The 57671-nt window shown below is 36.3% G+C and carries 36 protein-coding genes and 2 tRNA genes (1 of these 38 running past the window's edge); 24 read left to right on the top strand and 14 right to left on the bottom strand.

Translation table 11 applies throughout. The features are described from left to right. Together H6G44_RS07120 and H6G44_RS07115 are read left to right on the top strand one after the other, a co-directional pair. Nucleotides 1-2202, top strand: the 3' portion of a protein-coding gene (locus H6G44_RS07120; RefSeq protein WP_190385615.1) for a peptidoglycan DD-metalloendopeptidase family protein. It extends 102 nt beyond the left edge of the window; 2202 of the gene's 2304 nt are visible here — the last part of the coding sequence; the start codon falls outside the window, past its left edge; it ends in the stop codon at nt 2200-2202. Nucleotides 2203-2330: 128 nt separating this feature from the next. Then, nucleotides 2331-2404: transfer RNA gene (locus H6G44_RS07115), tRNA-Met, on the top strand. A gap of 321 nt (nt 2405-2725) precedes the next feature. Here H6G44_RS07115 and H6G44_RS07110 read toward each other — a convergent pair. From H6G44_RS07110 to H6G44_RS07100, 3 genes are all read right to left on the bottom strand, one after another. Then, nucleotides 2726-3022 carry a DUF2103 domain-containing protein gene (locus H6G44_RS07110; protein WP_190385614.1) on the bottom strand — a complete coding sequence of 99 codons (297 nt, stop codon included), beginning with the start codon at nt 3020-3022 and terminating at the stop codon, nt 2726-2728. A gap of 1 nt (nt 3023) precedes the next feature. After that, nucleotides 3024-3347 (bottom strand): ATP-dependent Clp protease adapter ClpS, encoded by a 324-nt coding sequence (clpS, locus tag H6G44_RS07105; RefSeq protein ID WP_190385653.1) that lies wholly within the window; start codon nt 3345-3347, stop codon nt 3024-3026. 524 nt (nt 3348-3871) lie between these two features. Beyond that, nucleotides 3872-4030: a hypothetical protein gene (locus H6G44_RS07100; protein ID WP_190385613.1), complete on the bottom strand. Its 159-nt coding sequence runs from the start codon at nt 4028-4030 to the stop codon at nt 3872-3874. On the opposite strand from H6G44_RS07100, the gene H6G44_RS07095 reads away from it, so the two are divergent. The 13 genes from H6G44_RS07095 (at nt 4029) to lnt (ending at nt 33561) form a co-directional block, all read left to right on the top strand. After that, complete coding sequence (locus tag H6G44_RS07095; RefSeq protein WP_190385612.1) at nt 4029-6329, top strand: tetratricopeptide repeat protein; 2301 nt, start codon at nt 4029-4031, stop codon at nt 6327-6329. The two genes, H6G44_RS07100 and H6G44_RS07095, sit on opposite strands and share 2 nt — an antisense overlap. 301 nt (nt 6330-6630) lie before the next feature. Beyond that, nucleotides 6631-6825 carry a heavy-metal-associated domain-containing protein gene (locus H6G44_RS07090; RefSeq protein WP_190385611.1) on the top strand — a complete coding sequence of 65 codons (195 nt, stop codon included), beginning with the start codon at nt 6631-6633 and terminating at the stop codon, nt 6823-6825. A 305-nt stretch (nt 6826-7130) separates the two neighbouring features. Then, nucleotides 7131-9746 (top strand): DNA gyrase subunit A, encoded by a 2616-nt coding sequence (gene gyrA, locus H6G44_RS07085; RefSeq protein WP_190385610.1) that lies wholly within the window; start codon nt 7131-7133, stop codon nt 9744-9746. A gap of 367 nt (nt 9747-10113) precedes the next feature. After that, nucleotides 10114-10722, top strand: coding sequence for a LysR family transcriptional regulator (locus H6G44_RS07080; RefSeq protein ID WP_190385609.1), 609 nt, complete (start codon nt 10114-10116; stop codon nt 10720-10722). Next, the gene (locus tag H6G44_RS07075; RefSeq protein ID WP_190385608.1) at nt 10715-11350 is read left to right on the top strand and encodes a cupin domain-containing protein; all 636 of its coding nucleotides are present in this window, start codon (nt 10715-10717) and stop codon (nt 11348-11350) included. The genes H6G44_RS07080 and H6G44_RS07075 overlap by 8 nt, the downstream gene beginning before the upstream one ends. A 31-nt stretch (nt 11351-11381) precedes the next feature. Beyond that, entirely contained in the window at nt 11382-12182 is an 801-nt protein-coding gene (locus H6G44_RS07070) for an SDR family oxidoreductase (RefSeq protein WP_190385607.1), read from the top strand. Between the two features lie 59 nt (nt 12183-12241). Continuing rightward, nucleotides 12242-15526, top strand: coding sequence for an amino acid adenylation domain-containing protein (locus H6G44_RS07065; protein ID WP_242031660.1), 3285 nt, complete (start codon nt 12242-12244; stop codon nt 15524-15526). 58 nt (nt 15527-15584) lie between these two features. After that, on the top strand, nt 15585-20423 hold the full coding sequence (locus H6G44_RS07060; protein ID WP_190385606.1) for a non-ribosomal peptide synthetase: 4839 nt from the start codon (nt 15585-15587) through the stop codon (nt 20421-20423). 152 nt (nt 20424-20575) lie between these two features. After that, entirely contained in the window at nt 20576-21352 is a 777-nt protein-coding gene (locus H6G44_RS07055) for an SDR family NAD(P)-dependent oxidoreductase (RefSeq protein WP_190385605.1), read from the top strand. 253 nt (nt 21353-21605) lie between these two features. Continuing rightward, complete coding sequence (locus tag H6G44_RS07050) at nt 21606-25916, top strand: SDR family NAD(P)-dependent oxidoreductase (protein ID WP_190484283.1); 4311 nt, start codon at nt 21606-21608, stop codon at nt 25914-25916. Nucleotides 25917-25989: 73 nt separating this feature from the next. Continuing rightward, nucleotides 25990-27366 (top strand): MFS transporter, encoded by a 1377-nt coding sequence (locus H6G44_RS07045; protein WP_190385603.1) that lies wholly within the window; start codon nt 25990-25992, stop codon nt 27364-27366. 76 nt (nt 27367-27442) lie between these two features. Next, nucleotides 27443-31942, top strand: a complete 4500-nt coding sequence (locus tag H6G44_RS07040; protein WP_190385602.1) for a non-ribosomal peptide synthetase family protein — start codon at nt 27443-27445, stop codon at nt 31940-31942. Beyond that, nucleotides 31939-33561, top strand: a complete 1623-nt coding sequence (gene lnt / locus H6G44_RS07035) for an apolipoprotein N-acyltransferase (RefSeq protein WP_242031659.1) — start codon at nt 31939-31941, stop codon at nt 33559-33561. Before H6G44_RS07040 ends, lnt begins: the two co-directional genes overlap by 4 nt. A 263-nt stretch (nt 33562-33824) precedes the next feature. Here lnt and H6G44_RS07030 read toward each other — a convergent pair whose 3' ends face one another. Further along, the gene (locus H6G44_RS07030) at nt 33825-34172 is read right to left on the bottom strand and encodes a Tse2 family ADP-ribosyltransferase toxin (protein WP_190385601.1); all 348 of its coding nucleotides are present in this window, start codon (nt 34170-34172) and stop codon (nt 33825-33827) included. 201 nt (nt 34173-34373) lie between these two features. Continuing rightward, nucleotides 34374-34577 carry a hypothetical protein gene (locus H6G44_RS07025; RefSeq protein ID WP_190385600.1) on the bottom strand — a complete coding sequence of 68 codons (204 nt, stop codon included), beginning with the start codon at nt 34575-34577 and terminating at the stop codon, nt 34374-34376. Nucleotides 34578-35392: 815 nt separating this feature from the next. Here H6G44_RS07025 and tatC point away from each other — a divergent pair. The 4 genes from tatC to H6G44_RS07005 all read left to right on the top strand — a co-directional run bounded on the left by tatC (nt 35393) and on the right by H6G44_RS07005 (nt 38615). Then, nucleotides 35393-36187, top strand: a complete 795-nt coding sequence (gene tatC / locus H6G44_RS07020; RefSeq protein ID WP_190385599.1) for a twin-arginine translocase subunit TatC — start codon at nt 35393-35395, stop codon at nt 36185-36187. A gap of 247 nt (nt 36188-36434) precedes the next feature. Continuing rightward, nucleotides 36435-37472 carry a pyruvate dehydrogenase (acetyl-transferring) E1 component subunit alpha gene (gene pdhA, locus H6G44_RS07015; RefSeq protein ID WP_190385598.1) on the top strand — a complete coding sequence of 346 codons (1038 nt, stop codon included), beginning with the start codon at nt 36435-36437 and terminating at the stop codon, nt 37470-37472. A 139-nt stretch (nt 37473-37611) separates the two neighbouring features. Continuing rightward, the gene (locus tag H6G44_RS07010) at nt 37612-38481 is read left to right on the top strand and encodes an aldose epimerase family protein (RefSeq protein WP_190385597.1); all 870 of its coding nucleotides are present in this window, start codon (nt 37612-37614) and stop codon (nt 38479-38481) included. A gap of 62 nt (nt 38482-38543) precedes the next feature. Beyond that, nucleotides 38544-38615, top strand: a tRNA-Lys gene (locus tag H6G44_RS07005). Between the two features lie 11 nt (nt 38616-38626). On the opposite strand, the gene H6G44_RS07000 is transcribed toward H6G44_RS07005, so the two are convergent. The 3 genes from H6G44_RS07000 to H6G44_RS06990 all read right to left on the bottom strand — a co-directional run bounded on the left by H6G44_RS07000 (nt 38627) and on the right by H6G44_RS06990 (nt 45440). Continuing rightward, nucleotides 38627-39928 (bottom strand): tetratricopeptide repeat protein, encoded by a 1302-nt coding sequence (locus tag H6G44_RS07000; RefSeq protein WP_190385596.1) that lies wholly within the window; start codon nt 39926-39928, stop codon nt 38627-38629. Nucleotides 39929-40150: 222 nt separating this feature from the next. Next, nucleotides 40151-43249, bottom strand: coding sequence for a plasmid replication protein, CyRepA1 family (locus tag H6G44_RS06995; RefSeq protein ID WP_190385595.1), 3099 nt, complete (start codon nt 43247-43249; stop codon nt 40151-40153). Nucleotides 43250-43601: 352 nt separating this feature from the next. Then, nucleotides 43602-45440 carry a serine/threonine protein kinase gene (locus tag H6G44_RS06990; RefSeq protein WP_190385594.1) on the bottom strand — a complete coding sequence of 613 codons (1839 nt, stop codon included), beginning with the start codon at nt 45438-45440 and terminating at the stop codon, nt 43602-43604. A gap of 208 nt (nt 45441-45648) precedes the next feature. Here H6G44_RS06990 and H6G44_RS06985 point away from each other — a divergent pair, with 208 nt between their 5' ends. Beyond that, nucleotides 45649-46143, top strand: a complete 495-nt coding sequence (locus tag H6G44_RS06985; RefSeq protein WP_190385593.1) for a hypothetical protein — start codon at nt 45649-45651, stop codon at nt 46141-46143. 204 nt (nt 46144-46347) lie between these two features. On the opposite strand, the gene H6G44_RS06980 is transcribed toward H6G44_RS06985, so the two are convergent. From H6G44_RS06980 to H6G44_RS06960, 5 genes are all read right to left on the bottom strand, one after another. Beyond that, nucleotides 46348-46626, bottom strand: coding sequence for a hypothetical protein (locus H6G44_RS06980; RefSeq protein ID WP_190385592.1), 279 nt, complete (start codon nt 46624-46626; stop codon nt 46348-46350). Between the two features lie 86 nt (nt 46627-46712). After that, a complete protein-coding gene (locus tag H6G44_RS06975) occupies nt 46713-47708 on the bottom strand; it encodes an aspartate carbamoyltransferase catalytic subunit (protein ID WP_190385591.1) in 996 nt (331 codons plus the stop codon). Between the two features lie 260 nt (nt 47709-47968). Further along, on the bottom strand, nt 47969-49318 hold the full coding sequence (mgtE, locus tag H6G44_RS06970) for a magnesium transporter (RefSeq protein ID WP_190385590.1): 1350 nt from the start codon (nt 49316-49318) through the stop codon (nt 47969-47971). 544 nt (nt 49319-49862) lie between these two features. Next, complete coding sequence (locus H6G44_RS06965) at nt 49863-50984, bottom strand: ferrochelatase (RefSeq protein WP_190385589.1); 1122 nt, start codon at nt 50982-50984, stop codon at nt 49863-49865. A 151-nt stretch (nt 50985-51135) separates the two neighbouring features. Beyond that, a complete protein-coding gene (locus H6G44_RS06960; RefSeq protein WP_190385588.1) occupies nt 51136-52200 on the bottom strand; it encodes a mannose-1-phosphate guanylyltransferase in 1065 nt (354 codons plus the stop codon). Between the two features lie 331 nt (nt 52201-52531). Between H6G44_RS06960 and H6G44_RS06955 the strand changes: the two genes are divergently transcribed. Both H6G44_RS06955 and H6G44_RS06950 read left to right on the top strand, forming a co-directional pair. Then, nucleotides 52532-54037: an LCP family protein gene (locus tag H6G44_RS06955; protein WP_190385587.1), complete on the top strand. Its 1506-nt coding sequence runs from the start codon at nt 52532-52534 to the stop codon at nt 54035-54037. A 154-nt stretch (nt 54038-54191) separates the two neighbouring features. Beyond that, the gene (locus H6G44_RS06950) at nt 54192-54692 is read left to right on the top strand and encodes a pentapeptide repeat-containing protein (RefSeq protein ID WP_190385586.1); all 501 of its coding nucleotides are present in this window, start codon (nt 54192-54194) and stop codon (nt 54690-54692) included. 28 nt (nt 54693-54720) lie between these two features. On the opposite strand, the gene H6G44_RS06945 is transcribed toward H6G44_RS06950, so the two are convergent. After that, nucleotides 54721-54885 (bottom strand): hypothetical protein, encoded by a 165-nt coding sequence (locus H6G44_RS06945; RefSeq protein WP_190385585.1) that lies wholly within the window; start codon nt 54883-54885, stop codon nt 54721-54723. Between H6G44_RS06945 and murJ the strand changes: the two genes are divergently transcribed. Both murJ and H6G44_RS06935 read left to right on the top strand, forming a co-directional pair. Further along, nucleotides 54879-56483 (top strand): murein biosynthesis integral membrane protein MurJ, encoded by a 1605-nt coding sequence (gene murJ / locus H6G44_RS06940; RefSeq protein ID WP_190385584.1) that lies wholly within the window; start codon nt 54879-54881, stop codon nt 56481-56483. The genes H6G44_RS06945 and murJ overlap by 7 nt on opposite strands. 102 nt (nt 56484-56585) lie before the next feature. Beyond that, a partial coding sequence (locus H6G44_RS06935) for a tetratricopeptide repeat protein (protein WP_190595360.1) occupies nt 56586-57671 on the top strand: 1086 nt, incomplete at its 3' end.

The following is a 57671-nucleotide window of genomic DNA, read 5'->3' as shown; positions in this document are numbered from 1 at the left end:
ATAACCCGCCGGGTGCGAGCTCGTCTGGCAGCCATGATTGGCTTGGCAATATCAATAGCAACCGGCGTTTTGGTGACTCGACAAAGCGATCAAGCCCAAGCAGCGGCTCCTGTTGGCAGTCAAAAAGCAACTTCAACAATGTCCGCTGCTTCCGAGACTGAGATGAAATTTGCCGCCACCAAGTTGGAATCTCCAACCGTCTTAGCAGCAGGCGCATTGGCAAATTCAGCCATATTGGAACCAACAGTAGTTTCACAAGCACCTGGGCTTGAAGCTAAATGGCAAATTGCAAGCAACAAAATAAGCAACCAAGACACTGCATCCCAGCTAATTTCCCCAACTAATACCCCTGATAAAAATTCTGTTCGCTCACCACAGGAAGTGAGCGATCGCCCAGTGCAGGCGACATTACCAGCGGGAAACCAACTACCTGAGACAGCGCCACAGTTGCCTGAGGTGGAAGAGGTTACTAGCAGTACCCAAAATTTGCCAGTAGAGGAATCAGCTAGGGGTGATGTTGAGTCCCAACTAAAAGCACAGCAGGAATTTGCCCTAAATCGCTTACAGGAAAAGTCAAACCGGTTAAGAAATAGCTTGGCAGAGTTGCGATCTGAACAAAACCAAAATCTATTGAAAACTGGGACTAAGGAAGCACAGTCAAGCACTGTAGCTAATAAATCAACACCAGAACAAGCGGAGAATTTGACTGATTCCCAACAATCCGGGCTGATTTCTGACGGAAAACAAAACCAAGAAACTAGTACGACGACACCTAAGGTGATAACACAACTACCCGGATCAACATATCAAGTTCAGCCCGGAGACACCTTAGCAGAGATTGCTACCAATTACGGTACTTCAATTTCTGAGCTAGTTAGAGCTAATAATCTCAGCGATCCTAATCAACTGCAAATTAATCAAAGACTAATTATTCCTACGGATAAGGTATCAGAAACCTCTAGCACCGTAGATAATTTTTCTGTAAATACTCCTAGTTTTAACCCTAGATCATTGCTGGCCAGGAATAACAGTGTTACAGTTCCTTCACCAAGAGTGACAGAGCAACCTGGACAAAATGAAACGCCTACTATAAATAGTGTGAGTATCCCAGTTCCCATAGTGACAGGGGAACAGGAACGGAATAATTATCCTAGTCGGATTAATGTTCCCATACCAATAGCGACGGATAACCAAGAGCAGAATACTGTTCCTGTTGTTGTCCCCAAGGCTTTACCAACTCCCGGTCAATCTTATGGCTTAGGTGGTGAGACACCATTGCCAATAAGTTTCTCCCAAAAGCTGGAACCACAAAAACCTGTGCAAAAGGTGTCTAAGGCTAAGGGTAATGAACGTATCCGTAGCTTGCAAGCAGAAATTGAGAGATTGCGTTATAAATACCGCTCTCAACAGGCTGGTGTGGCTGTCACAGGTTCTGAAAATAATAGTCAATCTGTACCTGTCACAGTTGAATCATCCAATAATTCCCCAGTTTCTTCAGGGGATGCTATTCAGATTGCTGTACCTCAAGTAGTATTCCCAGCGTACAGCAATCAACGGACTAAAACCCTAGTAACAGCATCTGCTCCCACCAACGAGCCAATTAATCCAGAGTTTCTACCCGGTAAAACCGGCTCTAGATGGAATTCTCCTCGCAGTTCATCTGGTATTAAGTTAACAGTACCTCCCGCTCGTACCAATGCCTCTGAATCTTTAGGAAAATTGCGAGGAACTTCTGTTTCTCCTGCTTTACCACCTATAGCAGCAGTAGATATACACTTGCCTCGGTCTACTGAAGATCTGTTACCATCAGATTCTGCCAGTACAGGCCATATTTGGCCTGCGAAGGGAGTTCTGACCTCTGGTTATGGCTGGCGCTGGGGAAGAATGCACAGAGGGATTGATATTGCTAACTCAACCGGCACGCCGATTTATGCGTCTTCTGCTGGTACGGTGGAGAAAGCTGGCTGGAATAGCGGTGGTTACGGTATCGTTGTAGATATTCGCCATAACGATGGTAGTTTGACTCGCTATGGGCATAATAGCCGAGTTTTGGTGCAATCTGGTCAAAAGGTGCAACAAGGTCAGCAAATTGCGGCTATGGGTAGCACTGGTTTTAGCACGGGACCTCATATTCATTTTGAAGTTCATCCATCTGGTAAGGGTGCTGTTAACCCTATCGCTTTCTTACCCAATCGGATTTAATTACTGATTGTTTGGTGAAATGAGGGGGTTTAACTCCCTCTTTTAATTTTTGAGGTAAAAATTTAGAAATTGATAGTTGTCAAATGCAAATTGGTATGCTATCTTAATATAAGTTGATAAGACAACGTGGCTCAGTAGCTCAGTTGGTTAGAGTACGGGACTCATAAGCCTGGGGTCGTCAGTTCAAATCTGACCTGAGCCATTTTCAAAATTATAATATCTTATTATTGATATGCCAATTATATTTGGGTAGAGATTGGCATTTATGAAAAAAGTTTTTGAGAGATTACAGTTTGTAACTATTATGGTCAACCATGTGGCATATTCCTTTAGACTAAGTTTCCATAAAAAACAGTGTTATGATTTCAGTTTCATGTTTTTAAACATGAGTTTTTCCTGTTAGAAAGTTAACCAGTAAGAGTTCCCTCTAAAATAAATTTGCAGTTCATAAAATTGAAGAGTAATCAAAAGTCAAGGTTAGAACTGAATTTAGCTCTAACCTTGCTGTTTGTAAATTCATAATTTAGGCAATTCTCATAGCAATAGCAATCGCACCCTCAAGTTCATCCTGTAGTAAGGTTGTGAGAATAAACACCTCTTGCACGGTCTTTCCTTGACGAGCAATGATTTTATAACCACCGCGAATAGGTACAGAGATACGTAACTGCATTTTTGGTGCATGGCCTTTAGCTCTACCAATAACCGCTGGTGTCACTGTGACAATACCATGGTGTTGACATAAACGTTCTAAAATAGGGATTAGACCGGGAATATGGGTAGAGTGATTCCATACTAGTCTACCATCGGTGGGTTTAGACATATTAGGCTGCTTCCAGGGGAGCCATTGTCAACCCGGCCTGACGTAGTTGTTGGTGGTATAATTCCGCTGGTTCTTGGGGTCCTGTCCAGACAATTGCTTGTCCTTCATAGTGGATTTGATTGGTTAGGTCCCAGGCGCGGTCGCCTGACATTCCGGGAATATACTTCATTAAACACTCAGCGACGTGCTGAAAAGTATTGAAATCATCATTCAAGACAATTACTTTGTAATTGGGGTAGGTTTTCCGAGTCACTTGATTAACTCGGTCAGGTGTCACAGTTGGTGTTGAGGCCATACCGTACACATCTGTAAGTCTTATCACCATAGAAAAATAAGCCAAAAACGACGTTGTACAAACTGACATTACAAATAACTAGTTTAATCTATTGCTGGCTGAGTGAGGGAATAGGAAGTGAGAAAGGTGGTAAATAAGCTCAAACTGATGAATGATTGAAAGCCTTTTTTCTATCTTCCTTTGATGGTTTCTGTACACTACTACATTATTCTAGACGGTAGCATTAGGGAAGGGTTTTTTGTAAGGTTATTTTGGAATTTTTGGCTAGAAATTAGGAAGTTTGGGGTAAGTGTATCACTATTGACGGGCGATCGCAGTTATTATATTATATGTAAGTAGCAAGTTAGGCTATTTATCAAGACATAAATTATTAAAGCACTCAATTATGAACGATAAATAACAAACAATACAACGTTTACTTGACGAATTATCTAATATAGAAAAAGAGTCTTATCGTACAGCTTTACAACATTTTAAAACTTGGTTAAGAAACGTTTCTTTTACTCTAGAAGCTGCTAATATGAAAGATGAACTGAATATATGGGAAAAATCACTTAAAAATAATCGGACATATCCATATCTTTTTGATTTATCCATAATTCCATCCCCTCACAAAATCTGTTAATATCAAAAAAACCTCCTAAAAATCCAGTAACATGACACCAATCATCTATCATAGTAGAAACTAACCACCTGATAGGGAAAATTGTCATGAAAAACAAAAACCCCATATTTTCAAATTTAGCTTTAAAAAGCACCATTTTTCTGTCACCCTTACTGCTATCAATAGCTTTCATCAGTGGATATACTGTATTATCTGCTACGGCTCAGGTATTATCAAATCAAGAACGGGAAGACTTAGCACGACTGCGAAAAGAAACTAAAACTTTTGAAGGTGCTTTGACTCGCACGAATACCTTACTTAATATCTGGTTGACTATTTTAAGTTTATTTCCTGTGGCTTTAATTGCTATATTATGGTTTTTTCGTCGAGCGGTAATTCGGGAAATTGTGGAACGAGCAATCCAACAAATTCAAGGTATTGAAAATTTGCAAGCTCAATTAACTACTGTTCAAGAAGAAGCAAAAAAACTGATTAACTTATCTCAAAATACTACTCAAGAATTAGCAGAGGAAGTTAATAATCTTAAACAAAAGATTCAAGGTGAGGAAGAAAATTTATCTATTCTTTTATCTGATTTACCTAAATCAAAACAAGAGTTTTTAACTGCTTTGGAAACTGAGGTAAAATTGGCTCAGGAAAATATTAGTAATTTGGAGTTTAGATTAAATACTCAATTGGAACAGTTAACTTTATCTGCTCAACAGCAAAAAATTACAATTGACAATATCAAAAAGTTGGAATTTGAGTTATTTTCTCAATTTACCCAACTCAAGTTAGAGGTAGAAAATCAAAAAGATATTGCTGTTGGTGATATTGAAAAATCTCGCGCTGATTTAATGTCTCAATTTCAAGGTTTAGAGTCAGAAACTCAACAACAAAAATATCATACTATTGAGAATTTAGTAAAATTACAATCAGAATTTACTAATGAATTATCTCAATTTCAATTAGATGTTAAAAATCAAAAAGATATAATTATAGGAAATATCGAAAATCTGAATAATATATTTAAGTCAGATGTGAGTGAATTAAAAACTGATAGTCAACTTCAAAAATATCAATTATTAGAGAATTTAGCTACATTAGAAAGCGAATTTTCTGAACAACTTACAGAATTAGAAAATACTGCTATTCAAAGACAACAGCAAATTATTGAGAATTTAGAAAAATCTGGTGGAGAATTTACATCTGGATTTTCAGAGTTACAAAATGATGTCCAAAAACAGCAAATTACTATTCTGGAAAATCTGCGAGAATTAGAAAGCAAATTTTCTCAGCAACTTACAGAATTAGAAAATACTGCTATTCAAAGACAACAGCAAATTATTGAGAATTTAGAAAAATCTGGTGGAGAATTTACATCTGGATTTTCAGAGTTACAAAATGATGTCCAAAAACAGCAAATTACTATTCTGGAAAATCTGCGAGAATTAGAAAGCAAATTTTCTCAGCAACTTACAGAATTAGAAAATACTGCTATTCAAAGACAACAGCAAGTTATTGAGAATTTAGAAAAATCTGGTGGAGAATTTACATCTGGGTTTTCAGAGTTACAAAATGATGTCCAAAAACAGCAAATTACTATTCTAGAAAATCTACAAAAATTAGAAATTGATGCTCAACAACGTAAAGAGATAATTCTTAAAGAATTAGCAGAAAATATACTTATACCAACACCATTACAACCAGAAATTTCTATTGATGATGATCTCAAACAAGCAGAAATACTATTTTTAGAAAAACGCCATGAAGATGCTTTAGCTATTTATGAAAAACTCATTAAAATCCAACCTGAAAATCCAGAAAATTGGCTAAAACGTGGTATTATATTCAGTAAATTAAAACGCTATAAAGATGCTATAGCCTCCTATAATCAAGCTATAAAAATTAATCCTGAATATCATCAAGCTTGGTGTGATATTGGTGTAGCTTGTGGAAATTTAGGAAAACATCAAGAAGCTTTTAACTGTTTTGATAAAGCTACTAAAATTAAACCTGATGATGGAGTTGCTTGGGTAAATCGTGGTTTATCTTTGCTAGAATTAGAAGATTATGAAAATGCAGTTGCTTCTTTTGATAAAGCTTTAGAATTTCAACCCAATTCCCCTAAGGTTTGGGATAAACGGGGTTACTCTTTGGTAATGTTGGGAGAAGATGATCAAGCAATTACCAATTTTGATAAAGCATTAGAAATTAAATCAGATTATCCTAGTGCATATTATAACAAAGCTGTCTGTTATGCACTACAAAAAAAGGTTGAATTATCTCTAGAAAATCTACAAAAAGCTATTGAATTTAATCCCAGTTACCGAGAAGATGCTACAACTGATATTGATTTTGATGAAATTAAAAATGAGCCAGGGTTTCAAAGATTAATTCAAGTTTAATGTCAAGAAAAATCGGTGAAACCAATCTAGAATTTTCTTTGGTGTTTGATTTTTATGATATGTTCGATCTTGACTAATTAATCTGAATAATTTAGTCCATTATGTTGAACATAATGCGGTTGGTTAAGACAATACCTTGTCGATTTTTTGTAGGTCAAGTTAACTGACACCCAACCTGACACTTATATTAGGTTTTGTACCTCAACCCAACTTACAAATTAAGACTTTTTTCGATTTCGACAAGGTATAGTTAAGACAGATATTTTTGTTAGTTCTAATTGAGTTTTCACTCCTGTTACCTATGACAATCAAACTCACTATTCCCGGAATGGCTTGTTCTGCTTGTGCTAATAATATTACCAATGCAGTTAAAGCCGTTGATGCTTATGCTATTGTAGAAGCTGACACTAAAACCAAGCTTGTCAATGTAGAAACTCAAGCTTCCGAATCTACTATTAAAGAAGCTTTGATTGCTGCTGGTTATCCTCCTTCTTAAAATCAGATCCCCGATTTTATAAGTCGGGGATTTTGAATATTTTTATTTTTCAACTAGTTCTAAATTCAATATCAGCAGGTTTTCTAAAATTATGATCTAAATATTAGTAATTAATCAATAATCTAGCCTTTAGATATAACTTATAAATTTACTAATCTTGGAAATTGGATAGTATTTGTGCGAATTGGATGAGAATGTGTTATAATTGTGGCAAAATATGACAACTATTCAAAGTTAATTTGACATAATTTTGTCTTTTGTCAAGTTGAAAGCTAAAATCTACATTTTTTGGAGTTTTCGAGTTTATGACAACCTCACAGGAGAGGATTATCCCGACGGATTTGCGAGGTGAAATGTCGCGGTCTTATCTAGAATACGCCATGAGCGTCATTGTAGGTCGGGCACTACCAGATGCTAGGGATGGTCTTAAACCTGTGCATCGTCGCATCCTCTATGCTATGCACGAACTGGGTTTACTCCATGATCGCCCCTTTAGAAAATGCGCCCGTGTGGTGGGGGAAGTATTGGGTAAATATCACCCTCATGGTGACACGGCAGTGTATGATGCTTTGGTGCGGATGGCGCAGGATTTTTCCATGCGATCGCCTCTCATCAGTGGACATGGTAACTTTGGTTCAGTAGACAATGATCCACCGGCTGCAATGCGGTATACGGAATGTCGTCTACACGCTTTAACTAGTGTAGCCCTTCTCCAAGATATTGAAGCCGAAACCGTAGACTTTGCCGATAACTTCGATGGTTCGCAACAAGAACCCACGGTTTTACCCTCCCGCATTCCCCAACTCCTGCTCAATGGTTCTTCGGGAATTGCTGTGGGAATGGCCACAAATATTCCTCCGCACAATTTGGGAGAATTGATTGATGGGTTAGTAGCACTAATTCACAATCCCGAAATAACTGACATTCAGTTAATGCAGTATATTCACGGTCCCGATTTCCCCACCGGAGCGCAGATATTAGGAGTCAGTGGTATCAAAGAAGCTTACACCACTGGGCGCGGTTCAATTACCATGCGCGGTGTAGCCAATATTGAAACCATTGCTCAACGCAACCGTCCAGAACGGGAGGCAATTATTATTACCGAGTTGCCTTACCAAACCAACAAAGCGGCCTTAATTGAAAAAATTGCCGAGTTGGTCAATGATAAACGCATTGATGGTATTGCAGATATCCGGGACGAGAGCGATCGGGACGGGATGAGAATTGTGATAGAATTAAAACGTGATGCCTATCCCCGCGTCGTTTTAAACAACCTTTATAAACAAACCCCTCTTCAAGCTAATTTTGGGGCAAATATGTTGGCATTAGTCAACAGTGAACCCCAAACCCTAAATCTCAAAAGATTTCTCAGCGTTTTCTTGGATTTCCGTATTTTCTCCATAGAACGCCGTACCCGCTACGAACTACGGAAAGCAGAAGAACGAGATCACCTTCTGCAAGGGTTATTAATTGCTCTCTCTCAATTAGATGCAATTATTGTTTTAATTCGTCATGCACCGGACGCACCTACAGCCAAAGGTGAGTTAATTAACACTTACGGGCTCTCCGAAGTCCAAGCAGACGCAATTTTACAAATGCAACTGCGGCGGTTAACGGCTCTAGAAGCTGATAAAATTCGTCTCGAACATGAAGACCTCCAAGTTAAAATTACCGACTTACTCGATATTTTAGCTAAACGGGAACGGGTGCTAGAAATCATTCAAACTGAAATCAGTCAAATCAAAACCAGTTTTGCTACACCCCGACGGACAGTAATTACCCATGGGGAAGGAGACATAGATGATATTGACTTAATTGCCAATGAAAAAGCAATTATTCTGGTGACAGAACAAGGTTACATCAAACGGATGCCCGTTAATACCTTTGAATCTCAAAACCGCGCTACCAGAGGTAAAGCCGGTGCCAAGGTTAAAGATGATGATACCATTGAGCATTTCTTAACTTGCTGTGATCATGATAGCATCTTATTCTTTAGCGATCGCGGTGTTGTTTACTGCCTAAGAGCATATCAAATACCCGTAGGTTCGCGCACCAGTCGGGGGACACCCATAGTCCAAATGTTACCCATTCCCAAAGAAGAGAAAATTACCTCCATTGTCCCCGTAGACGAATTTAGCAGCGAAGAATATCTCGTCATGCTTACTAAAGGCGGTAACATTAAAAAAACCGTCCTAGAGGCATTTAGCCATATTCGCGCTAATGGATTAATTGCTATATCCTTAGAAGAAGGCGACCAACTGCGCTGGGTGAGGAGGGCTAGAGTAGAAGATAGCATAATCATCGGTTCACGTCAAGGTATGGCCATTCACTTCCGCTGTACTCACGACCAACTGCGTCCCCTGGGTAGAGCCACTCGTGGTGTAAAATCCATGAAACTCAAGGATAAAGATGAACTCATCGGTATGGATATCCTACCAGCGGCTATTCTCGACACCTTAGATACAGATACGGAAGCGGAAATAGAAGAAACCGCAGAAATAGAAGAAACCGTAGAAATTACCGAAATTGAAAATACTGAAGAAACCCCAGAAACCACTAACACCAATAGTACGGGACCCTGGGTATTAGTCATTACCGTTGGCGGTTATGGTAAGCGTGTGCCTGTTTCTCAATTCCGACTGCAAAACCGCGCTGGTCAAGGTTTAATGGCGACTAAATTCAAAACCCGCAAAACTAAAGATAAACTGGCTACTTTAAGGATTGTGAACAATGATGATGAAATTATGATGGCCACCAATCGTGGTATAATTATTCGTCAAGCGGTGAATGCAATTTCTATTCAGTCAAGGTCAGCTACGGGGGTGAAAGTGCAACGTTTAGACGAAGATGATGCTATTACTGGAGTTGCTATTGTTCCCCCTGATACGGGTGATAATGGAGAACTAGAAGAGGCAGAATAGCTAATTAGTAAGATCTCTGACTTCTTAAAGAAGTCGGGGATTTATTTTATAAGTATAAATTGCAGCGTAATTTTTATATTTTTTACTTATGGCGCGATCGCCAAAAATTTTTCTTTTATCTACTTGACAAATATAGTTAACTAGTAGTATCACTTAAAGGGTAAGCAAATAAAATAAGTTTGCAAGCTAAAAATTAAAGAACTATTTAAAATTAGGGATTAAGGATAGACGAGCTAAAATTCATTAAAGAGCATATTCAAGATCAATAGGCCTCTCTAAAAAAGAATATAAACCCATTTTAGCTTTTTTAGTTTGGCTTTAATCCATAGGGCAAGTACACAAATTTAACTCAGTTCAGAAATAATTTATGTTCAAGTTTCAAATTGAATTTAAATACCCTATCCCTATATCCAAGACTTTAACTTTAGGGACATTAGGACCTAGCGGCACTAGCAGTGAAGCGGCACTAAAATATCTAATCAGCCAAATTGAACAAGAGGAAATTAATGTTTTAGTGAAATTATTTGATAGTTTTATAGACCTACAGCAAGCGTTAAAAAACGAGCAAGTAGATTTAGCTTTAGTACCTCACGCATACGAAAAAATTAACGAATTTTATATGCAGCCTAAATTTGATTTAGGTTTTATATTTGTCCACCCAACTCCTGTCTACGGATTAGCCAAAAGAAAAGATCAAGAATTTAAAGTTACCGGTAGTAGGATTGTTACCCATCCTGCACCATTACCGCTGTTATCGGAACTTTTACCACCACAATATAGTCCTCAAGAAATGACAGTAGAATTAGTCAACTCTACCAGTGTGGCAGCTAAACAAGTACATCAAGGTTTAGCTGATTTAGCCATTACTAATGAAAAAGCAAGAGAATATTATGATTTGGAATTTGTTTCAATTCATGGAACAATACCCATGAGTTGGTCAGTCTTTTACAAAAAGCCTAGTGTAGCCTATGTCTAAATTTTTTCCCTCTCATCAAAATATCAAAGTTAGTAATATAGATATAGTGGCTTTTCAATGTCAAGATATTGTTTTTCAATTTGCTTACATTGCCCCTAGAGCTTGTTTTCCACTACATCAACATCCTGAAAGTCAAATGGGGATGGTAATTTCTGGTAATTTAGAGATGAATGTGAATGGTAAGAAAGAAATTTTAAAACCGTTACAACAAGTTTACAGTGCTGGATCTGAAGTTCCCCATGGTTCAGTAAATTATTCAGATGAATCCATATTCTGTTTTGATGTGAAAGGACTCACTAATTTCTCAACTGATGAAGCAGTTTTTATAGACCTAAAACCCACTTCAGATCAAATTACAAATTTCCCCAGCCATATCGCTGTCGGCTCTTGGTTTACAACCATTATTACCCAAATTCCTCCAGGAGAAAAAACCTCCAACCAGCAATCTGACAGTGAGGAAATAGGGGTGATTATTGATGGTAAAATGATGGTTAATATAGGTGGAGAACAACAGGAGATAAAAAGAGGGGAAATTTATTATGCTCCTGCTGATGTAATTCATTCAGGTTATAATTCAGCATCAGAAACAGTGACATTAATAAAAATTGTGTTGCCACATCATTCTTAAATAATTAGTTATTACTAGAGGTATATTTTTGATGGATTTAGGATTAACAGGAAAAGTGGCTTTAATTACAGGATCTAGTGCTGGAATTGGTCTTGCAGTTGCCCAAATCTTAGCACAGGAAGGATGTAAACTAATTATTTGTGGACGCAATTTTGAGAAAATTCAACAGATTGAAAAGCTACTAAGTCGAGAAAAAGAAAATTTAGAAATACTTGCTTTATCTGCTGATGTTCATAAAGCTAGTGATTCTGAGAATTTAGTAAATACTGCTTTAGATAAATTCGGAAAAATTGATATTTTAATTAATAATTCTGAAGGAGCATCATTTGCTAGTGACGCAGTAGAAACATTATCAGATGATGACTGGCGGCTAGTATTTGAAGCTAAATTAATGGGTTATATTCGCATGACCAATTTAGTGTTACCAGGGATGAAAAATCACCAATGGGGTAGGATTATTAATATTGTGGGTACATCAGGAAAAGAACCTTCACCCCGGTTAATTAAATCAGGTGTGGCTAATGCAGCTTTAATGAATTTTACTAAATCTGTTTCTACCCAAACAGCGAAATTTAATGTTTTGATTACTACAGTTAATCCTGGTTTAATTGACACACCCAGACATCGCCAGTATTTAGAAATTGCAGCCCAGGAGGAAAATCAATCAGTTGATGTAATTAAATCTCGAATTGCTGGTAAAATTCCTGCTGGTCGTTTAGGTTTGTCTGATGAAGTAGCTAATTTAGTAGTCTTTTTAGCCTCAGAATGTTCTAGTTATATCACTGGAATAACGATTCCTATAGACGGGGGATTATCTGTTTCAGCCTTTTAATTAAGTAATTCAGTGATTAAGTTTGTAGATTGATTTGTATTTGTGGAGATTAATAACCAATGGTAACTATGCAAAGTTTTGGCAATAAAACCAATAAAAACATTGAAGCTATTTATCCCTTATCATCAATGCAGCAGGGGATGTTATTTCATAGTCTTTATAACCCAGAATCAAAGGCTTATTTAGCGCAAGTTCAAATTAGTTTGCAGGGTAATTTAGATATATTGTCCCTTGAAAAAGCTTGGTGTAAAGTAGTAGAACGTCATCCGGCTTTACGGACTGTGTTTGTATGGAAAAACCCCAAACAACCTTTACAGATAGTCCAGAAACAAGTTAATGTTCCTTGGGTTAATTTAGATTGGAGTTCTCTATCATCAGATGTACAACAAGAGCAATTAGATACTTTTTGTCAATCTGATCAGGATGAATATTTTGCCCTGGATAAAGCTCCTTTGACGCGATTTACTCTGATTTCTATGGGAAATAAGAGTTATGAATTAATGTGGAGTTCCCATCACATTTTAGCTGATGGCTGGAGTTTGTCAGTGATCATGGCAGAGGTTTGGCAGTTTTATATAGCTATAAATAAAGGAGAAACTTTATATTTATCACCTACCCGTCCTTATCGAGATTATATTGGTTGGTTACAACAGCAAGATATTAAACAAGCGGAAATTTATTGGCGTAAAAATTTGCAAGGTTTTACTGCAACTACACCTTTACAAGTTGATAATCTTCACCGTAAAAAAGATATTAGTCGAGAATATAATCATAAGTATTTTTCCTTTTCAGCAGAAGAGACGGCTAGTTTAAAAAACCTGGCTCAAGAAAATTATTTAACATTATTTACACTGATACAAGCAGCTTGGGGAATACTTTTAAGTCGTTATAGTGGTGAAGCTGATGTAGTTTTTGGTGCTACCATTTCTGGTCGTCCTCCGGCTTTATCTGGTGTAGAATCAATGGTTGGGTTGTTTGTGAATACTTTACCTGTGCGGGTGAAAATTCCTGAAGATATGGGAATTTTACCTTGGTTAAAACAGTTGCGACAAGAGCAAATTGAACGAGAAGAATATGGCCATGCTCCATTGGTGGAAATTCAAGGTTGGAGTGATATACCACGAGGTCAATCTTTATTTGAGAGTTTTGTAGTCTTTAATAATTTACCCCTGGGTCAAGAGCTTGGGGAAGCAGATCATGACTTACAAATAACCAAGACTAAAAATACTGGACACGCTGATTATCCGCTAACTTTGGTAGTGACACCAGAGAAAGAATTAAAATTAAATTTAATTTATGCTGGCGATCGCTTTGATCATGGGACAATTGAGAGAATGGCAGGTCATTTGCAAACTCTGTTACTAGGAATTGTGGCTAATCCTCAAAGTCTACCAGGCAAATTACCTCTATTAACTCCCCAGGAAGAAAAATTTCTTTTGGTAGATAGTAATCAAACAGAAGCGGAAAATCTGCTCCAAGAAAATATTCATGAATTAGTTACAAAATGGTCAGAAACAACACCTGATGCTGTAGCTTTGGTTTTTGCTGATCAAAAATTAACTTATCGGGAATTAAATAACCGCGCTAATCAATTAGCTCACTATTTGCAAAAATTAGGAGTGGGTGCAGATATACCTGTAGGGTTGTGTTTAGAGAGAGGTTTAGAAGTAGCGATCGCTATTCTAGCAATTCTCAAAGCTGGTGGTGTTTGTGTACCTCTAGATTCTAATTATTCTCCAGAAAGATTGGGGTTAATTTTAGCAGATACTCAAGTACCTGTGCTGATCACGCAAACCAATTTACAAGCCTTACTTCAATGTGATTTCCCTCATTATCGGTTAATTTTAGATCAGGAATGGACACAAATTAATTTAGAGGAGAAAACCAACCCAATCACTCAAATTACATCTGAAAACCTAGCTTATATAGTTTACAGTTCCGGTTCTACAGGTAAACCTAAAGGAATTTCTGTTCCCCATTATTCTCTGACCAACTTAATAGCACATCACTTAGTGAAAATGGCTTCTGGTGTCGGCGTTTTACAATTTGCACCTTTGAGTTTTGATGTTAGTTACCACGAAATTGTTGCTGCTTGGGGTACTGGTGGAACTCTTTATCTAATTCCCGAAAATACCCGTTTAGATTTAGGAAAATTAATGGAATTATTGGCAAATAATCCCATTCAAAAAGTGATTCTTCCCGTTAGTCTATTACAGCAATTAGCAGAATTTTACGGACAACAAATAGAACTATTTAGCAATTTACGAGAAATCTGTGCTGCGGGTGAGCAATTACAAATTACTCAACCAATGATTGATTTATTTAAACAACTGAAAAATTGCCGTTTATATAACTTATACGGACCAACAGAAGCCGATTTAGTGACGACCTATGCCTTTAGCGAAAATCCAGAACAATGGCCTGTTTATGCACCCATTGGTAAAGCGGCTGTAAATGTCAAAGTTTATATTTTAGACAAACATTTCCAAGCTGTACCAGTGGGAATTGTGGGAGAATTATATGTTAGTGGTTATGGTTTAGCGCGAGAATATTTTCAGCGTCCAGAATTAACAAAAGAGAAATTCATTCCTAATCCTTTTGATAAATCACCTTATCATCGTCTGTATAAAACTGGAGATTTAGCAAGATATTTACCAGATGGTAATATTGAGTTTTTAGGAAGAATAGATGATCTCGTCAAAATTCGCGGTTATCAAATTGATTTATGTGAAGTCGAAGCAATTTTAAGCAAGTATCCTCGCATTAGTCAAGCAGTAACAACTACCCATGGTGAAAATGCTAAGGAAAAATTTCTCGTCGCTTACTTTATCCCGGTAATTAATGAAACTGTTAATGCTTCTGAACTGAGAAAATATCTGGCTGCTCAATTGCCAGATTATATGATTCCTTCTGTATTTGTGCAAATGGATTCTTTCCCCTTGAATCCTAATGGTAAAGTTAACCGTAAAGTTTTACCAATTCCCACGAATGAGCGACCAGAATTAAATCAAATCTATATTGCACCACAAACCCCAATTCAAGAAATACTAGCAGAAATTTGGGCTGAAGTATTAGGAGTTAAACAAGTAGGAATTGATGATAACTTTTTCCAATTAGGAGGACATTCACTCAAAGCCATACAATTAATTGGGAAAATTCGTCAAACATTAGAATTGGATATTACTATTCGTCATTTGTTTACTTCTCCCAGTGTCAAAGAATTAGCTACTGTGCTAGGAGAATTAGCTGGTGGAGAGGACATTATCAATGAGATTGCTAAGACTATTCAAGAAATTGCCCAACTTTCCCCAGAAGAATTACAGGCAATGTTAACACAGCAGTAGGTTAAAAAATACATCAATTTCATCAAAATACAAAGAAAGAATACTAAGAGAAAATACCATGAATACAATTAATTTTTTATCGCAGTTAAGAAGTTTAGAGATCACAATTTCCCTAGAAGGAGAAGAACTGAAAATTAAAGCTCCCAAAGGAGTAATTACACCATCTTTAAAAGCGGAAATAGTGCAACGCAAACCGGAAATTATTGCTGTTCTCCAAGAGGCTAAAACTTCCACTCAAGATGTTTTTGTACCCATAGCTTCTGTAGATAGAACGGGTATGTTACCCCTGTCTTATAACCAAAGCTCAATGTGGTTTATACATCAATTAGATCAAGATAATACGGCTTATAATGAATCTTTACAATTGAAAATTAAAGGTCAGCTAAAGATCACGATTTTAGAACAAAGTATTCAAGAAATTATTCGTCGTCATGAAAGTTTAAGAACTGCTTTTCCTGCTATTGACGGGAATCCTTCTCAAAAAATCAATTCTCATTTTACTTTTCATCTGCCAATTATAGATTTACAAACTTATTTAGAAACAGAAATATCATCTTATATTACCCGCGAAGTTCGTCAATCTTTTAACTTAGAAAATGGTAATTTATGGCAATTTAAACTATTGCTTACAGGTGCAGATGAGTACATTCTCCTAATTATTATCCACCACATCATTGTTGATGGTTGGTCAATGGGTATTTTTATTAAGGAATTATGTCATCTTTATCAGAGTTTTGCTAGTGGTTCTCCTATATCTTTGCCAGAATTAAATATACAATATGGTGACTTTGTGGTATGGCAACAGGAAAATATTACAGGAGAAATATTACAAAAACAACTAAAATATTGGCAACAACAATTAGCTGCTAAACCACCGTTATTAGAATTGCCAACAGATAAACCCCGTCCAGCTATTCAAAGTTTTGCTGGTGCAACTCATGAATTTAAAATTGATGGTGATTTAACTCAACAATTAAGGAATTTAAGTCAAAAATTAGGGGTAACTTCCTTTCATACTTTACTGACAGCTTTTGTAGTTTTACTTTATCGTTATACTGGTCAGAATGATATTAGTGTGGGTTGTCCAATTGCTAACCGCAAACAAGTAGCAGTAGAAACATTAATTGGTTTTTTTGTAAATACAATAGTTATCCGTAATCAAATTGAAAATAACTGCCAGTTTTCCGAATTAGTAGCACAAATACGACAAACAAGTTTAACCGCTAATGATCATCAAGATGTATCCTTTGAGCAGGTTGTGGAAGAATTAAATCCAGAACGTTCTCTCAGTTATAACCCAATTTTTCAGGTTATGTTTGCTTTGGAAAACATATCTTTAGATACCATAGAGTTACCTGATTTAATCATCACTCCCCAGATGGTGGAACGGGGAATATCTCCCTTTGATTTAAGTTTAGCTATGTTTGAAACCAAGACAGAAATTATTGGTCAATGGGAATATAGTACGGATTTATTTACAGCAGATACAATGATCAGAATGACAAATCATTTACAGACTTTATTATCAGCTATTGTGAATAATCCCGATGAATATATTAACAAATTACCCTTGTTGACAGCAGCAGAAAAAGAACAAATATTAATTACCTTTAATCAAACAGACAAAGATTACACCAAAGATAAATGTATTCATCAATTATTTGAAGAACAAGTTAAACTTTATCCTGACAACATTGCACTGGTTTATGAAAATCAACAATTTACCTATCAACAGTTAAATTCTCAAGCTAATCAACTGGCACATTATTTACAAAATTTGGGTGTCAAACCAGATGATTTAGTAGGGATTTGTTTAGAAAGATCATCTGAATTAATTATTAGTTTGCTGGCAATTATTAAAGCTGGATCTGCATATCTTCCCCTTGATCCTGATTACCCCCTTGAACGTTTATCCTACATGATTGATCATTCTCAAGTTAAGGTAATACTAACTAAGGAGTACCTGACATCTTTAACAGTTGATAGTAGCACTAAAATTATTTATTTAGACCATTTAGAAAATACGGTTTCTGTTCAAAGTCAAGACAACCCAGTTAGTGAGGTAAAGCCTGAGAATTTAGCTTATGTAATTTATACTTCTGGTTCAACTGGTAAACCCAAAGGAGTAGCTGTTGAACATAGGTCTTTAGTGAATTTCATTCACACTGCAATTCAAGAACATGAAATTACCGATAATGATAAAATACTCCAGTTTGCATCCATTAATTTTGATGCTGCTTTAGAAGAAATATTTTCTGCATTAGCTTCCGGTGCAACTTTAGTATTACGCACCGCAGAAATGTTAAATTCCTTTTCCATATTATTGCAAAAATGCCGTCAATGGCAAATCACGGGTTTATTTTTACCTACAGCTTACTGGCAACAATTGGTATCGGAATTGGTAGCTACAGATGGAATTTTGCCTGAAACCATCAGAGTCATCAATATTGGTGGGGAAAGATTATTACCAGATAAATTAAAACTTTGGCAAAACTATTTACAAGAAAAATTGTCCTCTTGTCCCAGTTTACCAATTTTAATCAATGGCTATGGACCCACAGAAGCCACAGTAGTTACAACTTTCTGTAATGTATCTCAAGTGGAAGATGAGCGCGAACAACAGTCTATAGGTCGAGTAATTCCTAACGCCAAAACATATATTTTAGATGCTAAATTACAACCTGTTCCTATTGGTATAGCTGGAGAATTACATATTGGTGGTACTGGTTTAGCTAGAGGATATTTGCATAATCCAGAATTAACATCTGCAAAATTTATTTCCCATTGTTTTGATGATTCTCCATCCGTTCGTTTATATAAAACTGGTGATTTAGTCCGCTATTTACCTGATGGTTATATAGAATATCTAGGAAGAATAGATGATCAAGTAAAAATTCGTGGTTTCCGTATAGAATTAGGAGAAATTGAGACAGTTCTTACTGCTCATTCACAAATTACAGCAGCAACAGTTGTAGTTCGAGAAGATAACCCAAATATTAAACAATTAGTTGCTTATATAGTTACTAATGAACCTTCCTTAAATCGCTCTGATTTACAGAATTTTCTCAAACAAAAGTTACCAGATTACATGATCCCTGCTGTTTTTGTATTTCTGGATGCTTTACCTAAAACACCTAATGGCAAAATAGATCGTAAACAATTACCAATTCCATCAACAGTTAACGAATCAGAAATGTTTATTGCCCCCCGCACTCCTACGGAAGCAGTTTTAACTAATATTTGGCAGGAAGTTTTACGGTTAGAAAAAATCGGCATTGAGGATAATTTCTTTGAGTTAGGTGGAGACTCAATTCTGAGTATCCAAATTATTGCCCGTGCTAATCAAAAAGGTGTCCAAATCACTACAAAACAACTATTTCAATATCAAACTATTGCCCAATTAGCTACTGTGGCCAGTCATACTAATGCTGTTGTAGTCGCACAAGGTTTAGTAATAGGAGAAGTTCCCCTAACACCGATTCAAAAATGGTTTTTTGTGGAGGATTGGTGTGAACCTCACTATTTTAATCAGGCAATGATGTTGCAAGTACCAGCAGAGATTAAGCCAGAATTATTAGTACAGTCCATTGGACAGTTAATTATTCATCATGATGCCCTACGGATGCGATTTATTAAAGTTGATTCCCAATGGCAACAAATAAATAGTAATATCAACAGTGATCATGATCAATTAGTGCCTTTTGAAGTAATTGATTTTTCTGATATACCAAGTACAGAACAGTCAGCAGCGATTGAATTTAAAGCTAATAAATTACAAGGAACATTAAATTTGGCAACAGGTCCAATGTTGCGAGTGGTGTTATTTAATTTAGGTCAAGAAAAATCCAGTCGTTTACTTTTAATTATTCAACATCTGGTTGTTGATGGTGTATCATGGAGAATATTATTAGATGATTTAGTAACAGCCTATTGTCAACTAGAACAAGGAAAATCTATCAAATTACCTGCCAAAACTACATCATTTCAAGACTGGGCAATTCGTCAACAAAACTATGGCAATTCCCCAGCAATCACACAGGAATTAAATTACTGGTTATCTCAAGTTCCAGCCCATATTCAACCTTTACCTTTAGATTTTCCTGTCGTGAAAGCAGCCCAAAAAGCCTTGAATACGGAAGGGAGTTCTGAAGAGATTTTTGTGGCTTTAACAACAGAGGAAACTCGGATTTTACTTCAAGATGTACCTGCTGCTTATAATACACAAATTAATGATATTTTATTAACTGCTTTAGTGCAAACCTTTTATCAATGGACTGGTGCTGATTCCCTACTGATTGACTTAGAAGGTCATGGACGGGAAGAACTATTTAATGATGTAGTTTTATCTCGCACTGTGGGTTGGTTTACTACTATTTATCCTGTATTTTTGCAGTTAGGGAAAACTTCTGATCTTGGGGAAAATTTAAAAACTATTAAAGAACAATTGCGAAAAATTCCTAATCGTGGTATTGGTTATGGTATCCTCCGTTATCTGTGTCAAAATATTGATATTTACCAACAATTAGAAAAACTGCCCCAAGCTGAGATATCTTTTAATTATCTCGGACAATTTGACCAGATTCAATCAGAACCGATTCTATTAGGATTTGCTCCAGAAAATCCAGGACGAATTTTCAGCCCTAAAGCAGCGCGTGGTCATATATTAGATGTGGTAGGCAAGGTGGTAGAAGGGAAACTAGAAATTTATTTTGTCTACAGTCAAAATCTTTATCGGAGAGAAACTATTACTCATCTCGCTAATGATTATATATCGAAGTTAAAAACATTAATTACACATTGTACTTCTTTAGAAAATGGTGGTTATACTCCTTCGGACTTTCCTGATGTAGATTTGAGTCAAGATGAACTTGATGATTTATTATTTACATTGGCGTGAATATAGCAATTCCCAAGCTCAAGAAATACACCCCACCCGCGCTATCGCGCACCCTCCCCTTGGTAAGGGGAAGGTTGGGGAGGGGTAATTTTGTATCTCACTAAAGAGGGAAAGGCTAAAAGCAAGAATAATTTATTAATGAAGAAAAAAAAATGGAACATAATCTTTTTGATTTAACGGGTAAAGTTGCTATTATTACAGGTGCTGCTAGAGGAATTGGTAAGGTAATTGCTCAAGGATTAGCTGCTGTGGGTGTAAAAGTAGTAATTGCTGATATTAAACAAATAGAAGCCGAAGCAACAGCGAAAATTATTCAAGCAGCAGGAGGGGATGCTATAGCATTAACAACTGATGTTACTAAACGTCAATATTGCCAAAATTTAATTCAGCAAACTGTTAATTATTACAACCGTTTAGATATTTTAGTTTGCAATGCGGGAATTGATATTCTCAAACCTTTTATTTCCCTAGAAGAAGAGGAATGGGATGCAATTATGAATGTTGATTTAAAGGGGTATTTTAATTGTTCTCAATTAGCAGCTAAACAAATGATGGCACAAGGTACAGGTGGATCAATTATTATGAATTCTTCCATAGCTGGTGTAATTGGTATCTCTGGTTGTGCTGCTTATACTGCAGCCAAAGGAGGTGTAAATCAGTTAGTGCGATCGCTTGCAGTAGAATGGGCAAATGATAGGATTCGTGTGAATGCTTTTGCCCCCGGATATATCAATAATATTATGGAAGGCACGGAAAAATTTCGTTTACCTCCAGAGCAAGATCAAGCACATTTAAAAATAAAAATTCCCATGCAGCGAAGAGGTGAACCAACAGAATTAGTTGGTCCGGTAATTTTTCTCGCTTCCGACGCTGCTACTTACGTCACAGGTGCAATTTTAATGGTAGATGGTGGTTACAGTGCCATTTAAAAGCTACTCCAGGCTATTAGAGGATGTTTTAAAAGTGGTATCCCGTATTTTTATCACATTTTTACCCCCCTTTCCCCTTATGAAGGGGGGAAACAAGAAAATCCAATTCCCTCCCATTAACAAGGGGAGGGTTAGGGTGGGGTCAAAAATATTTGATACATCAATCATAACTTTTCAAACACCCTTTTAGCAAGTAATAAAATCAGTTGTCAGGAGATTTTTAGCAGTGTTTAACATCAATAATATTAACTCTATGAATCAGCCAATTAATAATCTAGAAATCAGCAAATATATCTCAGTTATTGAATCAGCTTTATTAAGAAATATCCTTATTGAAGACTGTGCTGTAGTCAGCAAAAAAAGCGAAAATGGTCAATTTCAATTAATTGCCTACATCGTTTCTAGTGTACGCATATCCCCAGAACAAATTCAATCCCAACTACAAAATAATTTACCAACATCTTTATTCCCAATATTACCAAAAACCTACGTTCCTGTTTCTAGTATTCCCTTAACAGCTACAGGGCAGATAGATGAAGTTGCTCTAATGAAATTAGCTGTGATTGATTCTCACTTAATTGCTAATGTAGAAAAACAACTGGAGTCAATGGGAGAAATTGATCATGTTGCCGTCATAGTTGAACCACAGATTAACAAAATTCCTGCCCTGCATTTAACAGATTTATTACCAGAAATTTCAGTTATTAACGCTGAAGATTATCAAACTCATGAACAAAAAACCCTATCCAGCAATAACAGAGAACATCAACAATTACTAGAACCCAAAAAACTAGCTATTAGTCATGGAGAACCTTTAGACTATCCTCAAGACGCTCCCCAAACATTAGGGGAATTACTAGAAAAAACCGCTCAAAAATCAACTAATAATATTAGTAATAATATTATTTATGTTCAATCTGATGGCTCAGAAAAAATACAATCTTATCAAGATTTATGGCAACAAGCCCAAAGGATTTTAACTGGGTTGAGAAAGTTAGGACTTAAACCCCAAGATAAAATAATTTTTCAATTGTCCCAAAACTTTGATATTATCCCAGCTTTTTGGGGATGCTTACTAGGAGGTTTTGTTCCCGTAATCATTGCCCCTCTCCAAAACTATGAAGAAAAAAACCAAGCTGTAGATAAAATTTGTTATGTTTGGCAATTATTAGATAATCCATTTATTCTGACCAATGAATATTTACAAAAAAATCTCAATTCTCTCAGTCAATGGTTGCCAAATCCAGAATTAAATCCAGAGTTAAAGATTTGTATAATCGAAGAATTACGAATTAATACCCCCGACTTAAATTATCATCCTAGTCAACCTGATGATATAGCCTTTTTCAACCTAACATCAGGTAGTACAGGAATGCCAAAATGTATAGGTCTAACCCATAAAAATCTTATATCTCGTGCGAGGGGAGCCAATATACTTTGTAATTTTAACTCCTCAGATGTCATTCTTAATTGGCTACCTTTTGACCATATTGGTAGTATTTCTGATTGGCATATCCGCTGCATTGATATAGGATGTCAACTGGTTTATGTGCAAACAGAATATATTTTAAGTCGTCCTCTCAATTGGTTAGACTTAATTGATAAATTTCGTATTACTCATAGTTGGTCTCCTAATTTTGCCTATGGTCTGATTAATCATGCCCTCAAACAAGAACAAAGACAAAATTGGAATTTAGAATGTATTAAATTTTTCCTCACCGCAGGAGAAGCAGTATCTGATAAAGCAACAATGGAGTTTATTGAGCATCTGCACGCTAAATATAAATTACCAAAAACAGCACTCCGTCCCGCTTTTGGTATGGCAGAAATGGGTTCAGGAATTACCTATTATCAGCCCACAATAGAACATCCTTTAACTTTTCACACTATAGATAAATCCTCGTTAAAAGGACAACTAAAAAGATTAGAAATTGGTAATCATCAGGGTACAACTTTTACTGATCTTGGGACTGTAATTCCTGGTGTTTCTATTAGAATAGTAGACCAGGAAAACTCATTATTATTAGAAGAAACTATTGGTAAATTGCAAGTACGAGGTGATGCGGTTTTTAAGGGGTATTATAAAAATTTCCCAGCAAATAAAGAAGCATTATTAGAATCTGGTTGGTTTGATACTGGTGATTTAGGATTTATTAGTCATGGACATTTAGTAATTACTGGCAGAGCTAAGGAAACTATTATTATTAATGGTGTCAATTATTATTGTCATGAAATCGAAACTGCTGTAGAGGAAGTTAAAGGAATAGAAATTTCTTATACGGCTGCTTGTGCTGTGCGATTAAATGATAACAATACCGATAGATTAGCAATATTCTTTCATACGGAAAGAGTTGATGATGCCTTATTTAATCTCCTGAAAGAGATTCGTACCCAGGTAGTTAAACAAGTGGGAATTAATCCAGATTATCTAATTCCAGTCGCTAAGGAAATTATTCCTAAAACTGCCATTGGTAAGATTCAACGCTCTCAACTAAGTCAGCGGTTTCATAGTGGTGAATTTCAAAAAATTATTAAACAAGTTGATATCTTGTTTGGTAATTCTCACACTATTCCCGATTGGTTTTATCGGCAAATTTGGCAACAAAAAAGCCCGATAATTAACCATGATACTCTGAACATAACCAATTCTACTTTAGTCTTTACTGATAATTCTGGATTAGGAGAATATATCTCTCATAGATTATCTCAATATAATCTGCCATTTATAACTGTTTCATCTGGTCAAGATTTCCTAAAAATCAATAATTTATCCTATCAAATAGCTCCCGAAAAAGCAGAACATTATGAGTTATTATTGAAATCTTTAGCAGATAATAAGATTATCCTTGGGCAAATTATCCACCTATGGACTTATGAAAAATATACTGGGGAAGTCACGAGCTTAGAGGCTATTAAACAAGCCCAAATACCAGGAATATATAGTTTATTATTCCTGGTTCAAGCCTTAGCTAAAGTTCAGAGTTCTCAACATCAAATTAAGTTGCTATTTGTTTCTAGTTACGTTCAATCTATCTTATCAACTGACTTAATAGCTTATGAAAAGTCTCCAGTTTTGGGACTGTTAAAAACCATTCCTCAAGAACTACCCTGGTTAAATTGTCGTCACATTGATTTAACTTTTGAGGAAGTTGAAAAAAATGGTGATTATCTTCTTCAAGAACTACAAATATCTAGTAAAGAACGGGAAGTTGGCTATAGAAATGGGGGACGTTTTGTGACTCGCTTGCAAAAAGTAGAATTGCTCAATGAACCTAAACAGCCAATTCCTTTTCAGCGAGGTGGAACTTATTTATTGAGTGGAGGACTAGGAGGTATAGGAGTAGAAATTGCTAAATATTTGTTGAAGAATTATCAAGCTCGACTATTATTAATTGGTAGAACTGCCTTACCAGAAAAAAGTACCTGGGATTTGCATTTACAAAAAACAGATCCTATTTCCCAACGTCTACAAGCTTATCAAGAACTAGAGCAGCTTGGGGGAGAAATTACCTATGAAGCTGCTGATATTTGCGATTTAAAACATTTGCAGTCAATAGTGGACAAATCTGAAGCGAATTGGGGTAAAAAATTGGATGGTATTATTCATTTAGCTGGAATATTTTATGAACAATTAGTATTAGAAGAAAGCCCAGAAAAATTATTAGCTATGTTAACTCCTAAGATGTTAGGAACGTGGACATTACACAAATTGATTAAAAATCATAGCAACAGCTTTTTTATCAATTTTTCTTCTTTACATGGCTTTTTTGGTAGCACCGCTGTAGGTGCTTATTCTGCGGCCAATAGTTTTATTGATCGTTTTTCCCAATATCAACAATTTCACAGTACATTAAATAGCTATTGTTTTGCTTGGAGTATGTGGAATGATACAGGTATGAGTCAGGGTTATGAGATTCAAAATCTCATGAATACCAAGGGGTTTTCTGCTATGTCTTGTTCTCAAGCTATAGCTTCTATGTTTGCCAGTTTGCACCATAATCAAACACAGTTATTTGTCGGTTTAGATGGTAATAGTCTTAATATTCGTCGTTGGTTAATGACATCTGAAAATTTACAAACGTTAACCGCTTATTTTACTACTAATTCGACCGATATAAAATTACAGAACTGGCAAATAAACGACAGTTTTGGTACTAGTTGCACTTGTAAATTAGTACAACTTTTAGAAATGCCCCTGACTACAAATGGTGCAATTGACAAAGACAAATTAATACGGCAGTATATTCGTCAGGAAACAAGCGATTATATAGCACCCCGCAACGAATTAGAACAGAAAATTGCTCAAATTTGGCAACAAGTTTTAAACATTTCTCTTTTGAGTGTGGAGGACAACTTTTTTGAATTAGGAGGTAATTCTCTTTTAGCTGGCCAGGTAATTTCTCGGTTGCGTGATACTTTCGCTATTGAGTTATCTCTGCAAAGTTTATTTGCGTCTCCTACTGTAGCCACTTTAGCCCATAAACTTGATATACTGCATTGGGCAGTAACGTCTGCAAATAACACCATTAATATATTAGAAGAATACGAAGAAGTTTGTTTATAACTTCGACAGAGTAATAAAAAATTCATCTGTGTATTCTATAATAAAAATATTACCAAGCTACCAATTATACACTATGTTTACCACAGCAATAACCACAATCCGAGAAATGCGACTGTTTTTAATTATCTGGTTAGGACAAGTCATCACCTTTATAGGTTCTAGTATTACCGCTTTTGCGTTGGATGTTTGGGTATATGAACGTACGGGTTCAGTCACACAATTTGCCTTAATCACCTTATTTAATACCTTACCGTTTTTGTTAATTTCACCTATAGCTGGTACATTTATAGACCGCTGGGATAAGCGGTGGACAATGATTATTAGTGATATGTGCGGAAGTTTGGGAACATTAGCGATCGCTGCTTTATTTATATCTGGTAAATTAGAAGTATGGCATATTTATTTAGCTAATACTTTCAGTTCTGCTTGTTTAGCTTTTCTACATCCTGCTTATATGACTACCAATAGCATGATAGTACCACAAAAACACCTAAATCGTGCTAATGGCATGATGAATGCTTTACATGGTGCAGCCCGCATTATTGCACCACCTTTAGGGGGTTTATTATTAGGATGGATTCATTTACAAGGCATTATAGCTATTGATTTTATTACCTTATTTTTTGCCATTGTTCCTTTAATGTTTTTGCGATTTCCAGAAATTAAAACCTCTAGTGAATCAGTTCCACCAATTTCATTTTTAGAAGATATAACTTATGGTTGGAAATATTTAACACAAAGACCTGGTTTATTAGGATTAATGTTTTTATCAGCTTTATCCATATTTACTGTTGGGGGAATTCACGTTATTACCACACCTTTAGTATTAACTTATGCTTCTGTTAATGTCTTAGGAACTGTCCTTTCTATTTTTGGTTCTGGTATGCTAATCGGGGGTTTATTAGTTAGTATTTGGGGAAATTTCGAGCGCAGTATAGATATTATTTGTCTGTCTACTTTTATTGGTGGCATACTTGTATTTATCTCTGGCTTAACTTCCTCTTTGATTCTGTTTACCGTCTCGATTTGCCTATATTTTGTCATTTCCACCTTTGCTTCCAGTCCTATGCAAGCAATCTTTCAAAGAAAAGTAAATATCAATGTTCAGGGTCGAGTATTTGCCATGAAAGATGCTATAGAATTTTCTCTTTACCCTTTAGGTTACATCATTGTTGGTCCTTTAGCAGAAAAAGTTTTTGAACCTTTAATGTCTGGTGACAATTTCTTAACTAATACCATTGGACAAATTATTGGTGTTGGTCCTGGTCGGGGAATGAGCCTTCTATTAATCCTATTAGGAATTCTCACCATGATCTGTACCTGCTTGGTTTATCTTTCTCCCCGGTTAAGATCAGTAGAAGAAGAATTACCAGATATAGATATCATTTTAGATGTAAATCAAACAGTAACAACCTTTCCTGAACCAGTTACTTCTGTATCTTCCAACTAACTTATTAGTGAGGGATTTATCCCTCTTTATCTTGATTTTTAAAACTAAAAAACTTCACTTTAAACTACAACATCTCATGACTAGCATAGAAAATTCTTTAACTAACCAAAAACGCGATTTACTCAAACTCCTCCTCAATAAAAAAGGTATTAATCTCCAAACAGAAACTATTCTTCCTCGTCCCAACTCTGAACCAGCACCTCTATCTTTTGGTCAAGAACAACTCTGGTTTTTATCCCAAATTCAGGATAATACCACTTATAATCTGCCTCTTGCATTACAAATTAGTGGTAGTTTAAATATATCAGTTTTAGAACAAGTAATTACAGAAATTGTCAGACGACATGAGATTTTGCGTACCAATTTCCAACAAATAGAAGGTAAGAATTTACAGGTAATTAGACCAGAAATTAATATTAGCTTGCAAGTGATTAACTTAGATCAAATTACCGCTAAACAACAATTACAAAATGTCGAGCGACTAATTAATCAAGAAACTGATAAAATTTTCAATTTAAGTGAAGATGATTTATTCCAATCTACACTTTATCAACTCAATCAAAATTCCTATATTTTGCTTTTAAATATGCACCATATCATCTCTGACGGTTGGTCAATAGGAATTTTATTACAAGAATTATCTACACTTTATGGAGCTTATTTAGCAGGAAATAAATCACCATTACCAGATTTACAAATTCAATATGCTGACTATGCAATTTGGCAAAAAGAAAAATTTACCTCAGAAATTAGAGAAAAACAACTAAATTACTGGAAACAACAATTAGCAGACATACCACCATTATTAGAATTACCGACAGATAAACCTCGTCCTCCAATTCAATCTTTTCGCGGAGGTATTTGGGAATTTTCAATTAATAGCAATTTAAGCCAAAAAATTAGAACATTAACCCAACAGTCAGACGCTACATTATTTATGACCATGTTAGCGGCTTTTGTAATTCTACTCTATCGCTGCAGTGGTCAAGATGATATTTTAATTGGTTCTCCTATGGCCGGTAGAAATCGTCAGGAAATACAATCATTAATCGGCTATTTTGTTAATACTGTAGTTTTGAGAACTAAACTAACTGGAAATCCCAACTTTAGGGAAATTCTCAACCAAGTTCGTCAAGTAGCTACGGACGCTCATAATTATCAAGATATCCCTTATAATCAAGTAGTAGAAGCATTAAATCCACAACGCAACTTGAGTTATAATCCTGTATTTCAAATATTATTTGATCTTCAGCATTCACTCACAGACAAATTACAACTACCAGGACTGACTTTACAACCTTTTTTAGGAGAACATTCAATTTCAAAATTTGATTTATCTTTAATCATAGAAGATAGGGGTACAGAATTAATTGGTGCTTGGGAGTATAGCAGCGATTTATTTACCCAAGAAACTATCAGCCGAATTACAGAAAATTTCCAAACCTTGTTAAATGGAATTGTTAACAACCCGGAAACACCTATTAATCAATTACCTATAATTTCAGCATTTGAACAACAGCAAATTTTGGAAAAATGGAACAATACACAGCAAGACTATCCTGAATCTTTTTGTATTCATGAATTACTTACACAACAAGTTATAAAAACACCAGATGCTATAGCAGTTAAATTTGGTAATCAACAATTAACCTATACTCAATTAAACCAAAAAGCTAACCAATTAGCTAATTATTTACAAAATTGTGGTGTGACATCAGAAGTATTAGTAGGATTGTATTTAGAACGTTCTTTAGATATATTAATAGCCATTTTAGCAATTCTTAAAGCTGGTGGTGCATATCTACCTTTAGATCCTAAATATCCTCAAACAAGATTAACAGATATCTTAAATGATTCTCAAGTTTCTATCATTTTAACCCAAGAAAAATTATTAACCTCCCTTAGTTCCCCCTTACCAAGAGGGGAAACTCCACTCACCCCATATCAAGGGAAAATTATCTTATTAGACACAGATTTAACAATCATTTCTCAGCAAAATATAGAAACACCAATTAGTGCAATAAAACCAGATAATTTAGCTTATGTAATTTATACTTCTGGTTCAACTGGTAAACCCAAAGGAGTAATGATTACCCATCAAAATATAGTTAATCATGCTACTAGTATCATTGACAAATATCAAATTAATAGTCATGATCGGATTTTACAATTTACCACATTTATATTTGATGTTGCAGCAGAAGAAATTTTTCCTGCTTGGTTAAGTGGTGCAACTTTGATCATCTGTCCTCAAGAAATGGTTACAAATTTAATAGAGTTTAGCCAATTTTTAGCACAAGAAAGTTTAACAGTCGTCAATTTACCTACACCATATTGGCAAGAATGGGTATTAGAAATAGATAGAAAAATAAGTCAAATTCCTGATAGTTTACGTTTAGTTATCACAGGTAGCGATCAAGTTTTACCGGAAAAATTAGCTTTATGGCAAAAATTAGTAACAGAAAAAAGACAAAACATTCAGTGGATAAATGCTTATGGACTAACTGAAACTACTATCACCAGTACAGTTTATCAACTTCCAGTAAATTATCAATTAAATACCACCCATTCTGTACCTATTGGTCGTCCTATTGCTAACACAGAAATATATATTCTTGATCAAAATTTACAACCTGTTCCTATCGGTATACCTGGAGAATTACATATTGGTGGTGCTGGTTTAGCTAGAGGATATTTAAACCGCAAACAGTTAACCAATGAGAAATTTATATCCAATCCTATTTCCAGTTCCAAATCATCAAGATTATACAAAACTGGAGATTTAGCCAGATATTTACCAGATGGAAATATTGAATTTTTAGGTCGCATTGATTATCAAGTTAAAATTCGTGGTTTTAGGATTGAATTAGGAGAAATTGAAGCAGTTTTAGCACAACATCCTTTAGTTAAATCATCAGCAGTAATTGTCAGAGAAATTCAACCAGGAAATAAGCAATTAGTCGCTTATGTTGTCACCGAAGACCATAGCAATATTCAACAGGATTTACGTTCTTTTTTGAAGCAAAACTTACCAGATTATATGCTTCCCGCGTTCTTTGTCAGATTAGCAGAATTACCCTTAACTCCTACAGGAAAAATCAATCGTCGGGCTTTATCTGCATTAATGCTAGAATTAAATCATGAAACAGATTATATATTACCTCGTAATCCCCTTGAGCAGAAATTAGCAGAAATTTGGTGTCAAGTTTTAGGGTTAGAAAAAGTTAGCGTCGAGGAAAACTTTTTTAACTTAGGTGGACATTCTTTAGCAACAATCCAAATTATATCTAGAATTAGAGAAACCCTAAAAATAGATTTACCATTACAATATTTATTTACAGAACCAACAATAGCAGGTTTAACAAAAATCATTAATCAGTTATTACAAACCGCAGATCATATCACTCCTATTGACGATTTTTATGTTGATGTTATTTTAGATTCTAGCATTAAACCGCAAAATCTACCTCAACAATTTACTAATCAGTTACAACATATTCTCTTAACTGGTGCAACTGGGTTTCTAGGTGTTCATCTATTACATGAACTTTTAGAAAAAACCTCAGCCAATATTCATTGTTTAGTCCGCGCAGAGAATGTTTCTGAAGCTAGGAATAAATTGAAAAATAAGCTATCATTTTATCAGCTATGGAATGAACAGCATAGTCAAAGAATTATACCTATCATTGGAAATTTAGAAAAAAATCTCCTGGGATTATCTGAAAAAAAATTTCAAGATTTAGCTAGTCAAATTGATGCGATTTATCATAATGGTGCTTCTGTAAATTTGATTTATCCTTATTCAGTTTTAAAACCTGCTAATGTACTGGGTACTCAAGAGATTTTACGTTTAGCAAGTCAAATTAAAATTAAACCTGTACATTTTGTTTCTACTACTTCCGTCTTCTGTCCAGAAAATTATCCTGAAAATGAAGTATTACTAGAATCAGATCCTTTAGACTATTATCAAGGATTAGTAGGTGGATATCCTCAAAGTAAATGGGTAGCAGAAAAGTTAGTAATGCAAGCAAGAGAACGGGGTTTACCTGTTACAATATATAGAGCAGCTAGAATTATCGGTCATAGCCAAATTGGTATTTGCAATACTGAAGATTTATTTTCCAGAATCATTACAACTTGTATGCAATTGGGAGCAACACCTAACATTGATTGGGAAGATAATTTAACACCCGTTGATTATGTCAGTCAAGCAATTGTATATTTATCTTTTCAAAAAGAGTCCTTAGGAAAAGCTTTTCACTTACTAAACCCGCAGATTATATCCATGAATCACTTATTTAATTTAATTCGTAAACTAGGTTATCAATTACCACAAATTAGTTATGATCAATGGTACTACCAATTAATTAATCTGATGCAAAAATCAGCAGATAAAAAATTAGAAATCATGTCTGCATTCTTTCCACCAACTTCACAGCAAAAAATCCCCGAACCAAAATTCGATTATCAAAATACAGTTAAGGGATTATTTGGTGCTAATATTAATTGTCCGCCAATAAATGAAAACTTACTCAGCCAATATTTTAAAAATGACAATTTTATTTATAGCAAATGATCAAACTTAGACCGTTAAAACCCGCTAATATTATCACATATTATACCTTTTCACTCCTCAGTGGTATATTCATGGGAGCAACCGTCGCTCCTATTGGTGCATGGTTTCTAGCTTGGGTATCCCTAGCTCCTTTGTGGATGCTAGTAGTTAAATTTACACCAAAAACAGACAAAAATTATCCATCTCCCCCTCTTCTTGGCCTCATCTGGGGCATCGGTTATCACGGAGTTGCCATATCATGGATTATAGGTATTCATCCCATGGACTGGCTGGGTGTCCCTTGGCTACCGAGCTTAACTATTACCCTGTTTAGTTGGGCATTTATAAGCCTCTGGGGCGGAATTTTCGTCTCTATTTGGGCGGCCTTAATGGTGCGTCTAGACAGAGGAAAACCTTGGTTGCGTGTCCTCATTGGTACAGCCCTTTGGTGTGGTTTAGAAAACCTCTGGAGTGCTGGACCCCTATGGTGGAGTTCTCTGGCTTACACCCAATCACCGTATAATCTCGCAATTCTCCATCTAGGACAACTCTCCGGTCCGAATACAGTTACATCTGTAATTGTCGCTTTTAATGGCTTTATTGCTGAATATCTCACGCAAAGACGCACAAACGCAAAAGAAGAAAGAATACCTCATCCAAACACCTCTGTTTCCTCCGTGCCTCCGTGGTTCGTTAATTCTTACTTAATCCTAGCCACAACCCTATTAATTACCTCCCATTTTATTGGCTTTATTCTCTATAGCAAACCCCTAAATCTAACCCCAAATACAGCTTTAAAAATCGGTGTTATTCAAGGGAATATTCCTAATAAAATTAAAGTTCTTCCTCAAGGTTTAAATCTGGCAATTACAGGTTACACCCAAGGATATTTAAGTTTAACTAATCAAGGTGTACAAGCGGTTCTTACGCCAGAATCTGCCATACCTATTTTTATCAGTGAATTAGCTCAAACTTCCTTATTTGGTGCTATTCAAGAACGGGGTGTTGTAGCTTGGATAGGGGCATTTGGAGAACAAGGAAATAGTTATACAAATAGTTTATTTACAGTTATTAATAATGGAGAAATTACCAGCCGTTACGATAAATCTAAACTTGTACCATTAGGAGAATATATTCCTTTTGAAAATATTTTAGGAGGAATTATTCAACGTTTATCACCACTAGAAGCACATCAAGTTCCGGGTCAAGTTAATCAGACTTTTGATACTCCTTTTGGTAGGGTGATTATTGGTATTTGTTATGAGTCAGCTTTTGCAGAAAATTTTCGTTATCAGGCTGCTTTAGGTGGGAAATTTATTCTCAGTTCTGCTAATGATGCTCATTATACGCCAGCAATGGCCAATCAACACCATGCCCAGGATATCATGCGGGCAATTGAAACTGATAGATGGGCTGTAAGGGCAACAAATACCGGCTATTCCGCATTTATTAATCCTCATGGTGAAACTTTATGGAAATCAGGATATAATACCTATGAAACCCACGCAGAAACTATTTATCCTCGTCAAACTCAGACTTTGTATGTACGCTGGGGAGATTGGTTGATGATTGTTTTATTGATTTTGGGGTTTTTGGGGTGGGTATCTTTGTTTTCCATATATCTTTTCTCCTCTTGCTGACATATTTTGTTAAAGCAGTAGTATCTATTTTCGGATTCAGACTATCGTTTAAACTATCATCTATTTTTTTACGAAGTGATGATAAAAACATTATATCATTCCCTAGATCAGAAACTTCATCTTCATATTCATCCGAGTCTTCAATTTGATTGATTCTTTCTTGGTATTTGACCATCAAATTATCAACAGCTTCAATCATGAATTTGATGTCTTTAAATGATAAATCCATAGCTAATTCCTTCCCATGATGACTGTAACTATTATTAATTAACTTTAGAGAAATATGTGCCTATCTGTTGTAATGCTTCTTTATAATCCTCCAATGGCATATCTTGAATGGGCTTCCACAGCCAATGATTATCATAGTCATTAACTAATTCTAGCTGTTCTGGTATTTTTGTTCCTGCTTGTAATTGCCACCAATTTTTACCATAACCTGGATCAGCAAATGTTGATATTCCACCTGTTGATTCCCCATCTGCTAACGTGGTCACAACCCATACTTGTCCATCTTTATCATAGCAAGCAATATCCTTATCAGGGCGAACATTATCCATTCTGGGAGAACTGGTATTTCCTTGTCTATAAAGAGTAATTGGTGTGTTGTCCATTAAGTGGGCTTTTAGTCTTTAATTTGTGTATTAAATAGTATAATACTTGACAAAAAACTATTACTAGAGATACTATCTATTTATTCTAAATAATATACATTTTTACTTTGCGCCTTTGCTCCTTTGCATCTTTGCGCGAAACAACACATAACTACCAAGTTGAATCATTTAAAAGATAAATGTCTCAAAAACAGAATAACATCAATCACGACATTTACCTCTACGAAAACAGTCCCCTGTTTGATCATCTCTAGCAGACACATTAGCTACTGGTTGTGATTGGATATTATTTTGGCTGCTTAATTGAGTATTATTTACGAATAGCTTGTTACCTGCAAAACAAGCATTGGTATTGCATAGATAAACTGACAATACCACTAGTCCCAAACCAATTATATTATTCATATCGGTATAAATTCAGGCTTATATTGCGTAATCAGCAACATCATCTTGAGTAAATGAAAACTCCTTAATCTACTAATAATTCGGAAAATTGCTAGAAAAATTCTGTTTGTAGTATCAAATTAGACACTACAAAAGATGCAACTTTAGGGTGCATTAGTCTATTCCTGTCTATTCAGTCTGGAAGTAAGTCTAGATTTTGACTGGGTTTTCACCCTCGTATATCTTTGACTTATCCGAGACTGAGATAAACAAGTTGTTGTTCTCATTCATTTACAGATCAAAATTAGACCCGTAACTGCTAAATTTACTCTTACCCCCCCGGTAGAGTGAATTTAGCCACAAGATAACGTTATAGATACTTATGCAAATCTAATGAGTAAAACCCGGAAAAAAGTTTTTTTTACCAGAAACAAATATAAATATTGCCCGTCAATATAAGAAATACTGTAAAAAATATACTCTTTAATTTTTTTGCCGTTATAGCTTATGTGTATACAAGCTTAAAATACCTTTTTATAATAAGTTATACAGCCATTTAGTAATTCATGGAATCATATTTTGCTTGTTATTAATACTGATTTACCAGGTAGTAGTAATTTGGTAATCCGCTCAACAATATTTGTAATAATTAATACTCAAATGCCCTGAAGCTATAAATGGAAAAATAAAAATAAATATCCAAATGCTACCGAAAATCAATAGGACTATTTTTCCAAGTTAATTACAACTTCAAGGGTTTTTGAGCGTATTCCTAATAAGAGTGCCAAAATAGTTAACGAATATTGCCTAATAAATGTTTCCCACTGTTCTTACTCATGACCTCTTCCCAAGACATAGATACCATAAATTCGCCCAATTTAGACCCAGACCCATCGGAAGAACCATCTATTAACCCGCTAGATGAGTTACCCGGGGAAGTAGAAATGTCTATTTTTGACCACTTAGAGGAGTTGCGACAAAGAATTTTTTATTCCCTCATTGTCGTGGTGGTGGGTATTGTCGGTTGTTTTATCGTCGTCAAACCCCTGGTACAATTACTGGAAGTTCCTGCTCACGGCGTTAAATTTCTGCAATTAGCTCCTGGAGAATTTTTCTTTGTCTCCATGAAAGTTGCCGCCTATGGTGGTTTAATCTTAACTACACCCTTCATTCTCTATCAAATCATTCAGTTTGTCCTTCCTGGTCTCACTGTGCGAGAACGTCGTTTAGTCATTCCTGTGGTGCTGGGTTCAAGTATCCTATTTCTAGGAGGATTAGTATTTGCGTATATTGCTCTTATCCCTGCTGCTTTACAATTCTTCATTAACTATGGTGCTGATGTTGTGGAGCAACTTTGGTCAATTGACAAGTATTTTGAATTTGTGCTGTTATTATTATTTACCACCGGACTAGCATTCCAAGTTCCAGTTATTCAAGTATTGCTGGCTACTTTGGGGATTGTTTCTTCAAAAATCATGTTAAAAGGCTGGCGTTATGTAATTATGGTATCAGTAATTTTAGGGGCTATTTTAACACCTTCTACTGACCCTCTAACCCAAAGTCTTTTAGCTGGCGCTGTTTTAGGGCTATACTTTGGGGGAATTGGACTGGTCAAACTCACGGGAAAATAATTTAAGTTGTTAGTTGTCAGTGGTTAGTTGTCGGTTGTTTTTTAACTAGTAACTTACGTTATAAAATTACGTTAATTGTTAATAGCTATGCAGAAAGCCAGTTATCCTGATTGTTACCCTATAAAATAGGTTTTGATCAATTAATTAAATTAATTAATTTAATTTTGTCAACGCTGGCTAATTTATCGCTAACGTAATCTAAGGACAAACTTAACCTGAACTTTTACAATAGGAATATTTCACAAGCATGATTCAAGAGCGCGTATTACCCACATTTAATCACGCCACAGTCCAAATCACCAAAGAAGAAGGATTGGGCTTATACGAAGATATGACATTAGGGCGTTTATTTGAAGATAAATGTGCCGAAATGTATTATAGAGGAAAAATGTTTGGTTTTGTTCACCTGTACAATGGACAGGAAGCGGTTTGTAGTGGCATTATCAAAGGTGCAATGCGTCCTGGTGAAGATTTCGTTTCCAGTACCTACCGTGACCATGTTCATGCTTTAAGCGCTGGAGTACCCGCACGAGAAGTTATGGCGGAATTATTCGGTAAAGCCACGGGTTGCAGTAAAGGGCGCGGTGGTTCTATGCATATGTTTTCTGCGGAACACCGGTTATTAGGGGGTTATGCGTTCGTTGCTGAAGGTATTCCCGTGGCTGCTGGTGCGGCTTTCCAGTCTAAATACCGTCGGGAAGTTCTGGGAGACAAAACCGCAGACCAAGTGACCGCTTGCTTTTTTGGCGACGGTGCTGCTAATAATGGTCAATTTTTCGAGACGTTGAATATGGCAGCTTTATGGAAATTGCCGATTCTTTTTGTGGTAGAAAATAATAAGTGGGCAATTGGTATGGCTCATGAACGCGCAACTTCCCAACCCGAAATTTACAAGAAGGCCAGTGTATTTAACATGGTGGGTGTGGAAGTGGACGGAATGGACGTTTTAGCAGTCCGTCAAGTGGCTCAGGAAGCCGTAGCCCGTGCTCGTGCTGGTGAGGGTCCGACTTTAATTGAAGCCATGACCTATCGCTTCCGAGGTCACTCTCTGGCGGACCCCGACGAACTCCGCAGTAAGGAAGAAAAGGAATTTTGGTTTGCTCGTGACCCTATTAAAAAGTTAGCTGGTTATTTGCTGGAACAAAATCTGGCCACGGAAGCAGAACTCAAAGATATTGAGAGGAAAATTCAGGGTATTATTGAGGAAGCAGTTAAATTTGCTGAAAGTAGCCCTGAACCTGACCCTAGCGAGTTATATCGCTTCATTTTTGCTGAAGACGAGTAAATTAGGGACTGGGGACTGGGTAATAGGTAATGGGTAATGGGTAATGGGTAATTGGTAACTTCTTTACTTCACCTCCTCCTGACAACTGACAACTGACAACTGACCACTAACCACTAACAACTGACAACTAACCAAATATATGTTTACCATTGACATTCAACAAAGACAATACAAAACCTACATCTTATCGGATAAAACCGCTGGTACAAAAATAGAAGTAGTTCCAGAAAGAGGCGGTATCATTACTAGTTGGCTGGTTCAAGGTCAAGAAATTTTCTACATGGACGCTGAACGCTTTACTCATCCTGATTTGAGCGTTAGAGGAGGTAATCCCATTTTATTTCCTCTTTGCGGTAATTTACCTGATAATACTTATAATATTGATGGAAAACCGTATACTATTAAACAACATGGTTTTGCGCGGGAATTGCCTTGGACCGCAATAGAGCAAAATACACAAGACAAAGCCAGTGTTACCGTAGTTCTCAACAGCAATGAAGAAACAAAGGCCGTTTATCCTTTTGATTTTCAATTGGCTTTTACCTACGAACTCCAAGGTAATACTTTAGCAGTCCGTCAGGAATACAAAAATCTCTCCTCCACACCCATGCCATTTTCCGCTGGTTTCCACCCTTATTTTCTCTGTGGGGATAAAAATCAGCTAGAAGTGGAACTTCCCTCTGGAGAATATCAAGATAACAAAACCAAGGAATTTAACGCCTTTAACGGCAAATTTGACTTTAATCAAGATGAAATTGATTTTGCTTTTGGTGGACTAACCGCTCAATCTGCCTCTGTCACAGATAATAGCCGCAAATTCAAGCTCACCCTCGATTATGATGATTTTACCACCTGGTTAGTATTTTGGACTGTGAAGGGCAAAGATTTCTATTGTCTAGAGCCTTGGAGCGCCACCCGCAATGCCTTCAACACGGCTGAAAATTTGACTGTGTTAGCACCAGGATCTAGTTGTACTGCGGCTTTCCAACTAACAGCAAATTTTTTCTAAAAAACCCTTGACAAAACCATGGTTGCTTATGGTATATTGATAAAGTTGGAAAAGCGGCGAAAGGGTGGCTAACTCAACGGTAGAGTACTCGGCTTTTAACCGATTTGTTCCGGGTTCGAATCCCGGGCTACCCATTTTTTGAAAGTTACAATTTTGTAATTAGATTGGTTATCTCCTGGTAATATTGCTTATTTCCTGTGTGAAAATAGAGGTCAGCAGCCTTACGGAAATCATTAATTGTATCTACTTGATTCCCTAATTGTCTATGTATGTCTCCTCTCACTAAATAAGCTAAAGGATAACGCGGTTGTAATTGTATTGCTTGGTTTAAATCTGTTAATGCCGTATTTAATTCTCCTAGAAGAAACCGACTACGACCACGATTAAACCAGTCCTCAGCTAAATTAGGGTTAATACTGATTGCTTGAGTATAATCTGATATGGCTTTTTCATAGTCATTGAGGGCATAACGGGCATTAGCGCGATCGCTATAAAACACAGCGGACTGGGAATCTAATCGTAAAGCCTCAGTAAAATCACTAATTGCCTTAGTAAAATTCTTTGCTATATAATGACTAATTCCTCTGTGGTAATAAGCAGCTAAAAAATCAGAATCTATTCTCAATGCTTGGTTATAGTCTTGAATAGCCATTTGTATATTACCTAACAGCTTATAAGCATCACCTCGCTTGCAATACGCTGGAGCAAATTCTGGAGAGATATCTATAGTTTGGGTATAATCCGCAACTGCATTAATAAAATCCTGCATAGCTTCCCGCACTATGCCCCGTCCATAATACGCTGTAGCCAAACTGGGGTTAATTTGTAATGCTTGATTATAGTCTTTAATTGCATTTTCATAATTGCCCATTTTGTGATGTGTATTAGCTCGAAGACTATAGATAAAAGCCAAACTGGGATTAATGTGTAATGATTTATTATAGTCTTTAATAGCATTTTCATAATCTCCTAAATTACTATAAGCTAAACCTCGTTCATAGTATACTTGGATATCATTAGGAAATATTTGTAGTGCTTGATTAAAATCAGAAATTGCTTGCTGATAATCTTGAAGATAGGCATAAATCAAACCTCGATTATAATAAGCTGCACTAAAATTAGGATTAATTTCTAGTGAATGATTATAATCAGCAATAGCATTTTTATATTCTTGTAAAGCATAGTAACTATTGCCTCGATTATGGTAAGCTTCAGCAAAATTAGGGTTAATGTTTATAGATTGATTATAATCAGTAATAGCTTTTTCATAATTACCTAAAATATGAAATATGTTACCGCGATTAATATAAACCATTGAAAAATTAGGATACAATTTTAAAACTGCATCAAAATTAGCAATTGCTTGTTGATAATTACTATGCTGATAATGTTCTAAACCCTTTTTGTGTAAAGCATTAACAACATCAAAATTGATATTTTCATTCATAAATATTAATAGATATAAAGAGGGACGGGGAAAAAATTGTTTGTAATTTACAAGAACGCAAAATAGATTTTACCACAGATAGAGATAGATACCTTACTTCTTTGAAAGATCTGAATATTCTGGATATATCGTTTCCCAGTTTAATGAAGTACAAAGCAATTTATTCCCTGTTTCCTAAAACTAAAAAACCTTGTACCTCACGAGCATGGGAACTACTATATTTTAACTTGTGAGTACCGCTTCATGTTGACACTTTTTAGGAATATCAGTTATTTCATATTCCATATAATGTAAAGAATTTAATATCAAATCATCACGATTTTGCCAAACTGCAAATATTTTATCTCGACCATCATTGAGAGTTTCTAAGTCAATTTTATAACTATCATTAACTTCTTGTAATTTCAAACCCAATAACCCTAAAAGTCTGCTCAATACCTTCATTCCCGAAACAGGTTTTTTACCTGCAAATAAGTCAATTCCTAAGGCTCTTTTAATGTGTTTACTACTTTGTCTAGCGACATTTTTTAGCCAAATTAAATCAGCGTCATTTTCACTAAATACCCTTTCTAATTCCAGAAATTGCATTACTCCCAAAGCTCGCATAGCTTCGACTTTCAGGGTATAAGTTCTTAAATCTGGGAGAAAAACCTGACCTTCACCCCATAATAATTGTTGACTCCATTCTTGCTGATCTTTAACATGAAAATATTCACTTTCATGAGTTAGATAATAATGAATTAATAATTGTCCATAATATCCTTTTTCATCTTGTAATTTAAGCTCAGGGGTAACTACAATTCCATACCTTTGTTTGAGAATATATTTATCAACTTGATAACGTTCTGGATTACTAAGAGAGTGTTTAGTTAGTAGTTGTTCATATTCCATGTCATTAATATCCTTAGCAGTAGCGACAGAATTTGCTGCTGCTAATTGATTTTGCTGTTTAATTTCTTTGATTTTGCGTTTAATTTCCTTAGCTTTTTGAAGACTTTGTAGCCAATCTTTTTGCACCTTAACAATTTCTAAAATTAACCGTTTACGATTTTCTAAATCACTAGATTCAGTAGCAAAAAATGCCAAACGCAAATCACGAAGAATATTATTTTGAACTTCATTACTGCGTATTTGAATTTGATGACCATCAGCTATCAATCCCTCTTGCATTGATTGACGATAAAGACGAATAGAAGCATTTACCCTTGCAGATAATTTTGCCCAAGTCCGTAAATGAATGGGATCATAAACTAGAGGTAAATCTACATCTATTTTATGCAATGGACTTAATAAAGCTAAGTTTTCTTTTTGATTTTCTTGATACCAATGAGATAGTAACCGATAATTTGTACTCCCACTTCCAATTAAGCCAATACCCCGTTTAGCACACCAAATCACACGGGGAATATTATCCCTTACTCTTGCTAAAGCTTGACGGGCTTCTGAGTCAGGAATTACCCCTTGAAAAATGCCATAAACTCTGTCAAAATGTTGAACATCAATACTAATTCCTGTTCCTAAACTAGGGGTAACAAAAACAGTATTATAATTAGTAATTTTTTGATTAATAGCAGCTATCAAATCAACTGCTGCATGACCAGGTGTATTCGTAGTATGACTGCTAACTACTAAAGTATCAGGAAATTCTCGTCTGAGTTTCTGTAAACGTTCTTTAAGATAACGTTCAACAGTTTCACAACTGTAGCGGCCAGAACGACTATCGGTAGTTACATAACATTTGCGTCCAGCAATTAGATCTAATTCTAATTGATGAATTAGGGGGGTGGGATTAGGTGAATCATAAAAAGTTGTATCCCAACCTTTTTCCGGTTTCCATTCATTGACAACTACCCAAGGAGTTAATTTAATTCCTGCTAAAGTCTGTAAATACTCTAAAGATACATCTGATAAATCCGCATCTTGGGCAATTATCAAACCTCCAGTTGTGAGAACTGTAGAAATTAATTGCTGAAAAATGCGGAGAATTTTAACTCGTTTTTGTTTACAGGTATTACTGTTAAGTAAATGCCATAAAGATTGCTCAACTTCATCTAGAATTAATATTGCACCATGCCAATCTTCGGGTTTTAATTTCCAAATTGAATCTACACATAATCCCAAAGATGGTGTAATTATTAACGGATATTTAGCAGGTAATTCATCAGCTTTTATACTCCATGCTTCATGTTCAATTCCCCATTTAATCCCGATTTTTTCAGATAAGAAACGTCCTAAAATAATTCTATGGGTAATTAATAAAACTGGTTGATTTTGGCTTTTTGCTTGTTGAACAATATTTTGTAATGCTGTGGTTTTACCTGTACCTTTGGCTGATTTTACTCCAACTAAGCCAGAGGTAGGAAAGGCAATTTTTCCCAAATAAGGACGGTTAACAGTAAGTGCAACGGGAATTGTTAATTCCGTGTGGGGTTTTGTGTGGGCAAGATAAATATCTAAATCTACACTTTGACGATAAATTTTATCGAAGTACGTTGTACCTTTGGTAATGATAAATTCATCAACTCCCTTTTCTTTTCCAGGCAGTTCTACAACTTTAACACGGCAATTTTGTTGTTGAAATAAACAACCTAATTGAGAAATAGCATTATTGACAGCCGCGATTTTTTTGGCTTGAGTTTCAAAATCAAAACAAATATAAAAGTTGCGTTTTGTAGTTGTAAATGTTTCTAAATCAGGTATTAATTGCCGACGGGTAACTTTGCCAAATTCATCTTTAATCACTCGATAACCGCTATTAATACCAGGAATAGCAATAGCAACATATCCTTGACTTAAAAGAGACGCAGCTTTTTTCACACCTTCACAAATGACTATGGATATTTTATTTTTAATTATCCATAACCAAAAACCTTCGGCTTCACCATCATGATTAATAATGATATTTTCCGGTAAACTTAAATTGTAACGTTGTCCGACTTGTTGCCAAATTTCTAAGGATATGCGTAAACAAAAAATGCGTGTGGGTGTGCTAGGAGGATGTTCATATTTAATTGATTTGCCTTTTTGATTTTGTCGCGGTTGGTTGGGTTTAAAACATCCCCATTCCATCTTTTGCCAGTCATTGAGGGGGTCGAGTCCAGAACACCACCAACCACCTTCCGTAATGTGATTATAACGCTGTAACCAAGCACTTTTAATCATCCCTGTATTGGTGCGAGGGAGTTGCTTAGAAATTAGCAGATATTCATACGCATTGAGGCCTTGAAGCGATTGAAAATTTAAATTAATTAAGTCAAAGTTTATACCACTACTTTTGACTAATTCTTCAAGGTGTTGTGGATGTAAAGAGGGCAAATGCATAAGCTGAAGCAGCTAGGAAAGATAACGAAAATAAAACCTTAGCACGGCTAGGCTGATTTTTTATAAAAGAAATTTTAAAATTTCAGTGTTATATTTTTGACTTTGTTTGTATAAATACTTCTGTAAATATATCAAGCTCTAATTAGGGTTATGAAACCGTAGAAACAATAAATTTGTATTGTGATATTTATACATATATAATTTTTATTTATAAGTATTTGCCATCAGTGCTGGTTAAGCAGGTGGGTCAGGTGGGTGCAGTGTGGGCTAAAAATAGACAAGACTCTTAGCTCACTTTTAGCGACTTATTAAACTGAGAATTTATTCCCAAAGAGCTATAGACAACGGCTTATTAAACCCCTTCCTTTGGTGTTGGGGAAGAAGTTGGTTGATTTTTCTGGGGTAATGCCTGTTTAGCAACATTATCAGCAGCTTGTTTAAACATTGGCTCTAATTTATCACGCCAGTATTTAATATTAGGTAACTTTTCAGGATGATCTCGATAAGCTAAAACCTGATCCCATTGACCATTATCAATGGCTTTATTAATATCCTTAGCTAAGGCTTCTGCTTTTGCCCAATCATTTTGCCATTGATTAACAGTATTAACCGTTTCTTTAATCCCAGAAATAGCATTTCCTGAAGTTGATTTTAGTAAAGCAATTGCTCCTTGTAAATCTCCCGATTCAAACTTTTCTCGAGCTTGTGCCACCGTTTTATCTTTATTTTCAGTAGCGGCTGGAGTTGGTTTGGGTGCAGGAGTTTCTACAACAGGTTTTGGTGAAACTTGAGGAACTGGACGGGACGCAATTAAAGGACTATCGTCTACAGTTTGAATAGCTAAACCTTGATCTCGACGACAAGAAATCCATTTTTCATGATTAGAAATTACATCAGAATGCGCCCAAGCCAAGCGACCAGATGAAAGTTTAATTTCTACCCAGCCTCGATTTGTGCGTTTACCTGTCACCTCAAATTCACTGGCTGCACCCAAGGTTTTTAAAATATTATCAGAATTGATAGCACTGGGTTCGGAACGGATATTAGAATTAGCCGTAACTACAGCCATACAATTATTTGTTGATTTGCTATTTTCTCCCGTCCAATTAACAGTTAAATTCTTCAAGTTGGGATATATATTTGTAAATAAAGCCGCTATACCACCTGTTAATAATATGCCAATTAATAAAGGTAAAGGATCTGGTTTATTAGATTCCTGGGAAATATGTTGTTGGGGTACAGGTTGAGAAGGAACATGATGAATCGGAGCTACCGCCATTGTTTTCTGCGTTAATATTGAAGCTAGGTTTGGTGGAGATTGATAAATAATTTGAGGGGATAAGGGGACTGGGGACAATTCCTGGGTGATATCTACTAACTTTTGACAAGCTTGTAACGCTTCCCTTGCAGTTTGATAGCGTTCTTTGAAATGGTAACGCACCATTTTAGTTAAAATGCCTACTAAATCAGGATTAATCGGAATTAAATGCTGCCAGTTAATTTCCCCTGTATCTGGATCTTCTTGTAATTGATTAACCGGAACACCTGTTAAAGCTTGAATGGCAATAATCCCTAAAGCGTAAATATCACTATTAGGACGGGGTTTCCCTTGTCCCTGTTCTGTTGGCATATAACCAGGCGTGCCAATAGCAACTGTAGCTGTTTGTTGTCCCCCTACCAAAACTAAAGGACAACGCAATTGTTTAACTGCACCAAAATCTACTAAAACTAATTTATAATCAGCTTCACGGCGAATAATATTGTCGGGCTTAATATCGCGGTGAATCACACCTTCTTGATGAACAAACTCAAGAATACTCAAAATTTCCACCAGCATTTGCACAACTTGGGCTTCACTCCAAGGCTGGCCGGGAATGAGTTCCTGAGCAAGAGTATGTCCGTCAATAAATTCTTGGACTAAAAAGAATTCTTTATTTTCGTCAAAATAAGCTAAAAGTCTGGGTATTTGCCCATGGTTACTCAATTTTTCTAAAGTCTCGGCTTCGCTATTAAACAGCCTTTTAGCAGTAATAAAGATATTAGGGTCAGAATTAGCTGGTTTTAGGTGTTTCACTACGCAGATGGGATTACCTGGCCGTCTGGTATCTTGGGCAATATAGGTTTGACCAAATCCCCCCGTCGCTAAAATGCGAATGACTTGGTAACGATTATCCAGCAATTTCCCGATCATAATTTCCCTCCCCAGCCTCATAGCTTAATTTTCTCATTAATAGTCAATATCTCCAAAATTCCTTTCCTACAATCAGGTATCTTAAGAAAAGATTTAAATTAGAAGTATTGTCAGTTGTTCGTTGTCAGTTGTCCGTTGTCCGTTGTTCGTTTTTAAATTACCACAGAGCATTTATTAATTTTGCTATCAGTATCCCTATTTACTAGCTATGTTACCTAAGATAACTAATTCTACCTCATGGCAACAAGCCGAGATCTTGATGCAACCTGCTTTTATTCGTGTGATTGATAATATTCGCAAGCAGCTTGATGTATGTGACTGGAAAGGGACTTATCAAGATGTGTTGACTTGGCCTGCTAACACTACTGATGAAACCAAAGCCTTGGTAACTCAGTTAGTGCAGAACATGGAAACCGCAACAATAGCACAAATAGAGGAAATTAAAAAAACTCTGACTAGTTTGCCCATGCCTTATCCAGGATATCACTTACTTTTACAACGTCAACAGGAACAAGTAAATATAGATTTGTGGGATTTGTGTTATCAAGTATGTTTTCTGAATTATAGTTCACAGAATACAGCAGTTGATATTGATACTAACTTAATTGATGAATATGGGGATGTGAATTGGCAATATTTAGAAAATAAAACTCAGGAATTGGTGAAACAGGTTTTCGCTAATTTACCAAAATTAAGCGAATAAAAGCCTGTCCATTGTTTCCCAGTTTAATGAAGTACAAACTAATTTATTCCCTGTTCCCTAAAACTAAAAAGTTGAATCATTAAACTCTTGTGGTGCGGGCATCTTGCCCGCTAGATATGTACCTGATAACACCGGGAACTGCTATATGTTTTTGGATAGAGTTGGGTTTCATGCTTCAACCCAACCTACAAGAAATGGATAAGTCTAGGATTGAGGAATCAAACTCATAATTTTATTCACATTATCCCAAACTATCCAGTTCATATTATTGTCTAAATTATTGGCATTATCAGTAACCCTAAAATAGAACTTATCCCCGTTTTTAAGCTGCACAGCAAAATCGGCATTTTGGGCAAAAACAACTATAAAACCTCTATACCGTAAGCAATACATCGCCCAATTTTTCAAAGATTGTTTCTGAGGTTCATGGGGAATGGGTGGGTTAGTAATTATCTCAGCGATGACTTTTAAAACTTTTTCCATTTTTGGATTTAACGAGAATCACAACGCATTTCTATCATAAACCTATGGGGGTCATAAAATTCCGAAAGTGACACCAGAGAGTTATATTAAGCCCTACCACTACCAATAAAATATAAAAGTGCCATTCGCACGGCCACACCGCTAGTTACCTGAGATTGAATTAAACTAAATTGGGGATCATCCATTAAATCAGAACTTATTTCCACCCCGCGATTTACTGGACCTGGATGCAATACTTTAACATTAGGTTTACAGAGTTTTAACTTAGTGCGAGTTATGCCAAATAGTTGATGATATTCTCTTAAACTAGGGAGTAAATTAGCAGTCATCCGTTCTTTTTGTAAGCGCAATGTCATCACAAAATCAGCATTTTCTAAAGCTGGTTCTAATTGCCAATGGGTAAATAAACGATGATTATTTTTGTCAATACCCAAATATTCGGCAAAGAATTTAGGTAATAATGTGGGAGGTGCAACAAGATGAACTTCTGCACCACTGGCAATTAAACTCCAAATATTAGAACGGGCTACACGAGAATGTAAAATATCTCCAACAATAACAATTTTTTTATCTTTTAATAATTCAATTCTGGGTTGTGCAGAGTCAATTAAACTACAAATAGTAAATAAATCAAGTAATCCTTGAGATGGATGTTCATGTTGTCCATCACCAGCATTAAGAACGCTAACTTTTACACCTAAACGATCCATTTCTTGAGCGATCGCTTGTGGTACTCCTGCTTCTTTATGGCGGATTACCATAATATCAGTTCCCATAGCTAAATAAGTTTTTGCAGTGTCAAGAATTGTTTCTCCTTTTGTCATAGAAGATGTAGCAGCAGAGAAATTTAGCGTATCTGCACTTAACCTTTTAGCCGCTATTTCAAAACTACTGCGGGTGCGAGTGGAAGATTCAAAAAATAAATTTGCTACTACCTGTCCCTGTAATGTTGGTACTTTCTTAGTGCGTCGTGATAGTACCTCTTGAAAAGAAGCCGCAGTTTGTAAAACTGCATTATATTCAGCCGTTGTGAAGTCAGCTAAAGTAAGAATGTGATGACGATTCCAAGTAGTAGTAGGCATTGAGATTTTAGATTTTAGATTTTGGTTTATTAGATAATTGGTAATGATGAAAAATATCTAATGATCCACAAGTGTTGAATCCTGCAATAAAACTTTACAATCTTTGCGTTTTACCCAGGTAAAATCCATTGTCTATTGAGAATAGAGTCATTAATTGACCAAATTTGGTATCACCAATACCAATGCACAACTTGGACACAATCCTCAAAATCTTAACATTCAACACTTCTGCTAATGATCAATTACCAATTATCAATCTTTCAAGATTGTAAATGAAATACCTTTAAAGCAATAGAAATCATACTGAGGAAGGTTAAAAAACCGATAGTATCTAGCATTGTTGTCACTAAAGGACCACTCATTAAGGCTGGATCTAGTTTTAAACGCTTTAAACCCATCGGTAACAAAGTCCCTAAAGTTACAGCCACCATCGTATTAGTAGCCATGACTGCCCCAGCTATTAAAGCTACCCATCTTTCTTGGGGTTTAGCCCAAATTAGGGAAAGGATAACCATTGTTATCCCTAAGGCTACAGCAGTTCCTAAACCAGCTAAAAGTTCCTTACGGAGGATTTTCCAGGTATCTTCTGGTGTAACTTCTCCCACACCTAAACCACGAATGGTCACGGTAAGAGCTTGGATACCAACAGTGCCACCTGTATTAGAAAATATGGGCATAATCACGGCTAGAACTGGTACAGCGGCAATCACTTCTTGAAAAGGAGCGATCGCACTGGCCGCGCCAATATATAATCCCATAATTCCCAATAACCAGGGTAATCGTTTGCGAATGGTGATGTGTGGGGGAGATAAGGCCTCTTCATCACCACTGACACCCGCCAATTTTTGGATATCCTCTGTAGCCTCTTCTTCTAAAATATCCACTACATCATCAATCGTAATAATACCTACTAGTCTATCTTCTCTATCAACCACAGGCATGGCGATTAAATCATAACGCTGCATAATCCGGGCAACCTCTTCCTGGGAAGTTTCTGTTCTCACTTTAACAACGTGAGGGCTGGCAATATCTTTAATTAAAACCTCAGGAAACGTAAACAATAGCTGACGTAAAGAAACTACACTAACTAATTTGCGGTTATCATCAGTAACATAGGCGTAATAAATTGTTTCCTTGTCTTGATCCTGCAAGCGGATTTTACTGAGGGCTTCACCAACCGTTAAACCTCGCCGCAAGCGCACATATTCTGTAGTCATGACCCGCCCCGCTGTCCCTTCTGGATAGCCGAGAATCGTCGCTGTGGCTTGTCTTTGTTCGGAACTGAGTTGTTGTAATAGACGTTTGACTACTCCCGCTGGTAGTTCATCAAATAATTCCGCCCGTTCGTCAGGACTCATTTCTTCAACCAAGTGGACTACCTGGGCATCGTGGAGGGAATTAATCAGGTCTTCCTGTACTTCTGTGGGTAAATATTCAAAAACATCTATGGCCTGGTCTTTATTGAGTAACCGAAAGGCAATTGCTCTTTGTTTTTCGGGTAGTTGGGTGATATATTCGCCCACGTCTACTGGCTGTAAACAATTCAGATCGGATTTAAGCTGATTTAAGTCAGCAATATCCAAGGAATTACGAATTTCCTGTGTTAGCATAATAGAAATCTCCTACAAGTCTCCCCCGCGCCAGGAGACTGTCTCGCCAGCTTAGAGGAGGATAATACTGCCATCTGTTGGACTTTTGTCCATAACCTCTTGTAAAATTGAATATCAATATGGAAAGCAATATCCCACTAAGTAATGATTTTAGCCTGGAATTTGCTTTTCCGATAGATGCTGCATCATATTGTCAGAGAATATCTTCAAAGTCTCTGATCATGGTATTAATAAATCTCAGATATCCGTAAATATCTTTAATAATTGGCAAGACTTTGAGGAATTTATTCCCTGGTAATTTTATCACAATTATACGGCGTTTTCCACTCTTATGAGGTACAAAGTTGAATCATCAAACTCTTGTGGTGCGGGCATCTTGCCTGTTAGATATGTACCTCATAACACCGTGAAGTGCTGTATGCTTGAGTAATTATTACCACAACTGCTCTAGGAAAGCCACAATTTTTAATGCCAAACTACTTAATTATCAACAACAAAATCCCCGACTTCTCTAAGAATTCGGGGATATAAATCTAGTAAATTACTAATGATGATGGTGATGATGAGTAATAGCTGAATGTGAATTAACAGCCATTCCTTCTGTTTCCATTAACTCTGCAATATGTACATTTGCCCATTCAGCAGCCATAGCTAAAAATTGGGGATGATCATTTACACAAGCCATTTGTAAATAATCTACATCTGAATGTTGTTTTTCCAAATCATGAATAATATGATGAACATCCAACAAAGTTTCATGATTTTCTGTAGCAAAACCAATCGGCATAAATAGAATTACCTTTGCACCCAATTGAATCAAATTTTCAGCAGCTTGGGTAGCATTGGGTTGAGTCCATTCTATTAACGGTGTATCGTGGTTTAACCAACCCACAGAAATTAATGGGTAATTGTTAATTAGCTTGTTTCTAACTAACTCATACATTCCTTGACTTTCATCAATTCCAGATGTAAAACCTTTAGCTTTATGAGGACAACCATGATTCATCAAGATAATCCCAATTTGCGAAGGTAAATAACCTGTAGCCAAATCAGTATGAATTTTTTCTTCTACCAAATGCGCCATTAAATCAATATATTTTGGCTCATTGTAGAACGAAGGAATATATCTTTGGGCTGTGATCCAATGTTCATCACCATCAGCTAATTCTACCAGGGCATTATTCACTTGTTCAATGGCAATACCACTAGTAAAAATGGAATCAACAACTAATAATGGATAAATCAGCAGTTTACTAAAGCCTTGATTTTTAATTTCCGCTAAAACTTGGTTTGGTAAAAAAGGAGCGCAGAAGTTAAATGCTTTGAAAACCTGAACACCATTACCCCATTTATGTTGTAATTCATGTTCAATCCCCGCTCTTTGTCTTTCAAAAATGGCATTGTGTGGGGAAATAAAATCATGGTGTGTGTGTCCCCATTCATGACGATCAAATAATGCCAAAAGCTTGGCTAAAGGGGGATAAATCCAAGTAGGAACAGGAGCAAATTTAGCCGTCAGTAAATTTAAAGCTTGTTCGTTATAGTTAGCGAAATCTTCATAGCTTTCGACTTCGCCATAGCCCATCAGCAACACGGCTACACGGTCTTTACTGGGTAAATGCTCGTGGCTATGGGTAGCGTGCAGTTTGTCCGGGGTTACAACCACAATGAGTTCCTCAAGATAACCAAAACAGCGAGATAACCCTAGAAAATCCCTAGATTATTTCTCTCACCTCGTAGCATGATATCCTATCCGGGGGGATAAGATAACTATAAACATAAAAATAATCTCAGCTATTTACCAGGAGTTTTAAATTTTACAACAAATCCGTAAATCGCTCATCACTTTGTAGGATTTTCAGAATTTGCTTAATTTCTTGGGTACGGTCTTTTTTAACTACCAGTGTAACATTGCGATCGCGGACAATCACCACATCTTCTAAACCAATGGTAACAATTACATCATCAGCATTGGAGGCATAAATAATCGCCCCTTGGGTATCTAATCCCAGATGAGTAGCAAGTTCTACATTAGGATTATCATCATGTTTCAGTAAACGTTCAATAGCATTCCAATCACCTAAATCATCCCAACCAAATGCTACCGGCAAAACATAAGCTAGACTGGTTTTTTCCATCAGTGCGTAATCTATACTTTTCTTAGGTAGCTGGGGATAAATACTAGGGCCATGTTGTTCTAAAGGTGCAATAATTTCTGGTGCATGGGTGCGTAATTCTTCCAGAACAACACCAGCTCGAAAAACAAACATCCCACTATTCCAACTAAACCGCCCCGTTGACAAAAAAGTTTCCGCTGTTTCCCGGTTAGGCTTTTCAGTAAACCGATGAACGTGATAAGCTGACAAACAGTTAAAACTTCCTATCTTTTCACCTTGCTCAATATAACCATAACCAGTTGATGGGAAATTAGGTTTGATTCCCAAAGTCACAATAGCCTCCCTACTATATGCCAAGTCAGTAGCAGCAGCAAAAGTTTCTGCAAATACCTCTAGGTCAGCAATCCAATGGTCAGCCGGGAAAAAGCCAATCATAGCATCTTCCCCGTAACGGTTTTTAATTTCCAGACTTGCCCAAGCAACAGCAGCAGCGGTGTCTCGACCCTGTGACTCAATGAGTAAGTTCGACTCTGGTAAATCAGGAAGTTGTTCTCGCACCCCTTGAGCAATGGGACTAGAAGTAATGACCCACAACTGTTCCCAACCACCAGATAGAGTTAATAATCGATCAGCGGTTGCTTGTAGTAAGCTTTTTGAGCTACCATCAAGGCTTAAAAATTGTTTAGGTCGGTCTAGTCGGCTCAAAGGCCAAAAACGCTCACCTTTACCACCAGCGAGAATCACAGGAAAAAATAAATTATTCATGTTGGCGTACACAGGTAATTGAGAATAATATACAGCAGGGAAGAGGAAAAACGGAACAGGTTTGAAAGTCAATTGTTATGTATAGCTTTGCTATTGAATTTTATACCGTTGATACCTTCAGTAAAACCTCATTTGTAAGTGTACATTTTGGAATTATTTCTACTGATGAATTTTCCCAATTTAGTATGTTTTAATTATTACTTATTAAAACCGTGAGGACAGCAATACCCAATAAAATTGTGCATCAACCTTTCACAAAATCTAAAATTTCCGCATTATTTGTAGCTTGTATTAACATACCTTTAAGGAGTGGTTGAGTGGGGAAAAAATTGTGATTAAACAAGTTAAATGGTCAGAAAATCGGGTAGCACCTCAACAAGTACCAACCCCAGAATCAGAGATGAAACATCCACCAGTTCAATGGTCAGAAAATCAGGTAATATCTCAACAAGAATCGGGGTCAACTTCAGCGGTAAAAGCAAAAACATCAGTTAACTCTTCTCCTAATGTTGTTGAATCTGTGGGGGCAATTCCCAACGAGATATATGATCGCTTAGGCTTATCCGTTCCCCGCTGGTTGTTGTGGGTATTAACCATTGTTTTAGGGATAATTTTATCTGGATTACTAGGATCAAGTTTGGCACTATGGACTCCTCTATGGAGTAATCTAGATCAAACTAAAGATGATGAATTCAGTTCTAATCAACAAGATCAAGTAAAATTACCTGCAGATCTATGGACGAAGCTTTCTCAGTACAATTTATCAAAACCCATGAATATTTTAATTATGGGTATTGAACCGGTATCGGGTACTGTAGACGGTTCACCAGAAAGTTTTGCTGGCAACAGTGATACCATGATGTTGGTGAGGTTAAATCCCAGTGATAAATCTATTCGCTTGCTGTCAATTCCCCGAGGAACAATGATAGCAATTCCCGAACAGGGATTAACTAAGGTATCTGAAGCTAACGCTAAAGGTGGTCCAGTTTTAGCAGCACGGGTAGTTAGTCGTAGTTTAAATAATGCTCCTATAGATCGATATATTCGCATTTCTACTAGCGGCCTGCGCCAATTAGTTGAACAATTGGGTGGGGTGGATGTATTTGTCCCTCAAACCATGAATTATCAAGATCAGGCTGGTGGTTTGTCAATCAATTTAGTTAGGGGTTGGCAAAATCTCAATGGTGAACAAGCAGAACAGTTTGCCCGCTTTCGTGAAGAGGGTATGGGGGATTTACCTAGAGTCCAACGACAACAGGCATTAATAACTGCCTTAATGCAACGTCTAAACAGTCCCACGGTTTTACTCAAGTTGCCCCAATTAACTCGCCTCATGCGAAAGTATTTTGATACTAACCTGAAAATGGAGGAAATGATGGCACTGGCCAATTTTTCCGTCAATATAAAACGGGATAATTTCCAAGCGGCCATGTTACCTGGTACTTTTAGCAAATTCAGTCAAGACCCCAATAGCTATTGGTTGAATATGACTGGTCAACAAAGCTTATTAAATGATTTCGTTGGGGTAAATGTAGCTGGTATTACAGCAGATAACAGACCTGTTTCTATCCAAAGAGTTGCTGTGCAAAATTCGACTAATCAACCCCAGTTAACGGAAAAAGTGATTAGTTATCTTAAGCAGAAAGGTTTTACTAATGTTTACGCAGTTCCAGACTGGCCAGATACTCAGCGCCAAACTCAGATTATTGCCCAAAAAGGCAACCGACAACCAGGAATTGATTTACAACAAGTTTTAGGTTTAGGTAAAATCGAGGTTTCGGGAAATGGTGATTTGGAATCTGACCTAACAATTCGCATTGGTAAGGATTGGAAATAGTCGGTTGTCAGTTGTCAGTTGTCAATAAAAAACAATTGACTATTGACAATAATATAAGAATACACCCCACCCCTGCTGTCGCGCACCCTCCCAGAAGCCTTGGGGAGGGTTGGGGAGGGAAAGGTTATCAATTCTTAAACAAATAAACAAATTTATGAACAGGATTTTGTTAAGATATTTAACTTTAATTTTTATTTTGGCGGGATTGTGTATGATCATGAATCCGCAAACAACTTTTGCTCAAGTTAATACCATTAATTACAATAATGCCAGTCTAGAAAATCGTGATTTCTCCTATACTGATTTTGTCGGTGGAACTTTTGTAGCAGCCGAAATGCGGGGAGCAAATTTCCAAGGTGCAAATTTAACTAACGCAATTTTTACCAAAGGTGTGTTATTAAAAGCCAATTTAGAAGGTGCAAATTTAACAGGTGCTTTAGTTGACCGTGTTACCTTTGATAGTGCTAATCTGAAAAATGCTATTTTTACAGAAGCAATTTTGTCCCGCAGTCGATTTTATGATGCAGATATCACTGGTGCTGATTTTACAAATGCAATCATTGACCGTTATCAAATATCTCTACTCTGTAAAAGGGCTGATGGTGTTAATCCTGTAACTGGTATTTCTACCCGCGATAGTTTGGGTTGTCGTTGAAACATTTATAACTAATTATCACTGACAACTAAGCTGTACTGTATTTAGTTTGTATAATTATGGCGGGCAAGATGCCCGCACCACAAAGTTCAAGTAAATTGTGGTTATCAAATTTAACAACTGACCACTGACCACTGACCACTAACAACTGACCACTGACAACTGACCACTGACAACTAATATTTTGTGACACAACAAGAAAAAAAAGCTGCTCGTTCTTTCGCTGGTATTGCTGGTATTGTTGCCGCAGCAACATTAATTAGTAAAGTATTTGGTTTAATTAGACAGCAAGCAGTCGCGGCTGCTTTCGGTGTAGGTGCAGCAGCTACAGCTTATAGTTATGCCTATATTATTCCTGGTTTTCTTTTAATCTTACTTGGTGGTGTCAATGGACCTTTACATAGTGCCATTGTCAGCGTTTTAGCTAAACACAAAAAAGAGGAGGCAGCACCTATTGTAGAAACAGTAACAACCCTTGTAGGTGGATTGTTGCTAGTGGTGACATTTGCTCAGATATTCTGTGCTGAGTATATTGTTGATATAGTTGGTCATGGCTTAGAAGCATCTACAAGAGCGATCGCTATTCGTCAAATTCAAATTATGTCCCCGTTGTCCTTATTTGCGGGCTTAATTGGAATTGGTTTTGGAACTTTAAATGCAGCTAATCAATATTGGTTATTATCAATTAGTCCATTATTATCTAGCATTACTGTTATTTTCGGTATTGGTATTTTAGGTTGGCAATATGGTAAACAAATTATTAATCCCGAATATGCTTTAATCGGTGGCATGGTATTAGCTTGGGGAACTTTAGCGGGAGGAGTTTTGCAATGGTTAATGCAATTAATTGTCCAATGGCGGTTAGGATTAGGGACATTACGACTAAGATTTGATTTTAAATCTCCTGGCGTTCAAGAAGTAATTAAAATCATGACTCCAGCGACAATATCATCAGGAATGATGCCGATTAATGTCGCTACTGACCTTTATTTTGCCAGTCCTATTGCAGGTGCAGCAGCAGGTTTTACCTATGCAAATCTTTTAGTACAAACTCCTTTGGGAATTATTTCTAATATTATTTTACTGCCCTTATTACCAACATTTGCTAAACTTTCTCACCCAGACAATTGGCCAGAACTAAAATTACGCATTCGGCAAGGACTTTTACTAACTGCTGTCACCATGTTACCTTTAGGGGCTTTAATGGTATCTTTATCTGAGCCAATTGTCCAGATAGTTTATCAAAGGGGAGCATTCAAACAAGAAGCAACTCAGTTAGTATCTTCTCTATTAATTGCCTATGGAATTGGAATGTTTGTCTATTTAGGGCGTGATGTTTTAGTCAGAGTATTTTATGCTTTAGGTGATGGACAAACACCCTTTAAAATTAGTACATTTAATATTGTTCTTAATGCTGTACTAGATTTATTATTAGTTGAACCTTTTGGTGCACCGGGTTTAGTTTTGGCTACAGTTGGCGTTAATTGTAGTTCCATGTTGATGTTATTATTTTTGCTAAATCGCAAACTTAATGGTTTACCTTGGCGGGAATGGTGTATTCCTATTTTGGGTTTAACTGGTGGTAGTATTATATCGGGTCTAGCTAGTTTTGGAGCTTTAATGGTTTCTCGTCAAATTTTGGGTAAACCCAATTTAATTACTTTATTAATAGAATTATCTATATCTGCTTTCGTGGGAATTGGTGTATTTTCTCTCATTGCTTCGAGAATGAATATTCCAGAGGTGAATACTTTTGTAATTAAGATGCGACAAAAGTTTTTGAAGAAATAAAATATTGTCGTGATTGTGATAATATCGTCTATGTAATGCCATAAATGCTCTGTTTTTTTATTGAGATAAAAAGGTCAAATTATGGCAAATATCTGAAAATATATGAGGAATCGCATATTTATTACTTTATTGCTGACTTTATCTCTAACTAGCACCACTCAGATTGTATTTGCTCAAAATACCGTCCAACAGCTATTTAAACAAGGTGAAACAGCGGAAGCAGTGGGTAACAATTCCCAAGCGGAGACGATTTGGCGTAAGATTTTGCGGGTTGAACCCAATAATGGCAAGGCTTATAACAATTTGGGTAATGCTTTACGACGACAGGGAAAATTAGCGGAGGCTTTAGCAGCACACCAGAAAGCCTTACAAATCAATCATAATGATGCAGAAGCTTATGTTGGCATAGGTAATGTATTAAATGCCCAAGGTAAGCCAGAGGAAGCTTTAGCGTACCATAAAAAGGCTTTACAGCTTAATCCTAAATTAGCTATTGCTTACAATGGTCTTGGCATTACCCTGAGTGACCAGAAGAAATTAGATGAGGCTGTTACTGCTTACCAAAAAGCTATTGAATTTGACCCTAAATATGCTGCTGCTTACTACAATCTTGGCATTGCCCTGTATGACCAGAAGAAATTAGATGAGGCTGTTACTGCTTACCAAAAAGCTATTGAACTTGACCCTAAAGATGCTAGTGCTTACAACAATCTTGGCAATGCCCTGAGTGACCAGAAGAAATTAGATGGGGCTGTTGCTGCTTACCAAAAAGCTATTGAATTTGACCCTAAATATGCTACTGCTTACTACAATCTTGGCATTGCCCTGTATTACGAGAAGAAATTAGAAGAGGCTGTTGCTGCTTACCAAAAAGCTATTGAATTTGACCCTAAATATGCTACTGCTTACTACAATCTTGGCAATACCCTGTATTACCAAAAGAAATTAGATGGGGCTGTTACTGCTTACCAAAAAGCTATTGAATTTGACCCTAAATATGCTACTGCTTACTACAATCTTGGCAATACCCTGTATTACCAAAAGAAATTAGATGGGGCTGTTACTGCTTACCAAAAAGCTATTGAACTTGACCCTAAATATGCTATTGCTTACTACAATCTTGGCAATACCCTGTATTACCAAAAGAAATTAGATGGGGCTGTTACTGCTTACCAAAAAGCTATTGAA

The organism is Aphanizomenon flos-aquae FACHB-1287 (genome assembly GCF_014698755.1).
Taxonomy (GTDB): domain Bacteria; phylum Cyanobacteriota; class Cyanobacteriia; order Cyanobacteriales; family Nostocaceae; genus Dolichospermum; species Dolichospermum flosaquae.
Note: the sequence above shows the minus strand (reverse complement) of the source record. Positions and strands in the feature narration are given on the sequence as shown.

Coding starts and splice junctions, on each gene's coding strand:
- H6G44_RS07010 (WP_190385597.1), top strand. CDS start 37,612: ATGTTTACCATTGACATTCAACAAAGACAATACAAAACCTACATCTTA.
- H6G44_RS07075 (WP_190385608.1), top strand. CDS start 10,715: ATGTCTAAATTTTTTCCCTCTCATCAAAATATCAAAGTTAGTAATATA.
- H6G44_RS07000 (WP_190385596.1), bottom strand. CDS start 39,928: ATGAATGAAAATATCAATTTTGATGTTGTTAATGCTTTACACAAAAAG.
- H6G44_RS06950 (WP_190385586.1), top strand. CDS start 54,192: ATGAACAGGATTTTGTTAAGATATTTAACTTTAATTTTTATTTTGGCG.
- pdhA (WP_190385598.1), top strand. CDS start 36,435: ATGATTCAAGAGCGCGTATTACCCACATTTAATCACGCCACAGTCCAA.
- H6G44_RS06960 (WP_190385588.1), bottom strand. CDS start 52,200: ATGAATAATTTATTTTTTCCTGTGATTCTCGCTGGTGGTAAAGGTGAG.
- H6G44_RS06980 (WP_190385592.1), bottom strand. CDS start 46,626: ATGGAAAAAGTTTTAAAAGTCATCGCTGAGATAATTACTAACCCACCC.
- H6G44_RS07110 (WP_190385614.1), bottom strand. CDS start 3,022: ATGTCTAAACCCACCGATGGTAGACTAGTATGGAATCACTCTACCCAT.
- H6G44_RS07095 (WP_190385612.1), top strand. CDS start 4,029: ATGAAAAACAAAAACCCCATATTTTCAAATTTAGCTTTAAAAAGCACC.
- H6G44_RS06990 (WP_190385594.1), bottom strand. CDS start 45,440: ATGATCGGGAAATTGCTGGATAATCGTTACCAAGTCATTCGCATTTTA.
- H6G44_RS07070 (WP_190385607.1), top strand. CDS start 11,382: ATGGATTTAGGATTAACAGGAAAAGTGGCTTTAATTACAGGATCTAGT.
- H6G44_RS06995 (WP_190385595.1), bottom strand. CDS start 43,249: ATGCATTTGCCCTCTTTACATCCACAACACCTTGAAGAATTAGTCAAA.
- H6G44_RS07025 (WP_190385600.1), bottom strand. CDS start 34,577: ATGAATAATATAATTGGTTTGGGACTAGTGGTATTGTCAGTTTATCTA.
- clpS (WP_190385653.1), bottom strand. CDS start 3,347: ATGGTGATAAGACTTACAGATGTGTACGGTATGGCCTCAACACCAACT.
- lnt (WP_242031659.1), top strand. CDS start 31,939: ATGATCAAACTTAGACCGTTAAAACCCGCTAATATTATCACATATTAT.
- mgtE (WP_190385590.1), bottom strand. CDS start 49,318: ATGCTAACACAGGAAATTCGTAATTCCTTGGATATTGCTGACTTAAAT.
- H6G44_RS07055 (WP_190385605.1), top strand. CDS start 20,576: ATGGAACATAATCTTTTTGATTTAACGGGTAAAGTTGCTATTATTACA.
- H6G44_RS07050 (WP_190484283.1), top strand. CDS start 21,606: ATGAATCAGCCAATTAATAATCTAGAAATCAGCAAATATATCTCAGTT.
- H6G44_RS07080 (WP_190385609.1), top strand. CDS start 10,114: ATGTTCAAGTTTCAAATTGAATTTAAATACCCTATCCCTATATCCAAG.
- H6G44_RS07030 (WP_190385601.1), bottom strand. CDS start 34,172: ATGGACAACACACCAATTACTCTTTATAGACAAGGAAATACCAGTTCT.
- H6G44_RS07060 (WP_190385606.1), top strand. CDS start 15,585: ATGAATACAATTAATTTTTTATCGCAGTTAAGAAGTTTAGAGATCACA.
- H6G44_RS07090 (WP_190385611.1), top strand. CDS start 6,631: ATGACAATCAAACTCACTATTCCCGGAATGGCTTGTTCTGCTTGTGCT.
- H6G44_RS07045 (WP_190385603.1), top strand. CDS start 25,990: ATGTTTACCACAGCAATAACCACAATCCGAGAAATGCGACTGTTTTTA.
- H6G44_RS07100 (WP_190385613.1), bottom strand. CDS start 4,030: ATGACAATTTTCCCTATCAGGTGGTTAGTTTCTACTATGATAGATGAT.
- gyrA (WP_190385610.1), top strand. CDS start 7,131: ATGACAACCTCACAGGAGAGGATTATCCCGACGGATTTGCGAGGTGAA.
- H6G44_RS07065 (WP_242031660.1), top strand. CDS start 12,242: ATGGTAACTATGCAAAGTTTTGGCAATAAAACCAATAAAAACATTGAA.
- H6G44_RS07040 (WP_190385602.1), top strand. CDS start 27,443: ATGACTAGCATAGAAAATTCTTTAACTAACCAAAAACGCGATTTACTC.
- H6G44_RS06975 (WP_190385591.1), bottom strand. CDS start 47,708: ATGCCTACTACTACTTGGAATCGTCATCACATTCTTACTTTAGCTGAC.
- H6G44_RS06985 (WP_190385593.1), top strand. CDS start 45,649: ATGTTACCTAAGATAACTAATTCTACCTCATGGCAACAAGCCGAGATC.
- tatC (WP_190385599.1), top strand. CDS start 35,393: ATGACCTCTTCCCAAGACATAGATACCATAAATTCGCCCAATTTAGAC.